49 protein-coding genes and 1 tRNA gene (2 of these 50 cut by a window edge) are annotated in these 57671 nt (G+C 48.0%); 24 read left to right on the top strand and 26 right to left on the bottom strand.

The annotated features are described in order from the left end of the window. On the bottom strand, positions 1 to 1546 hold the 5' portion of the coding sequence (locus BZJ21_RS01865; protein ID WP_077668988.1) for a TonB-dependent receptor. It extends 650 nt beyond the left edge of the window; the window shows 1546 of its 2196 coding nt (coding positions 1–1546); it begins with the start codon at positions 1544 to 1546; the stop codon falls past the left edge of the window. Between the two features lie 204 nt (positions 1547 to 1750). Between BZJ21_RS01865 and BZJ21_RS01860 the strand changes: the two genes are divergently transcribed. After that, on the top strand, positions 1751 to 3466 hold the full coding sequence (locus BZJ21_RS01860; protein WP_077668987.1) for an IucA/IucC family protein: 1716 nt from the start codon (positions 1751 to 1753) through the stop codon (positions 3464 to 3466). A 48-nt stretch (positions 3467 to 3514) separates the two neighbouring features. Here the strand turns inward: BZJ21_RS01860 and BZJ21_RS01855 are convergent, their stop codons facing one another. Beyond that, entirely contained in the window at positions 3515 to 3820 is a 306-nt protein-coding gene (locus BZJ21_RS01855; RefSeq protein ID WP_077460870.1) for a DUF496 family protein, read from the bottom strand. 282 nt (positions 3821 to 4102) lie between these two features. Continuing rightward, positions 4103 to 5032 carry a chemotaxis protein CheV gene (locus tag BZJ21_RS01850; RefSeq protein ID WP_025744876.1) on the bottom strand — a complete coding sequence of 310 codons (930 nt, stop codon included), beginning with the start codon at positions 5030 to 5032 and terminating at the stop codon, positions 4103 to 4105. Positions 5033 to 5447: 415 nt separating this feature from the next. On the opposite strand from BZJ21_RS01850, the gene BZJ21_RS01845 reads away from it, so the two are divergent. After that, positions 5448 to 6392 (top strand): chemotaxis protein CheV, encoded by a 945-nt coding sequence (locus BZJ21_RS01845; RefSeq protein ID WP_077460871.1) that lies wholly within the window; start codon positions 5448 to 5450, stop codon positions 6390 to 6392. Between the two features lie 492 nt (positions 6393 to 6884). Beyond that, on the top strand, positions 6885 to 8243 hold the full coding sequence (locus BZJ21_RS01840; RefSeq protein WP_077576138.1) for a hypothetical protein: 1359 nt from the start codon (positions 6885 to 6887) through the stop codon (positions 8241 to 8243). Here the strand turns inward: BZJ21_RS01840 and BZJ21_RS01835 are convergent. Further along, positions 8208 to 10163, bottom strand: coding sequence for a putative bifunctional diguanylate cyclase/phosphodiesterase (locus BZJ21_RS01835; protein ID WP_077668986.1), 1956 nt, complete (start codon positions 10161 to 10163; stop codon positions 8208 to 8210). The two genes, BZJ21_RS01840 and BZJ21_RS01835, sit on opposite strands and share 36 nt — an antisense overlap. Before the next feature lie 89 nt (positions 10164 to 10252). After that, on the bottom strand, positions 10253 to 10765 hold the full coding sequence (locus tag BZJ21_RS01830; protein ID WP_077460873.1) for a hypothetical protein: 513 nt from the start codon (positions 10763 to 10765) through the stop codon (positions 10253 to 10255). A gap of 234 nt (positions 10766 to 10999) precedes the next feature. Here BZJ21_RS01830 and BZJ21_RS01825 point away from each other — a divergent pair, with 234 nt between their 5' ends. Continuing rightward, positions 11000 to 12160 carry a trans-sulfuration enzyme family protein gene (locus tag BZJ21_RS01825; RefSeq protein WP_077668985.1) on the top strand — a complete coding sequence of 387 codons (1161 nt, stop codon included), beginning with the start codon at positions 11000 to 11002 and terminating at the stop codon, positions 12158 to 12160. Further along, on the top strand, positions 12157 to 13572 hold the full coding sequence (locus tag BZJ21_RS01820; protein WP_077668984.1) for a Na+/H+ antiporter NhaC family protein: 1416 nt from the start codon (positions 12157 to 12159) through the stop codon (positions 13570 to 13572). Before BZJ21_RS01825 ends, BZJ21_RS01820 begins: the two co-directional genes overlap by 4 nt. A gap of 123 nt (positions 13573 to 13695) precedes the next feature. On the opposite strand, the gene BZJ21_RS01815 is transcribed toward BZJ21_RS01820, so the two are convergent. Continuing rightward, complete coding sequence (locus BZJ21_RS01815) at positions 13696 to 14076, bottom strand: glutaredoxin family protein (protein ID WP_025744879.1); 381 nt, start codon at positions 14074 to 14076, stop codon at positions 13696 to 13698. A 191-nt stretch (positions 14077 to 14267) separates the two neighbouring features. On the opposite strand from BZJ21_RS01815, the gene BZJ21_RS01810 reads away from it, so the two are divergent. After that, positions 14268 to 15107, top strand: coding sequence for a 2OG-Fe(II) oxygenase family protein (locus tag BZJ21_RS01810; RefSeq protein WP_077668983.1), 840 nt, complete (start codon positions 14268 to 14270; stop codon positions 15105 to 15107). A gap of 103 nt (positions 15108 to 15210) precedes the next feature. Here BZJ21_RS01810 and BZJ21_RS01805 read toward each other — a convergent pair whose 3' ends face one another. The 3 genes from BZJ21_RS01805 to BZJ21_RS01795 form a co-directional block, all read right to left on the bottom strand. Continuing rightward, complete coding sequence (locus tag BZJ21_RS01805) at positions 15211 to 16332, bottom strand: PQQ-dependent sugar dehydrogenase (RefSeq protein ID WP_077668982.1); 1122 nt, start codon at positions 16330 to 16332, stop codon at positions 15211 to 15213. Positions 16333 to 16345: 13 nt separating this feature from the next. Beyond that, positions 16346 to 16585 (bottom strand): YdcH family protein, encoded by a 240-nt coding sequence (locus tag BZJ21_RS01800; protein WP_025744348.1) that lies wholly within the window; start codon positions 16583 to 16585, stop codon positions 16346 to 16348. Between the two features lie 103 nt (positions 16586 to 16688). Further along, positions 16689 to 18605 carry an alkaline phosphatase D family protein gene (locus tag BZJ21_RS01795; protein WP_330359238.1) on the bottom strand — a complete coding sequence of 639 codons (1917 nt, stop codon included), beginning with the start codon at positions 18603 to 18605 and terminating at the stop codon, positions 16689 to 16691. Positions 18606 to 18810: 205 nt separating this feature from the next. On the opposite strand from BZJ21_RS01795, the gene BZJ21_RS01790 reads away from it, so the two are divergent. Beyond that, positions 18811 to 18886: transfer RNA gene (locus BZJ21_RS01790), tRNA-Asn, on the top strand. 104 nt (positions 18887 to 18990) lie between these two features. Here the strand turns inward: BZJ21_RS01790 and BZJ21_RS01785 are convergent. Beyond that, positions 18991 to 20598, bottom strand: a complete 1608-nt coding sequence (locus BZJ21_RS01785; RefSeq protein WP_077605502.1) for a peptide ABC transporter substrate-binding protein — start codon at positions 20596 to 20598, stop codon at positions 18991 to 18993. Between the two features lie 338 nt (positions 20599 to 20936). Between BZJ21_RS01785 and BZJ21_RS01780 the strand changes: the two genes are divergently transcribed. Beyond that, positions 20937 to 21617 (top strand): glutathione S-transferase family protein, encoded by a 681-nt coding sequence (locus tag BZJ21_RS01780; protein WP_077668981.1) that lies wholly within the window; start codon positions 20937 to 20939, stop codon positions 21615 to 21617. Between the two features lie 23 nt (positions 21618 to 21640). On the opposite strand, the gene BZJ21_RS01775 is transcribed toward BZJ21_RS01780, so the two are convergent. Together BZJ21_RS01775 and BZJ21_RS01770 are read right to left on the bottom strand one after the other, a co-directional pair. Further along, a complete protein-coding gene (locus tag BZJ21_RS01775; protein ID WP_077460882.1) occupies positions 21641 to 22303 on the bottom strand; it encodes a glutathione S-transferase in 663 nt (220 codons plus the stop codon). An 87-nt stretch (positions 22304 to 22390) separates the two neighbouring features. Further along, positions 22391 to 22927, bottom strand: coding sequence for a hypothetical protein (locus BZJ21_RS01770; protein WP_077460883.1), 537 nt, complete (start codon positions 22925 to 22927; stop codon positions 22391 to 22393). Positions 22928 to 23123: 196 nt separating this feature from the next. On the opposite strand from BZJ21_RS01770, the gene BZJ21_RS01765 reads away from it, so the two are divergent. Next, positions 23124 to 24680, top strand: a complete 1557-nt coding sequence (locus BZJ21_RS01765) for a cryptochrome/photolyase family protein (protein WP_236719498.1) — start codon at positions 23124 to 23126, stop codon at positions 24678 to 24680. Positions 24681 to 24762: 82 nt separating this feature from the next. Here BZJ21_RS01765 and BZJ21_RS01760 read toward each other — a convergent pair whose 3' ends face one another. Beyond that, on the bottom strand, positions 24763 to 25401 hold the full coding sequence (locus BZJ21_RS01760; protein ID WP_025744343.1) for an OmpA family protein: 639 nt from the start codon (positions 25399 to 25401) through the stop codon (positions 24763 to 24765). Between the two features lie 283 nt (positions 25402 to 25684). Between BZJ21_RS01760 and yiaY the strand changes: the two genes are divergently transcribed. Then, positions 25685 to 26833, top strand: coding sequence for an L-threonine dehydrogenase (gene yiaY / locus BZJ21_RS01755; protein ID WP_077668979.1), 1149 nt, complete (start codon positions 25685 to 25687; stop codon positions 26831 to 26833). A gap of 63 nt (positions 26834 to 26896) precedes the next feature. Here the strand turns inward: yiaY and BZJ21_RS01750 are convergent, their stop codons facing one another. After that, positions 26897 to 27910 (bottom strand): 2-hydroxyacid dehydrogenase, encoded by a 1014-nt coding sequence (locus BZJ21_RS01750; RefSeq protein ID WP_077668978.1) that lies wholly within the window; start codon positions 27908 to 27910, stop codon positions 26897 to 26899. A gap of 257 nt (positions 27911 to 28167) precedes the next feature. Here BZJ21_RS01750 and BZJ21_RS01745 point away from each other — a divergent pair, with 257 nt between their 5' ends. The 4 genes from BZJ21_RS01745 (at position 28168) to glpD (ending at position 33452) form a co-directional block, all read left to right on the top strand. Then, complete coding sequence (locus BZJ21_RS01745) at positions 28168 to 28872, top strand: riboflavin synthase (protein WP_025744340.1); 705 nt, start codon at positions 28168 to 28170, stop codon at positions 28870 to 28872. A 286-nt stretch (positions 28873 to 29158) separates the two neighbouring features. Continuing rightward, positions 29159 to 30028 (top strand): MIP/aquaporin family protein, encoded by an 870-nt coding sequence (locus BZJ21_RS01740; RefSeq protein WP_025744339.1) that lies wholly within the window; start codon positions 29159 to 29161, stop codon positions 30026 to 30028. 63 nt (positions 30029 to 30091) lie between these two features. Then, positions 30092 to 31615 (top strand): glycerol kinase GlpK, encoded by a 1524-nt coding sequence (gene glpK, locus BZJ21_RS01735; protein ID WP_077460889.1) that lies wholly within the window; start codon positions 30092 to 30094, stop codon positions 31613 to 31615. A 295-nt stretch (positions 31616 to 31910) separates the two neighbouring features. Next, positions 31911 to 33452, top strand: a complete 1542-nt coding sequence (gene glpD, locus BZJ21_RS01730) for a glycerol-3-phosphate dehydrogenase (RefSeq protein ID WP_077457321.1) — start codon at positions 31911 to 31913, stop codon at positions 33450 to 33452. A 100-nt stretch (positions 33453 to 33552) separates the two neighbouring features. Here the strand turns inward: glpD and BZJ21_RS01725 are convergent, their stop codons facing one another. Together BZJ21_RS01725 and trhO are read right to left on the bottom strand one after the other, a co-directional pair. After that, positions 33553 to 34404: an EamA family transporter gene (locus tag BZJ21_RS01725; protein ID WP_077660895.1), complete on the bottom strand. Its 852-nt coding sequence runs from the start codon at positions 34402 to 34404 to the stop codon at positions 33553 to 33555. A 150-nt stretch (positions 34405 to 34554) separates the two neighbouring features. Then, positions 34555 to 35538, bottom strand: a complete 984-nt coding sequence (trhO, locus tag BZJ21_RS01720) for an oxygen-dependent tRNA uridine(34) hydroxylase TrhO (protein ID WP_077668977.1) — start codon at positions 35536 to 35538, stop codon at positions 34555 to 34557. Between the two features lie 406 nt (positions 35539 to 35944). Here trhO and BZJ21_RS01715 point away from each other — a divergent pair, with 406 nt between their 5' ends. After that, complete coding sequence (locus tag BZJ21_RS01715) at positions 35945 to 37333, top strand: alanine/glycine:cation symporter family protein (RefSeq protein ID WP_199878831.1); 1389 nt, start codon at positions 35945 to 35947, stop codon at positions 37331 to 37333. A gap of 120 nt (positions 37334 to 37453) precedes the next feature. On the opposite strand, the gene BZJ21_RS01710 is transcribed toward BZJ21_RS01715, so the two are convergent. Continuing rightward, positions 37454 to 38449, bottom strand: coding sequence for a chemotaxis protein (locus tag BZJ21_RS01710; protein ID WP_021022971.1), 996 nt, complete (start codon positions 38447 to 38449; stop codon positions 37454 to 37456). Between the two features lie 276 nt (positions 38450 to 38725). Here BZJ21_RS01710 and BZJ21_RS01705 point away from each other — a divergent pair, with 276 nt between their 5' ends. From BZJ21_RS01705 to BZJ21_RS01670, 7 genes are all read left to right on the top strand, one after another. Next, a complete protein-coding gene (locus BZJ21_RS01705) occupies positions 38726 to 40162 on the top strand; it encodes a coniferyl aldehyde dehydrogenase (RefSeq protein WP_077668976.1) in 1437 nt (478 codons plus the stop codon). Between the two features lie 139 nt (positions 40163 to 40301). Beyond that, positions 40302 to 40805, top strand: coding sequence for a hypothetical protein (locus BZJ21_RS01700; RefSeq protein WP_077457301.1), 504 nt, complete (start codon positions 40302 to 40304; stop codon positions 40803 to 40805). Between the two features lie 492 nt (positions 40806 to 41297). Next, complete coding sequence (locus BZJ21_RS01690) at positions 41298 to 42545, top strand: aromatic amino acid transport family protein (RefSeq protein ID WP_077668974.1); 1248 nt, start codon at positions 41298 to 41300, stop codon at positions 42543 to 42545. 318 nt (positions 42546 to 42863) lie between these two features. Beyond that, a complete protein-coding gene (locus BZJ21_RS01685) occupies positions 42864 to 43601 on the top strand; it encodes a nucleoside recognition domain-containing protein (protein ID WP_021022977.1) in 738 nt (245 codons plus the stop codon). Then, on the top strand, positions 43598 to 44065 hold the full coding sequence (locus BZJ21_RS01680; RefSeq protein WP_021022978.1) for a YjiG family protein: 468 nt from the start codon (positions 43598 to 43600) through the stop codon (positions 44063 to 44065). Before BZJ21_RS01685 ends, BZJ21_RS01680 begins: the two co-directional genes overlap by 4 nt. A gap of 8 nt (positions 44066 to 44073) precedes the next feature. Beyond that, complete coding sequence (locus BZJ21_RS01675) at positions 44074 to 45210, top strand: M20 family metallopeptidase (protein ID WP_077660883.1); 1137 nt, start codon at positions 44074 to 44076, stop codon at positions 45208 to 45210. A 179-nt stretch (positions 45211 to 45389) separates the two neighbouring features. Next, on the top strand, positions 45390 to 45617 hold the full coding sequence (locus BZJ21_RS01670) for a DUF2798 domain-containing protein (RefSeq protein WP_077576117.1): 228 nt from the start codon (positions 45390 to 45392) through the stop codon (positions 45615 to 45617). Between the two features lie 4 nt (positions 45618 to 45621). On the opposite strand, the gene BZJ21_RS01665 is transcribed toward BZJ21_RS01670, so the two are convergent. The 5 genes from BZJ21_RS01665 to BZJ21_RS01645 form a co-directional block, all read right to left on the bottom strand. Beyond that, entirely contained in the window at positions 45622 to 46368 is a 747-nt protein-coding gene (locus BZJ21_RS01665; protein WP_158075491.1) for a GGDEF domain-containing protein, read from the bottom strand. After that, on the bottom strand, positions 46325 to 47047 hold the full coding sequence (locus BZJ21_RS01660; protein ID WP_158075490.1) for a transporter substrate-binding domain-containing protein: 723 nt from the start codon (positions 47045 to 47047) through the stop codon (positions 46325 to 46327). The genes BZJ21_RS01665 and BZJ21_RS01660 overlap by 44 nt, the downstream gene beginning before the upstream one ends. A gap of 230 nt (positions 47048 to 47277) precedes the next feature. Beyond that, positions 47278 to 49203 carry a RecQ family ATP-dependent DNA helicase gene (locus tag BZJ21_RS01655; RefSeq protein ID WP_077576115.1) on the bottom strand — a complete coding sequence of 642 codons (1926 nt, stop codon included), beginning with the start codon at positions 49201 to 49203 and terminating at the stop codon, positions 47278 to 47280. 159 nt (positions 49204 to 49362) lie between these two features. Further along, positions 49363 to 49971, bottom strand: coding sequence for a bifunctional 4-hydroxy-2-oxoglutarate aldolase/2-dehydro-3-deoxy-phosphogluconate aldolase (locus tag BZJ21_RS01650; RefSeq protein ID WP_077576113.1), 609 nt, complete (start codon positions 49969 to 49971; stop codon positions 49363 to 49365). A 9-nt stretch (positions 49972 to 49980) separates the two neighbouring features. Beyond that, positions 49981 to 51360, bottom strand: a complete 1380-nt coding sequence (locus BZJ21_RS01645; protein ID WP_077660878.1) for a GntP family permease — start codon at positions 51358 to 51360, stop codon at positions 49981 to 49983. A 152-nt stretch (positions 51361 to 51512) separates the two neighbouring features. Here BZJ21_RS01645 and BZJ21_RS01640 point away from each other — a divergent pair, with 152 nt between their 5' ends. Both BZJ21_RS01640 and edd read left to right on the top strand, forming a co-directional pair. Then, positions 51513 to 52034: a gluconokinase gene (locus tag BZJ21_RS01640; RefSeq protein WP_077576110.1), complete on the top strand. Its 522-nt coding sequence runs from the start codon at positions 51513 to 51515 to the stop codon at positions 52032 to 52034. Next, on the top strand, positions 52031 to 53824 hold the full coding sequence (gene edd, locus BZJ21_RS01635) for a phosphogluconate dehydratase (RefSeq protein ID WP_077668971.1): 1794 nt from the start codon (positions 52031 to 52033) through the stop codon (positions 53822 to 53824). Before BZJ21_RS01640 ends, edd begins: the two co-directional genes overlap by 4 nt. Positions 53825 to 53845: 21 nt before the next feature. On the opposite strand, the gene BZJ21_RS01630 is transcribed toward edd, so the two are convergent. From BZJ21_RS01630 to BZJ21_RS01615, 4 genes are all read right to left on the bottom strand, one after another. Then, complete coding sequence (locus tag BZJ21_RS01630) at positions 53846 to 54847, bottom strand: substrate-binding domain-containing protein (RefSeq protein ID WP_077460904.1); 1002 nt, start codon at positions 54845 to 54847, stop codon at positions 53846 to 53848. A 118-nt stretch (positions 54848 to 54965) separates the two neighbouring features. After that, positions 54966 to 55379 (bottom strand): alternative ribosome rescue aminoacyl-tRNA hydrolase ArfB, encoded by a 414-nt coding sequence (gene arfB / locus BZJ21_RS01625; RefSeq protein ID WP_077668970.1) that lies wholly within the window; start codon positions 55377 to 55379, stop codon positions 54966 to 54968. Positions 55380 to 55481: 102 nt separating this feature from the next. Further along, the gene (locus BZJ21_RS01620; RefSeq protein WP_077668969.1) at positions 55482 to 56177 is read right to left on the bottom strand and encodes a pirin family protein; all 696 of its coding nucleotides are present in this window, start codon (positions 56175 to 56177) and stop codon (positions 55482 to 55484) included. Positions 56178 to 56340: 163 nt separating this feature from the next. After that, positions 56341 to 57671 carry the 3' portion of a methyl-accepting chemotaxis protein gene (locus BZJ21_RS01615; RefSeq protein WP_077668968.1) on the bottom strand. The gene runs 295 nt beyond the window's last position, so only the last 1331 of its 1626 coding nucleotides appear in the window; its start codon lies beyond the right edge, outside the window; the stop codon is at positions 56341 to 56343.

Raw genomic sequence — 57671 nt, 5'->3', positions numbered from 1 at the left:
CTTTGTCTTTGCTTACCTTGACCTTGTCATACTTACCCTTACCATAAAATTTACTAGGATCAGGCATATTAAAGCCTTGACTAAAGTTAGCCCAAACTTGTTGGTTGTCGGTCAGGTCATATTTGAGCCCCGCATTTGCGAGCCAAATATCCTTGTCTGTGGTGCCGCCTGGGATGGCATCAGCATCGGGTAAATAACCGAACAGTATATAGGATTGCTCTAGGAAGCCCACAAAGTCACTACCTTTGTATCGCGTGTATTGGTATCGAACACCAGCGAAGGCATTAAGTTTTTCGCTAACCGCCCAATCTGCTTGAGCAAATAGTCCAGCATTTTGCGTATCGAAATCTGGATAGCGACCAACAGTACCTATTTCTTCAAATTCGAGCCCATTGCTCTGTGTTGTTTTCGTACGATCGTAAACGCGTTGAACCGCTGAGAATTTTTCATAACTATAATCAGCGCCATAGTTCAGTGTAAGCGTATCAAGCTTTCGCTCGAATAATAGCTTCGCGCCAAAGATGTCATTACTTTGTTCAGAGGCGCTGAATATACCTCCACGCGGAAACGGGTAATTCCCGAAAGTTTCTTCACGATAATAGGCCTGTGCAAGTAAGGCATGATTTAATACATTGGCATGGCTGTACTGGGTATTGAGCATCAAACGTTCGGTAAAAGGTTGATCGTCAAGTTTAAGCCCTGCGCTACGCTCAACATCACTCGTTCGCTTCGTTGTATCTTCAAACCATAACCCGTAATCACTGTCTTGCTGGCTGTCATAGTATTGCGCAGTCAGAGAGAGGTGCTGTTGGTCATCTGGGCGGTAATCGAGGCTGCCCATCACATCAATGCTGTCATTAAATTGGGTATCGGTTTGGGTCACATCGGGCAGAATAGGATCGCCATTGCCGTCGTAGGCCGCGCCTTTGCCTTCATACGCTACTGACAAGCGCCCTTGCAAGGTATCACTGCCGCCGGATACCGCGACCGCGGCTTTTTTGGTCAGGTCGTCGCTGTTGTTAAACCCAGTGGTGACGCCGGTGTGAACCTCGAGCTGGGTATCGCCCGCTTCACCGCGTTTGGTGATGATATTGATAATACCGCCGGTTGCGCCCGCGCCATAAATGGAGGTCGCGCCTGATAGTACCTCAACACGCGCGACATTAAAGGGGTCGATACTATCCAATTGGCGGCTGATGGTACGTGCAGCATTCAATGCGACGCCATCAATCATGATTTGCGCGCTGCGGCCACGTAAATTCTGTGAGGCGTTGGTACGTGCGTTGGTGCTGCCAAAGTCAAAGCTTGGGATCAGCTTCCCGAGCGCGCCTTTTAATGACTCACCGCCTTGAATTTCACGGGTTAATTCTTCATTGGTGATTACCCAGTTGGTGCTGGCGGAATCGGCAATGGTCGTTTGAATCTTACTACCGGTCACAATGATGGTTTCGGTATTGGCCGCAGAAGGGGCGGCATGGGCGAGATGGGCACTGATCACTAACGCCAGAGGCGAGAGCGAAAAGCCGACTGCTTTTATGGTGTTCATAATTATCCTTATTCGTCACAACACTGCAGGGTTGGTGAGGCTGCATCCCTGCAGTACTACTGAATCACTACCTTTTTCCCATCATCAAATGATAATGGATATCATTATGATTATTGATCTTTGCTCCTTATGTCAATACATTGATAACCGAATTGCCACATTTCACTTAAATTGGTGAAAAATAACGCATAAAGGACATAGGAAATGCAGGGGAATTATTGGCAAACAGCCAATCAGAAGTTGCTCGCAAAAACCATCAGAGAGCTTCATTTTGAAAACGCGATTACCGTCTCTCATACCGAAGGGCGCGACTATCAACTCACTCTCCCTAATGCGAACTGGTCGTTTTCAGCCACCATGAGCCTATGGGGCATGGTGATTGTGGATATCGGCAGTGTGTCACGTGGGGATAATCATCAGCCCGAGCTCATCGCGCTAATAATAGATTTACAGCCAGAGATTAAGATGACGCCACTCCACCTCGGTGGGCTGATTGAAGAGTTACAAGAAACCCTCAGCGCCGAACAGCAACATCTTGCAATGTTAGATGTTATGCCAGCCGATGAGCTGGTCGCGTTATCTGAATCGGCTCGCCAGGCCTATTTGGATGCACACCCTAAGTTTCTTGCCAACAAAGGCCGGTTAGGCTGGGGACAGCAAGAGAGCCAGCAGTATGCACCTGAATATGGTAACGTTTTTGCCTTGCATTATATCGCTGTACATCGAGACTGCGCACAACATGGTTTTTGTGAGGGGCTGGATCAGACAAGTTTGCTCATCGATACACTATCGCCAGCTGCTTATGACGCGCTTATGTCGCGCTTGCCGGCGGATAAGCATGATTACCTTATCATGATGGTTCATCCTTGGCAGATGCAGCGTTATATCTACAGCCAATACGCTTCTTCAATTGCTTCTGGAAAGATAATTGATTTAGGTACGCGTCCTGAGCAGTGGCTAGCGCAACAGTCTATTCGTACCTTGAGTCGTGCGGATAACCAAGGAAAATACGATGTTAAAACCGCGCTGACGATCCTTAATACGTCTTGTTATCGCGGCGTGCCCGGCAGCTTTATTGCGCACGGCCCCGTGCTGTCAAAATGGCTCTCAGAGTGTGTGAGTCAGGACGATCTACTGTCCCGTCTTGGCATGCACGTGCAACAAGAAGTGGCAGGGGTATATTGCCCACAGCCCTATCAGGCGCAGATAGACAGTTGCTACAAATACCATGAGATGTTGGGATGTGTTTGGCGTGAACGTGCGGAAAGCTTGCTGCTATCGAATCAGCGACCTATGAGTTTGGCGACGTTGATGCAAGCCGGAGGCGATGGGATAAGTTGTGTGGAAGCGCTGATTACGCGCACCGCGTTAACGCCTAACGAATGGTTGCAGCGTTTGTTTGATCACGTTGTTGTGCCCCTTTATCACTTGCTGTGTCAATACGGGATTGGTCTCGTCGCCCATGGGCAAAACATAACGGTAGTGCTTGAGGGTGACGTCCCTGTAGGTTGTATGATCAAAGATTTTCATGGTGACCTACGCTTTGTCGATCAGCCATTTCCGGAGCTAAATAGCTTGGATAAAGATGTACGAGGTAATATTAAACACTTGCCACCACACTATCTAGTTCACGACCTGTACACCGGACATTTCGTGACGACATTACGCTTTATCTCGCCATGGTTTGTCTCACTTGGCGTTAGTGAAACTCAGTTTTATCGCCAGTTAGGTGATACGCTTCGGGCTTATCAACACGCGCATCCGGCGCTTAGCGCCCGTTTTGCGCTGTTTGATGTGTTGAGTGAGACCAAAGAGAAAGTGTGTATCAATCGGGTCAGATTCAACATTGGTTACGATGATAGCAATGAACGGCCGTTGCCCATGTTTGGTGAGCCTATCGCTAACCCTCTCGCCATTTAAAAAAACCCGCCTTTTGGCGGGTTTCTTTTAGTCGGTTAAGCAACGGGATTACTTCCCACTCTTGCTTTGCTTGGTGAGCTCTTTGATGGTGCGGCTGATTTCACGGCGTTGCTTAGAAATCTCCGCGTTTTTGATGATGTGGTCATCGACGCGGTCTTCATAATCACCTTTCATGTTCTTGATGATTTCGACGATATCTTCGTACGACATTTCTGGTTGGATGTAATCCAACAAGTTTTCGAGTAAGACAACACGTTTTTGGTTGTCTCGGATTTTTTTGTCGTTGTCTTGGATTTCGCGTTTTAGCTTGTTCTTTTGTCGTGAGTGCTTAACGATCTCGTATACGCTGGTCATCATAGTCGCCTTCTATTTTTTGAAGTATGAAAAAATTAAACCACAAGCGCGGCAGCAAACCCAGCCTTTTTCCGCTTGAGGTGGAGAGTTTTTGGTCACTTGAGTCGCCGAGAGGGCGATAGAAGAGTCAGTATGAACCTTGATACTAAGATACCCTGAGGCGAACACCTTTTCGACCATCCTACATCTCGATGAACTTGTTTGATGGTGGCAAAGATAACAGGCTGACATTGACAGTGTTATGACACATATCAATCCCAGCCATGGCCCGTCCGATGACCGTCAATAGTCGGTTGGGCTACCTTCTAACTTGACCGATGAACCCGATGTTTTCATCATGGCGCCGCGCAACATCGCTTGTACCAGCTCGGTGGCGTCAAACTTTGTGAGTGCTTCATGGGCGCCCACTTGTTTGGCACGATCAACGCTAATGTCACTGGACAATGAGGTATGCAGGATTAAGTATGCTTCTGCCAATTTATCATCATTACGGATTTCAAACGCCAGCTCGTAGCCATCGATGCCTGGCATTTCAATATCACTGACAATGATGTCAAACGGCTTGCCGGCTGATGCGGCGTTTTTCATCATTTGCAGCGCTTCTAGGCCGTTATTCGTCACAAAATAGGGGATGTTAATACTATCCAATGCCTCAGAAAGCTGTCTTCTGGCGGTTAAGGAGTCATCGACTAGCAGGATATTCATCGGCTTGAGTTTTTCACGATCCACATCGGCTAAGATAGGATGGAGCTTGTCGGGATCGGATGGGAAAATATGCTCCATGATGTATTCCACATCAAGGAGCTGCACGAGTTTATCGTCGATGTGCATAACACCGGTTAAGAACGCGCGCGTTCCTAAGGTTTCGGGCGGCTCAGAAATAGAGCGCCAATCACATTCGCTGATTTTATCGATTCCACGTACCAAAAAACCCATCACGCGGCGTTGGCAATCCGTGACGATGATATAACAAGACGCCCACTCGGACTTGGCAACAGGCTTGTAGCCAATAGCTTTCGCCATATCAATCACGGGGGTGGCGATGCCACGGAAACTGGTGGTCCCTATCACCGTTGGATGGGAGCCGGGCAAATCCGTGAGCGGCTGAAAAGGAATGATCTCCCGCACTTTTAGCGTACCAATCGCGAAAGATTGGGTGGCGGTGAGGCGGAACATCAACATGCCTTGTGCTTGATTAGCTTTGCTCTTCATAGCATCACTCTGCGTGTAATCGTCAATCGTTTAGTTATGGTAACAGCCTTAGCATTGTTCACCTATTCTTATACAAGGATAGGGGCTGATTCGGGAAAAGATACCTAATCCATCCGTATTGTCTCATATTTGAAACTTATTGATAGTCTCATTTAAACGTGGTGTCAGCCACGCTTTTTCCTCGCACCTTTTGTTAAAATGTGGGACTAAAACGGGTAAGCTGTAAGGCGAAAGGTATGCCTAATATGAGCAAATAGGTTGCCTGTCGCCATATCTTACCTAAAATAAGACTAGACTTTTTTTTGTCTCGGTGCCCAGAGCACAATAGAAAAGTCGTGAACAGCGGCACGTCGATAAGCAAATATACGTGTCCGGATACATGCGAATGAGCAGTAACACGACGGTTGAGTGAACTATGACCAATATTTTAGATTCGGTAGATTCGCGGACACGGCTGGTGGGTGAGAACCGCCTTGAGCTGTTAATGTTTTATCTAGGTTCTAGCCAACCTTTTGCCATCAACGTTTTTAAAGTCCGCGAAGTTATCAAGGTGCCTAAGCTCAACCAAATGCCGGGCTCGCATCCTAATATTCGTGGCGTGGCGATGATCCGAGGTAAATCGATCCCAGTGATTGACTTACGCCAGTCGATTGGTATGGGAACCATCGGGATGTCTGATGAGTGCAACGTCATCGTGACGGAATACAATCGCACTATTCAAGCCTTCTTGGTGGGTCAAGTGATTAATATCAAGAATATGGGCTGGGATGAAATCATGGAGCCGCCGGCAAGCTCAGGCCGTAATAACTACCTGACCGCGATTACTCGCCAAGACTTTGATGGACAAACTCGTTTGGTTGAGATTGTCGATGTAGAAAAAGTCTTGGCAGAAATTGTCGCCTATGAAGTTGGTGTGTCGGAAGATGTGCTTGATCCGCAAATTACGCCTTACATGGCTGGACAGCGTGTATTGGTCGTGGATGACTCATCGACGGCACGAGCGCAGGTTAGTGAAACACTGTCGCAGTTTGGCGTCGAGTGCATCATCAAGAAAAACGGTGCTGAAGCATTGAATTTGCTGAAGAGCTGGTGCGATGAAGGCAAAAATGTCAGTGACGAAATTTTGCTGATGATCACCGATGCAGAAATGCCAGAAATGGATGGCTACAAACTGACGCACGAAGTGCGTTCTGATAGCCGAATGAGTGACTTGTACATTGCACTAAATACCTCGTTGAGTGGCAGTTTTAACGAAGCAATGGTTGAGAAGGTAGGGTGTAATCGGTTTATCTCCAAATTCCAACCTGATCTTCTAGTGAATGTGGTACAGGAGCGCTTACGTCAGGTTGTGGCAAGTTAAATAGCCTTGGCGTCTGAGAATACATAAGCGGGCAGTGGCTCGCTTTTTTTGTATGACATTGTGAGGATCTGGCCACGACCATTATTCGTGGGTCGCTAAAACGCATACTAGATATGGTGTTGGTTGAACTACATTTAGCGTTCGGGGCATAAAGTTATCTACCGTATCTGTGGATAACCTCGTTAATTTCTTTGTAAGTAATGGTAACACGTCAGGTAAGAGCGGGAAGGAAACCTAATTTATACGGTTTGGCTAAAATTTAACCATATTGTTTTGAGCGGTGATAACGTTTCTAAACAGGATCTGCGTTTTTAAACAGAGCCTAAGTTTTTAAATAGAGCCTAAGTTTTCAAACAGAATCTTAGCAAATATGCGATACTCGCGAGGCGAAGCGCCTGTTTCGTTGAAAGATCTTGCTTGGTTGAAACATAGCGCGGTCGCGTAACAGGGTTGGCGCGGCATAAACAGGGTGGCGTTCACAGGAGAGTAGTCGTGATCACGGTAGACAAACATGAAGGGCTGTCAGTCAGGATAGCGGTGCTTAATGAAGAAGTGAGTGCGCAAGAGGTGGCATTCTACCTTTTCGTGCCTGGCGAACTGAAGTTTGGTAAACATGTGCTGTCTGAAGACGATTTTTACTACCGCGTGCTTGCTAATAGTCGTACTTATTTCACGTCCCGCTATCACTTACCGCTCGTTCATGCCCGTCTAGCCAGTCGCGATAAACTTCCTACTGAGCAATATCGCGTCAGCTTGAGTCTTTATGCCTATCAATACGCCTTGTCACTGGAAAAAGCGACGCATGACTTTTTTGAGTCCGTATCAGGGCTTGATGACGCTGATGCTCTTGAGCAGTTAGAAGATACCATTGAAATGGCGGTTGAAATTTTGCGTCGTTTACGCCGCTATAAACCGCAAGATACCAAACTGCTCAAGTACTATCATAACATTGATAATTACTTGTCATGGTTGACGGAACAGCGTTTCCTCTCGCTACTTGCGCATATGCCACGTGGGAACGTGTATAAAACGGTCCGTCAACAATTGATTGAGCTATGTCAGGCTGAAGAGGCGCATCGACTGGTTAATCGCTATAACTCGGATAAAGCGGTGCGCGATCCAACGCGTATGGTCAATAAGATGCGTTTAGCACGCCGATTGATTGAATTTCCTGTCACGATTCGACAAATTCCACAGGCTTTGGGCAAAAATCTGAATAAGCTTGCTAAGGCTTCAGCGACCGCGTTTGTGATGCTCTTTGTGACCACGGTGATTATTCATGCTCGTCAGTATCTGGGAGAAATCACGTTGTCTTTTGTGCTTGCAATGGCAGGGATCTATGCATTACGTGAGATCTTTAAAGATGATTTGCGTGAAGCGCTTTGGCGGTGGATCCGTAGAGGTCGCCCCAAATGGCGTAAGCGCTTTATTGATCCGACGTCGAATAGGCAAATTGGACGACAGCTTGAATGGCTTGATTACCTTGACTATAACACCTTACCTGATGAGGTGAAAAAGCTACGCCGTGGTAAATTGCGTCAGCGAGAAGAAGCGGTTGTACGACTTAAGGTAAAAACACAACTAGAAACGACCCGTTTTTTATCGGGATACGACACCACCAGAGATGTATGGAAATTTGACTTTCGCTCTTTTTCTCGGTTAATGGACCGCGGTAGCCAACGCTTGTATCGCCTTAATGAAGGACAAGTGCTAAAAGATTCGGTGGAAAAACGGCATCAATTTAATCTGATCAGCTGCCAACGGATTAAAGGTCAGTCAACCGTTTATCAGCGCTGGAAAATCACAGTAAATAGGTCAAAAGTTGTTGATATTGAAGAGGTTTTTGATTGATTGCTTGGAAAGTAATACGTTCTTCTGGTTCAGGTAGTCAATACAAAATGCATAAAAGTCTATTGCTGATAGGGGTTTGGCGAAAAAATAACCCTGAAACTCATCGACCCCCATTTGCTGAAGGCTGGTTAACTGCTCCCTAGTTTCAACTCCCTCGGCGACCACATGGATACCAAGTTGGTGGGCCATGTGGCAAATGGTATCAACGAGCACTTGCTGTCGTGTTATATCTGCCATGCCAGTGACAAATGAGCGATCGACTTTGACTTTGTCGAAGCTTAAATGATTGAGCACTGCCATGGACGACCAGCCGGTTCCAAAGTCGTCAAGCGCGATACGGATCCCGACATCACGAAGCTGGTTCATCAAAAGACTGAATCGACCGATATCATCAATGGTCATTGTTTCTGTGACTTCAAAAATGAGTTGTTTGCGTTGTTCTGGGTGTTTGGCGAAAATCGTTATTACATCAGCAATTAAAGACTCATTGAAAAATGAATCGGAAAGGTTAACGGCGATATCAATATGCGTATTGATACTTTGCCATTCTGTATTGAGCGCGAGATGAACTTGTTGCAGTATCCACGTACCTAAGCGCTGCCCGAGCCCTGACTCTTCGGCGACATTTACGATAAGTTCCGGGTTAATTGGCCCGTACTCAGGATGATGCCAGCGAACTAAAGCCTCGCAACCTAATCGATTTGGATCCGCCGATACAATAGGCTGAAAAGCGACATAAAGTGCATCTTGGTATGGGTCTATCAAGTGGGCCTTTAATTCATCGCGGAGCCTACGACGTTGTTGCGCTTCTTGTTCATACTCCGTTTTAAAGGTGTCAATACTGTCTTTCGTGACAGGCGCTTGTTTGGCTCTCATTAAGGCAAGGTCAGCGTTATTAAGCAACTCATTGGCAAACTGCCAGTGACTGTTTCCTGAGTGGGTATCAACATCAAGACTTTTTGCGATACCTATTGCCAAGGACAATCGATGGCCTGGATAAATACTGTCAATAGCACGACGTAGTGAGTCACATAATGGTTGGGTGAAAAAGCTGAGATGACGACCATCCGAGTAAGCAAGCACTGCAAACTCATTGCTACTGACACGCGCACATGGATACCCATAAGGCAAACAAATGCTGTTTAACTGACTGGCAAGTTTTGTTAATGCCTTATCCCCTTGCTCATACCCCATCAAATCGTTGATGTCTTTAAAACGACGGATATCTATCAACAGTAAGGTATGTATACGGTTTTGCTGGACCGCTTTATACAGGCAGTCCAGAAGATAGTTTCGGTTGGGTAAGCCGGTGAGGCGATCCTGCCACGCCAATTCTTGTTGCTTGCTGCTATTGCGATACAGGCGAAACGCGAAAAAAATCAATACTAATGTGAGTATGAACATTGCAGCGTACATCACTTTGATTTTCTCATCGAGAAATGCGCGCTGTTCGATGGAGGCTGGACCCGTAAAGTTATTCACCATCAAGTTACGAATTTGGGGAAGCACAATGTCTATTTCATTGAGCAAATTTTGAAGCCGTTCTCGATCACCGTTTAACACAGCCTGCTCATGCCGTTGAATGAGTCGAAAAGCGCGCTCCACAATAGGTTGGGCATTGAAAGCGCGTCGCATTGCCGCTGTTTCTTGACTACTTAAAAATGTATCGTACCGACTCCATAAGATGTCATAGGTAAGAAGCAGTGATCGTCTTGGGCTTGAATCCTCGACAAGATAGAGTGCCAAGTCATTTCGAAACTCGAGGGTCTCTAATTCCATTTGGGCAAGTGCCCAGGCAGACAGCTGGGTATGAAGTGTTTGTTTCGTATAAGCTTGATGAAATTGATAAAGCGCCGTCGCGGTCAAGAGTAGAGCCGTGAAGACAAACATAACAAAAGCAATAAGAGGGCGCTTTACCATTCGACTTTGTACCTCATCAACTCTCTATCTCAAGTGGTGTTATCGGCTGTTTTTCGCCGCATTGTGCTTTTTAATATAGGCGCTGGACGCTACTCTTTTAACACTTCAACACGATTGACTTGCCATGCCATTCGGCTGTGTAGTACTTCATTTTCAAGTTGGCTAAAGGCCGAGAGTGGATAGATAACCCAAATGGGACCTTTGTCTCGAACCCGCATCCAGTCGCCATTCTTTTTAATCGCGAAGATGGGATTATATTTTTTGATATCGTCTCTCGGAATTGTCGCCCAATAATCATTCAGCGCATAGGCTTTGAGGCTATGTGCGGGCTTATTCACCGTTTCTAACAGTTTTTGGGCAGAGACACCAAGAAAAACCTGTTCTCCTTCGGTCCATGGCGTTTGTGTTTTGATCGTGCGATCCGCCAGCTGAATGAGTTGTTCACGGGTTAGCGTTTGTTTTGCTACGTCACCGGATATCTTCAGCATTGGCGTAGCTTCAACACGTGATGCTAGCAATGCCAAGAATACTGTCGCTATCAAAAGAAAGTGTGTGCTGCGCTTTTTATGCGACTGTGTCGTTGCACTCTCGATGGTTACCATGTTGTTCCTTCCTTGTGCTGTTATTTTTTAAACCTAGCTTGAGCGGGTAACTTCCTCAAGAAAGTACGGATAAATCGCTAACATGCCCTCAGTTATTATATAGAACGTAATAGAATATAATTCTGTTAAAGTTTTTATTTGTGCGGGTATTATCATGTCATTATGTTTTATAGTCGTGATAATGACTTATATTTTCCATTTTAACGATTTTTTATACCAATAAAGAGCTCTGACATGAGAAATCCTCATTTTTCTACCCTTGCTGTTCATGGTGGTGATCAAACCGACAAAGGTCACCATGCGGCTTTTACTCCGATTTATACCGCCAGTAGCTTTATTCAGCCCGATCTGAGCCATCAAGCAGACTTTGGCTACTCCCGTGTTGGCAATCCAACACGATATGCTTACGAGAGTGCGTTGGCGGCGCTCGAGCAAGGCTGTTATGCGACCGCGACGGCCTCGGGGATGGCTGCGACAGCCTTGGCCTTAGAACTGCTACCCGCAGGCGCGCACATTATTGCGATGCGTGGTGTGTATGGGGGTACACATCGCTTGTTCGACAAACTCCGCGCCCGCAATAACGGACTCAGTATCGATTATGTTGATCTCAATGACTTGGACGCCGTGGCGGCAGCCGTCAAACCAAGTACTGCCATGGTTTGGATTGAAACTCCGACGAATCCCTTGTTAGAACTGGTTGATATTGCTGCGATTTGCCAGTTTGCCCGCGAGCATGCCTTATTAACCTGTGTGGATAACACCTTTGCGACCGCCTGGAACCAAACGCCACTGAGCTTGGGGGCGGATATTGTGATGTTGTCGACCAGCAAATACATTGGTGGGCATTCTGACATGATTGGCGGCGCGCTGGTCACCGCAGATGAAACCTTGGCGAAAAAAATTGATTTTGCCAAAACCACGGTCGGCGCAATTGCCTCACCATTTGATGCTTATCTCGCGTTACGCGGATTAAAAACGCTCGATCTGCGTATGCAGCGTCAATGCGATAATGCGCTAAACGTTGCGACCGCGCTGGAAAACCACCCTGCCATTGAAGCGGTTTTCTATCCGGGCTTACCGTCACACCCGCAACATGCGCTTTGTCAGACGCAAATGCGCTCAGGGGGAGCAGTCGTCACCATTCAGTTAAAAGGCACGCGGGTCGAAAGCGAGCGATTTTTAAGCCGCTTACGTTACTTTATCTTGGCGGAATCGCTGGGTGGTGTGGAAAGTATGATTAACCATTCAGCGTCCATGTCTCACGGCTCCATGAGTGAAGAGGAACGCGAGGCGATGGGGGTTTTCGATACCACCTTCCGGCTCTCGGTCGGCATTGAAGACAGTCGTGACTTGATTGATGATCTCCTGTATGCGCTCGATCAGGAGGCATCATGACCGATTATGGCGTCTGGACGGTGGTGACGCCCCTGGTCACGATTGTGCTTGCGGTGGTCACGCGTCAGGTCATTCTGTCGCTACTGACAGGGGCGATGGTGGGTTATACCGTGATCGCCAATTTCAATCCATTCGCTGGCGTCGCCAAGGCACTGGATAGTTATATTGGTGTGTTTGCCAGTGCGGGAAACACGCGCACCATCTTGTTTTGTTTTATGGTGGGTGGATTAATTCGTCTTATCCAAGTCACTGGTGGCACGCGGGCCGTGATTCATGCGCTCACCGAGCGTGCTCAATTGGTGAAAAATCCGATTGCGGTGCAGTTGCTCGCGATGGTCACCACCATGCTGATTTTTATTGAAAGCTCCATTTCCATTATGTCAGCGGGGACGGTGAGTCGTGATTTAGCCGATCACTATCGCGTCTCTCGCGAGAAGCTCGCCTATGTGATCCAGTCATCCTGCGTCGCGACCTGCTCTAGTGTGATGATCAATGGTTGGGGTGCCGCGATGATGGCGATTATCGGCGTGCAAGTCAGCAAAGGTTATGTTGAAGGGGAGCCCTTCAACATTCTATTGCACGCTATTCCTTACAACTTAATGGCGTGGCTCTCCTTGCTAGCAGTGCTGTTTTATGTGCTCACTGGGGCGAGTTGGGGGCCAATGGCGAAAGCTGACCAACGTGCAGCAGCCGGGCAAGTACTGCGTGAGGGCGCCTTTCCTATTGCTGGCGATCATCAGCGCGATGATGAGCCGCTAGGCAAAGTGAGCTATTTTGTTCTGCCGTTACTGAGCACCATTTTAATGGTGCCGGTGGGCCTGTTTATCACCGGTAATGGCGATATTGCCTCTGGATCTGGCTCGACTGCTGTTTTTTGGGCGGTGATGGGAGGGACTGCGGTCGCGATGGCTTTCTTTATCGGCACGCGTGTCTTGTCGTTAGATGCCTTTTTCCGCCACCTGTTAGCCGGATACGCCAATATGATGCCACTGGGGGCAATTATGTCACTGGCATTTTTGATGGGGGATTTATCGGCTGATTTGCATACGGGTAATTATATTACCCAAGTGATTGATGGCATTTTGCCTGCGGGATTATCAGCCGCTTTTGTCTTTGTGATTGCCGCTATCATGTCACTGGCGACCGGGACCTCGTGGGGCACGTTTGCAATCATGATCCCGATAGGTATTCAGGTTGGCGCTGCGGCAGGCATTGACCCGCACTTGATGATTGGCGCATCGATATCTGGGGCGATTTTTGGCGATATGACGTCACCAATCAGTGATACCGGCATTGTTGCGTCGATGGCAACAGGCAATGATCACGTTGATCATATCCGTACGCAATTTCCTTACGTTATGGTCGTGGGAGCTGTCAGCACAGTGGCATTTGCGGTCTTAGGGAGTATTTAAAGAGAGACTCCCCAAGCGATGGCGCGGGCGGTTGAATAACCTCAATGCAAGCGTTGTTACTGCATTGAGGCGAAAAGGCAAGCAGGGGCGTTGTCACCAAAAAAGCCCCCTCTAAACGATTGGCTAGATCTTGTTGATGATGGGTGCTGTTTGCTGATTTAAATACGCGATAATGTCATCCGATTCGTACATCCAGCGCGTGTCTCCAGCATCATCTTCGATACGCAAACAGGGCACTTTAATACGGCCACCACCTTGCTCAAGCGCTTGCCGTGCGGCCATATCACGTTTGGCATCTTTGACCGCCAAAGGTAGCCCTAGTTTGCGACTCGCCTGACGAACTTTGACACAAAACGGGCATGCAGCAAATTGATAGAGCGTGAACTGTTCTGACAACCGCTCAAGTGCTTGTGTTTGTTCGGCACTTAACTTGGGAGACTTAGGTTTGGTTAAGGCCTCGACAACGAGAATAATTTTTCCAAGGATCCAACGAATAACGCCCATATAACCTCCATGCGTTCAATAAAGCCAGAGTGTAACACGCCAAACACGTTTGCTCATCGTTAACATATTGTTCCTGTATGGAAATAAAGTGTTTCTACCTGAGTACAGAATCGCGTTGTGCCTCTCGATCGCGCTGTTAGACTATGCATGCGACAACCTCACGATAAAAAGCAAACGATTACGAGTACCCTATGATACTGCAAGCTATTGACTTCCAAGCACCGAATGCGGAGCAAGCATTTGTTGAATCTTTACGTGAAACAGGCTTTGGCGTTCTTAAAAACCACCCGCTACAACAGCAGCGAGTCGCTGATATTTACCAAGAGTGGGAAGGCTTTTTTAACACCGAGGAAAAGCACGATTTCACCTTTAAGTCAGACACGCAAGATGGCTTTTTCCCCGCTAAAATTGCGGAAACGGCGAAAGGCCATACCAAGCGTGATCTAAAGGAGTTCTTTCATTATTACCCTTGGGGGCAGTGTCCTGAAGCGCTTGTTGATAACCTGCAATCTTATTATCAACAAGCGACCAGTTTAGCTGAAACCTTGTTGTCTTGGGTTGAGCGTCAATCGCCTGTCAGCGTCAGTGAGCACTACTCACAATCACTGTCGAGTATGATTGCGGGGAGCGAACAGACGTTACTGCGCGTATTACATTATCCGCCGTTAAACGGTGATGAAGAACTAGGTGCAATCCGGGCCGCCGCGCACGAGGACATTAACTTGCTCACTATCCTTCCGGCGGCGAATGAGCCGGGCCTGCAGGTGAAAGCCAAAGATGGTAGTTGGTTGGATGTACCGTGTGATTTTGGCAATTTGATTGTCAATATTGGTGATATGCTGCAAGAGGCATCGGGCGGCTATTTTCCATCAACCACCCATCGCGTGATAAACCCTGAGGGGGCAGATAAAACTAAAGCACGTATTTCCTTACCACTGTTTTTGCATCCCAAACCAGAAGTGGTGTTGTCTTCTCGCCACACTGCGAAAAGCTACTTAATGGAACGTCTGCGTGAGCTGGGCGTGATTTAACCTTAGGCCTCCAATAGCTGCCGAGATAAGATATTGCCTCGGCAGCGTTAAAACCCTATCGTTCGTCCTGATACGGTCACCTAAAACAAGTACGAGCATAGTTTTAAGGGGAAGGCGTCAGTTTCAATAAACTCCCGTTACTTCTGTCTGTCAGTAACAATATACTGCCATCGTTTGCTTGGATAACATCACGAATACGACCAAACTGACCATCAAGCATCCGCTCCTCATGAATCACTTTGCCATCTTCCAATACTAGCCTGACTAATAGCCCAAATTTTAAAGAGCCAAGCAGCAGGTTGCCTTGCCACATTGGGAAGCGATCACTGTCAACCATGATCATGCCTGACGGTGCAATTGACGGATCCCAATAATAAACCGGTTGGCGCATCCCTGGTTTTGATGTCCCCTCTCCGATTTGTGTGCCCAGTCCATAGTTAACGCCATATGTTATAGTCGGCCAGCCATAGTTTTCACCGGCGAGGATAACGTTGAGTTCATCGCCACCTTGGGGACCGTGCTCATGTGCCCAAATACGTGTGCCTGTGTTATCGAGGGCGATGCCTTGGATATTTCGGTGCCCGAAGCTAAACACCTCCGCACGTTTGTCATCCGCCTGTAGGAAGGGATTACTCTTCGGCACTGTACCATCAAGATTAAGACGCACGAGCGTGCCCAGATGATCGTCGGCAAATTGCGCGCGATCGCGGTGGCCACGATCGCCGAGCGTGATATATAGGTGCTCAGAAGTAGCCAATAAACGACTGCCAAAATGGCGCCCGCCACTGCGTTTGGGAGAGGCTTTAAAAATAACACGACTGTCAATGAGTACATCTTTAGACAGTGTGGCCATTATAACCTCAGTACCGGCTTGTCCTCGCTCGTCGACGGCGGCATAGGAAAGATATAAACGCTGGTTGGTCGCAAAATCAGGTGCCAAGGCGATATCTAATAGTCCCCCTTGCCCCTCTTGAAACACGTTTTTTGGGGTGCCTAAAATGGAGACGACCAGCCCATTGGGTGTCAGCCGTTTAAGCTTGCCGTCACGCTCGGTAATCAGTAGATCGCCATCCGGAAGCTCAGTGATCCCCCATGGATGAGAAAAGCCGGATTTCAGTGTTTCGACACGAAGGCTCACCGCCTCCGTGTTGATGGTTTTTGCCTCTGCAGCCCCTATTGTCCCAAGAAACAGAACGACCAAGCACAGTGAATGCGACAAACGCATTGCTCACCTCCCATTAATGTGTGCGTAGTTTTTCGTACAAGCGGTCTTTGAGGTGCGCGCGCTGTCGTTTCATGGCAGTAAAGATGTCGTCGCTGGTGGGGATTTGGTTCATCTCTAAACCACGAATATGGTGATCGAGTTGATGATAGCGTTGCGCATCGAGCTGAAACGCGGGGTCATATTGCTTAAGGTGGTGGATACGATCGCGATGCTCCGGGAAATCAAAAACGAGTGCGTGGTTTTCTCCTTGCATACAGCCTCCTGTTATCGGCCTGCCTTTTATAAGGTTAGGCCTGCTTACCGCGATTATCCAAATTTCATCGATGATAATCACGGTGATGTAGTAGGCGAGCTGTCTAGGTCTTTGTCTTTTCGGGAAAAGAGACGCGTTGACCATCGGTCTTCAGAAGGCTAATGGTGCGTGGAGAGCCATCTTCATTCAAGGTGACCAATCCTACGGCGCTGGCATTGACGAGACGCTTCGGGCCTGGCGTATCAGGGTCGCGCCGATCAATGCGCATACGCTTGCGTTTAGTGAGCCAATTCAGTGGAGACAGTGGGCTGAATAAAACGCGATCGCACCACTCGCAAAAGCTCAGAAGTGGCTCGGGGAAGCGGTTTTTGAAACCACTGGCAGTTATTTGCCACAAACGCGGACTATGGGTGCGAAATCGGATTCGAATATCATAAGCAAACGAGTAATGCACATCCCCAGATAAAATCACGTAATTGGTGGGCGTACGTTGATGACGAAAAATACTGAGTAGCGTATTGGCACTCCCTGGGTGGGCCATCCAGTTTTCGGCATCGACGACAGTCGGCGCGCCTAGCCAGGTCGCAATTCGCTGTAATACCTCGATAAATTTAACGCCAAACATGGGAGCGGCAGAGACGATCACCGCGCTATCATGCCTTAACAGATCATGTTGAAAATCCATCAGTGCTTCCCAGTCCATCAGGCCCGACGGTTTATTCATTCGTGACTCGGATCGCCAGCGACGAGTGCGTGTATCTAACACAACAAGATGTGGCGTGGTTGGTACCGTGTAATGCCAGTGCTCAAAGCGCAGACATTGCTCCACCATAGCCTGGTGCGTCTCTGTTTGTGTGTCCAGGTCGCAAACACTAATGGGCTGATAGGCGCTTTGGCGGGCGGTAGTGAGAAAGTCTTGGCCAAAGTTATCGGGCGCATTGCCCCAACCTTGGCACAACCAGTAAGCCATCAGACCATTGCCGATAATGCGACGAGAAAAGGGATTGAGATACGCGGCCTGCTCCCAACCGACGGTGATATTCCAATCATCCGTGATGTCATGGTCATCAAAGATCATATAGGTTGATAGATGTGCGAATAGTCGCTGCACACCGGTTAAACCGGAACGAAAGGCATTGAGTGCGAGTGTTTCTTGTTGATAGCGTTCGCGTTGACTGTCGGTAAGTTGACTGGGGAGATGAAGATGAGGTCCGTCTGTTAGCGTCCAAGAAACGGGAGCCCAAACCAGCAAATACATGGCGACGTGTTCTGCAAAGCTTATCAAGTGATTGGAGACGGTTTTGGAGGTAAAAATAGGCTGTGGTTGACCAAACAGTCTCTCTAAACGGCCGCCCTTTTCCGCGCGCTGGCTAGGGAGGAGCTTGCCACGTTGAACATAGCTGTCAGGATGTGTATCCAAGGCACGGCAGTCGACAATGGGCGCGGCCTCGAAATACTCATTTTTAAGACCTAATACGGCAATTAACCGGCGAATACGCTGCAGCATCGGCGTGGCGACGTCATCGGCGTAGATTTGATCCCCACTCATAATCAACATATTGGGCCAGTGTGGTATGGGGGTCGTGGCCAAATGTTGGTCGAGAGTGACGAGGGCATCATCGCAGCGATGGTGGGGATGTCGGCATGAGCCATGTGCGATGTGGGTGGCTTTTGAGGGAATACAAAAAGAGGGCGCTTGCTCGTTGTCATACAAGATATCCGGTTGGATGTCCGCCATTCCCCTGTGGTTGATCTGTATATCGTATGACAACGGGAGATCGACGGGAAACCCATGAGCCGACCGGAAATGATGAAGCACGACCCACGCACGCTCGCCAAGACGAAACCAATGTCCGGCTGACAATGGCATGGATGCTAATATCTGGTTGTGCTGATAAACTGACACGGTGCCATCTTCGGGCTTTTGTGTTAGCACTGACCATAACGTCACTTCATGCTGTGTCGTACGCCGTAGCATGGGGCCGGCAATAAAGAGTGGGAGCGATGCGTCTTTATCCAATGTCTCTGGGTCCTCGAAATCAGCTACTGGGCTACTGGGTTGTATATTTGTACTTTTACCTACGTGAGTGCAAAGAAGATAGTTTAATCGTCTGATTTGTTGCCTTTTTAGCCATTCGAGCCGAGTATGTGGGGATTTATTGAAAAAAGGGTTGCACCGAGATAATGGATTGCCTATCATCTCGCTCGTTGTCGAAAAAGACAATTCCCCCATAGTTCAGTTGGTAGAACGGCGGACTGTTAATCCGTATGTCACTGGTTCGAGTCCAGTTGGGGGAGCCAAATTTAGAGAAAGCGCTAGTCGAAAGACTGGCGTTTTTTTTTTGGCTTTTGTCACGTATTGTCAAACGCCACGCTAGGTAGCGTGGCGTTTGCACTTTCTGCCATTAATTTTGCGTTATGTATAGATTACGGGTGTACCGCAATTTATTCGGGTTCTCAACGTTATAACCGCCTACTTTAGGGCTTTTAATCACACTACGTGTGTAGAAGTACAGCGGAATGGCTGGCATGTCGCGAGCAAAAATACGCTCGGCTTCTTGATAGTAATCGTTGCGTTTTTCCGGGTCGACGACCGTCAAAGCCTGATCCAGCGCGTGATCATAATCTTTATTCCCCCAACTGGTTTTATTCATACCGTCACTACTGAAATAGCTCAAGAACGTCGATGCTTCGTTATAGTCACCAATCCAACCGTCTCGGGCGACATCAAAATCTTTTTGCAGCACTTTTTGTAAAAAGGTTTTCCACTCTTGGTTGGCTAAGTTGACATCAACCGGGAGGTGGCGTTTCCACATCGAGGTTACTGCCAGTGCCAGTTTTTTGTGTGACTCCATAGTGTTGTAAACCAGTTCAAACTCCAGTGGATTGTCTTGCGTAAACCCGGCTTCCGCCAATAAGGATTTGGCTTTTTGATAGCGCGCATCCTGACTCATTTCCGCCCATTCAAGCTTGGGTGCCTCAAAGTGGTTAATCGCTGGTGGGGTAGCGCCATACGCAGGAATTTGGCCTTGGCCGAGAATAATATCGGTGATGATGTTTCTATCAATGGCATAAGATAAGGCTTTGCGCACTCTGACATCGTCAAAAGGGGCCTTTTCGGTATTAAATAAGTAATAATAGGTTGCCAAAGACGGCATGGTGATCAATTCATTAGGGCGTTCTTTTTTGATTTGATCATACGCTTCCAAAGGGAAGCTCGAGGTGATATCGATCTCGCCGGTACGATAACGGTTATATTCAGCATTGACATTACTTGATGCAACATACGAAGTCTTATTAATCACTGTTTCTTTGTCGTTCCAATAAAGCGGATTTCGCTCAAGATCAATGCGCTCATTAATGACCCAGTTAGTGAGATTGTAGGCACCCGAGTTCACCATATTGTTGGGGCGAGTCCAGCTGTCACCAAACGCTTCAAGCGCATGCTGTGGTACTGGATACGTTGATGAGTGAGTCAGCATATTGGGGAAGTAAGGCGTACGACGTTCCAGGGTAAACTCAACCGTGTGATCGTCAATGGCTTTAACCCCGAGTTGCTCTGCTGGCTTTTCGCCGTCAGTGATCGCTTTTGCGTTCTGAATATTGGCGGTCCCTAAATACCAAGCGTAAGGCGCACCTGTAACAGGATCGACGACGCGTCGTAAGGTAAAGATAACGTCGTCGGCCGTTATAGGCTCACCGTCTGACCATTTCGCATCACGTAGATGAAACGTATATTTAAGTCCATCGTCACTGATTTCCCAGTCTTTCGCCAGGCCGGGCACAACCTCGCCTTCTGGATTACGAATCATTAACCCTTCAAATAAATCGGAGATAATTTTATTGCTGGCGGTATCGCTGGATTTGGTCGGGTCTAGTGTTGGTACTTCACCGGCGACGCCCCAAATGAGGGTCTGTTCATTAGCGAGGGTGACATTCTCTGGCACTTGGGCGGCAAACGCTGAACTGCATAATGTTAACGCCATGGCACTGGCGAGTATCTTGATTTTCATAAGCCTTCCTTGGTTGAGTGTTTTGTTAATAAATCTTAACAATCAATAGATTAACCCTAATTGCTGATGAAATAAAACCTAGATGAAAGAAATATGATGCGCGTTGGTGACAGCAATAAAAGGTGACACCTCGCGAGCAGCATTAAACAGGGGTTTAAGCGATTAAAGCAGCATGATCGTTGGTCTTCCTGGTGTTTGTATGGCTAAGTTGTCATGCTTTTAGCATAGAAACACGATGACTTGCTAAGCTCGTTGGATTATGCGAGCCTCAAACATTCATCTTAAATCAAATAAAATCAAGGCAAGGAACTGCTTCTGACTGTTACAAGGAGAGTAAAATGAAAGTGTACGGACATCCGCTGTCAATAAATGTTCAGAAAGTGATGTGGTTGATTGAGGAGCTGGATTTAAGTATTGCGCTAGAAGAAGTCGATATTCGTCATAGCCATCGTGACGCACAAGCCATCGCTGAGCGTTGTCCGATGCAACAAACCCCCGTTTTAGAAGACGGCCCGAATAGCGTGTGGGAGTCACATACCATATTGCGCTACCTCGTTGCTTGTTATGGTAACAAAATGTGGTATCCGGATTGTGCGTTTCAACGATCATGTTATGAACGCTGGATGGACTGGTGTCTCTCCTCATTCCAACCCGTTATTAAAAGGGCGTTATTCTCTTCAGCCTCTGACCACCCACATGCTATGTCTTCACAAGCTATGTCTTCACAAGCTATGTCTTCACAAGCTATGTCATCACGAGATATGCCATCACGAGAAAAGGCGCTAGAGCAGTGTCGTTATCATCTGGAACGAATCGATGAGGTACTGGCGGAGCAAAAATATCTCGCATCAGATCGCATAACATTGGCTGATATTGCGATAGGAAGTTTGATCCATAGCTTGCATAATGAGGCGTCTTTAACCTTGCCACCTAATATCTCTCGCTGGTATCAGCAGTTAGCTGATTTGCCAGGCTATCAGCGTTGGATCATGCAAGCAGAGTCGACTCTGCCTGCATAATACAAGCCTTAACACTGTCTTTGTTACAGTGTTTTTAGGGGGCCGACCACGCATAACGCATTCTGGTAGCCGGGTTGCTGCTCAACTTGCTCCAGATAGCGAAAAATGTTGGCGTGATGTTCGGTATGAAGCTGTGGGCGCGCTGCCAATAATGGAAAACTCATTTGAATATCGGCCGCTGTGATTTGGTCCCCACAGAGCCATTTATGATGCGCTAAATGATTATCTATCATAGCGAAATGGTCGTGTAACTGCGGCGTCAGGAACTGCTGCTTCACACCATCCATCAGCTTCCGGGCTAGGGGCCGAATAAAAAATGGCATGGGAGATTCTGGAATTTTACTGAATATCAGAGACATCACCAATGGTGGCATCAGAGAGCCTTCGGCATAATGCATCCAGTATCGATAGAGGCTCTTCTCTGTTTTTGTTTCAGGTATTAAGCTGCCATCCCCGTATGTATCTAACAAATATTCAATGATTGCGCCAGATTCCGCAATCACAATGTCCCCGTCTTCGATCACGGGCGCTTTCCCCAAGCTGTGTATTTGTTTCAACTCACGCGGTGCGAGTTTGGTTTTTGGGTCACGCTGGTGGCGAACCAACTGATATGGAACCGCCAAAGACTCCAATAACCAAACAATACGCTGAGACCGCGATTGCTCTAAATGATGTAAAGTAATCATATCGGACCGTTTTAGACTGTAATTTAAAAACTAGGCTCGGGATAACGTACGACTCTAATGCTGATTCGATCAATAATGGTTGGCAGATCATTGGGTAAGAGCGGGAAGGACTTGTCCTTCGATACGAAGATCCGGACTGATTTCTTGAATATTTGTACCGCGAATATACAGATTGCCGCCGATATAGATATCGTCAGGAATAGCGTTTATCGGTGAGTTCGTGAGGTATAAATTGCCTTCAACAAATAGACGCTGAGGGAGCGCTGTCAATGGCGTATTGACCAGGCTTAAATCGCCTCGCACCACGAGGTTAGGGGGCAGACGCGTTATTTGTGTATTGGTCAGGTTAATATAGCCACCGACTTTCATCCTCGGTAGCTGCTTCAAAGCGGTATTGGCCGCGTTAAAATACCCGCCCACCTCTAATCCGCGAGGTAGCCGTACAATATCACTGGCTTCAATATCCAGGTACCCTTTTGTTTTGAACCCTGCAGGGAGTGCTGTAATCGGCGCAAACCGCAGTTTTACGTTACCGTAATTATCTATGTAGCCGTGGAAGCGAAGGTCTTGTACAAACTGGCTAGCGGGCTCATTCATTGCCAATGTCGGATAGACAACTATCATTGGAGTGATCAACAGGCAAAATCTGACAAGAAGTGCGCGCATAAGAGTAGGGCATAATGGCTAGTGTTTGGACCAATGTAGAGCGTTTTGGCAGATATTCAAGCTGGTTGAGCTAGGCAATCATCGAAAATGTGGTTTGCTGCGTATGATTTTGCAACATTTATCTTGCAACACTTATTATGACAACGAGGTGCCAGTGAAGAGCACGCACTATAAAACTTTGCGCTTGGTGCTGGGCGATCAGCTCAATGCGAGCCATTCATGGTTTAAACAGACCGATGACTCTGTGCTTTATTTGGTTGCGGAGCTTAACCAAGAAGCCACCTATGTCAGGCATCATGTCCAAAAGGTAAGCGCATTCTTCGCGGCGATGGCGGCCTTTTCCCATGCACTTGAGCAGGCGGGTCACCATGTCTGTTACCTCACTTTAGATGACACTCAACGCTATCAAGATTTACCCGCGCTAATAAGTGCTTTGTGTGAACATTATCAGGTAAACACCTTTGCGTATCAGCGGCCGGACGAGTATCGGCTTTCGCAGCAACTCATCGCGCTCAATCTCCCCAATAAAGTGGCAATCCAATGTGTTGATACAGAGCATTTTTTATTGCCTTACGAGCATATAGCGACTCAGTTTACGGCGAATAAACATCGTAAAATGGAGTATTTTTATCGGGATATGCGTCGCCAGTTTGGTGTCCTGATGGACGGTGATGCGCCAGAAGGAGGACGCTGGAATTACGATCAAGATAATCGTAACAAGCTCAAAAAAAGCGATTTAGCTGCCATTCCGTCTCCCTTAGTATTCAGTAACGATGTTCGCGATATTTTAGCTCGTATCAAACGGCATAACGTTGCGACGATCGGTGAACCTGCACCAGACCTACTCTGGCCTGTGACACGTTCACAGGCGAAAGCCTTGTTGGATCACTTTTGCCGTCATTGCTTGCCTCTGTTTGGTCAGTTTCAAGATGCCATGACGGGTCGTAGCGATCACCAATGGAGCCTCTATCACAGCCGTTTGTCGTTTGCACTGAATGCAAAGTTACTTCATCCCATGCAGGTTATTACCGTCGCGATTGAGTATTTCCGACATAGTGATGCCATCAACCTGGCGCAGATCGAAGGCTTTGTGCGTCAAATTTTAGGCTGGCGGGAGTACATACGTGGCGTATATTGGGCAAATATGCCTGCTTATGCAGAGAAAAATGTCCTCGAGGCAAATCGACCACTCCCGCGTTATTTCTGGGATGGGCAAACCAAAATGCGCTGTTTGTCTCAAGCGGTGACCCAGTCATTGCAAACGGCCTACGCACACCATATTCAACGACTCATGGTAACGGGGAACTTTTGCTTGCTAGCAGGTATTAACCCAGATGCCGTTGATGACTGGTACTTATCAATTTATATTGATGCGATAGAATGGGTTGAGATGCCTAACACTAGGGGGATGACGCAATTTGCTGATAACGGGTTGGTTGGCACGAAACCCTATGCGGCTAGTGGCGCTTATATTAATCGCATGAGTGATTATTGCGGCGATTGTCATTACTCAGTGAAAGAGAAAGTGGGGGATAACGCGTGTCCACTGAATGCACTTTATTGGCATTTTATGCAGCGTCATCGCGATCGCTTTAGTCGAAATCCAAGAATGGCCATGCCTTACAGAAACTGGGATAAAATGGACGCTGCCCAGCGCGAGGCCATGCTTGAGCGTGCAGACTATTTGCTTGCTCACCTCGATAACCTCTAGTGTCGGTGGTCAATACCTCTTTATGGTGCGCTTACTGCCAATAAGCGCACTGTGTTGTGTCACTCTTGACTAATCACCGCCGCTATTGGGTGTTTGGCACCACTTGAATCTCAACCCGACGATTCAATGCGCGATTGGATGCACTGTTATTGGCAACGAGTGGACGTGTTTCGCCAAATCCAGAGGTATAAAGGCGCGCATTGTCGATAGACTGGCTTGCAAGATAGCGTTTAACGCTCATCGCACGTCGCTCAGACAAGCCTTGGTTGTATGAGGCTGCCCCTGTGTTGTCGGTATGGCCCTCAATGCTTAAAAAGGTTTTGTCGTATTTGCGCATGACGTTGGAAACCGCATTGAGGGTGGGATAGAAGTCGGCGGCGATAGCATCTTGATCCAATCCAAAGGTAATATTCGATGGCATGATCAAACGAATGTTATCCCCTTCTCGCACTACTTGAATGCCGGAACCTGCCAATTCTTCACGGAAAGCCTGCTCTTGCTTATCCATATAGTTGCCCACCGCGGCACCACCGATCGCGCCAATGGCCGCCCCGATGAATGCGCGTTTATCTTTGTGGTTGGAGGTGGACTTACCCGCAATCGCACCGGTGATCGCGCCAATGGCCGCACCTTTTTGGGCATTCGACATGGATTCACAGCCTGTTAATGCCAGTGAGGCAGTCAAAACCGCAACCGCAGTCAGTTTATATTTTGTTCCCATTGTGTTCTCTCTATCACAAGTTAGCGATGACTCTACTCTATTGCATGTTAGACATTATTCTTCAAGAAAGTGTCAAAAAAATGATTTTCTGCTGATGTTTTAAACACAATGGACTCCGTCGCAGACACAACTCTCAGTTTTGTCTTTTATTTTGTTTATCTTGCCTAGCAAATTGCGCTGGATCAAAATGTGACGAACTAATGGCGTGTTACAAAATGGCATCAAAAGGGGAAAGCACTTTCTGCTAAAACCTCTGTTATCCCTACAAAAGGAGTCAAGGATCATGTCGAGCACTTTCTTTATCCCAGCGGTTAACCTTATGGGTGCCGGATGCCTTTCAGAAGCCGCAGACGCTATTCAATCGCATGGATTTAAAAAAGCCCTCATTGTCACCGATAAGGTGCTGAACGAAATTGGTGTCGTCAAACAAATCGCGGCGTTACTGGATAGTCGCCAGGTTGACAGTGTGGTGTATGACGGTACTCAGCCTAACCCAACAACCGGCAATGTGGCGCAAGGCCTTGAGCTTTTGCAAGCGAATCAATGTGACTGCGTGATCTCTTTGGGTGGCGGATCGCCGCATGATTGTGCGAAGGGTATCGCTTTAGTTGCCACGAACGGCGGCCATATCAGTGATTATGAAGGTGTCGATCAATCGGCGAAACCTCAACTGCCACTGATTGCGATCAATACAACAGCCGGCACGGCATCTGAGATGACGCGTTTTTGTATTATTACTGAAGAAGAACGTCATATTAAGATGGCGATTGTCGATAAGCATACCACGCCAATTATCTCGGTGAATGATCCTGAGCTTATGCTCGCGAAGCCAGCTTCACTGACTGCGGCGACCGGAATGGACGCGTTAACTCACGCCGTTGAAGCGTATGTGTCAACCGCCGCGACACCGATCACGGATGCCGTCGCGCTCAAAGCAATGACCTTGATTCAAGAGCACCTTCGTACCGCCGTGGCTGACGGACAGAATATTGAGGCACGTGAACAAATGGCTTATGCGCAGTTTATGGCCGGTATGGCATTCAATAATGCGTCGCTCGGCTATGTGCATGCCATGGCACATCAGCTCGGCGGGTTTTATGACCTCCCTCATGGTGTGTGTAACGCGGTATTGCTCCCCCATGTTCAGCGCTATAACGCGCAAGTCTGTGCAAGTCGTTTACGCGATGTGGCAACTGCGATGGGCGTTGATACCGAAAACATGACTGAGGATGAAGGTGCGAAAGCCGCAATCCAAGCGATTCAGTCGTTGTCAACGGATGTAGGTATTCCTGCAGGTCTGAATGAATTGGGCGTTAAACAATACGATATTGATGTGTTGACGGAAAATGCGCTCAAAGATGCTTGCGGGTTTACCAATCCGAAGCAAGCAACCCATGAAGAAATTGCTAAAATTTTCATGGAAGCCATGTAATCAGCCGCTAAATCGATATTGAAGAACAAAAGGCCTGAGCGATCAGGCCTTTTTTAATCGGCGTTAATCGCTTCTGTCTTCCACTTCGACGATTTGGTTTTGGCAAGTCTGACCACTTAGTACGATCTGAATGTTCGCCAATGTGGTCTCGGCAATGTTGTGCAGTGCTTCTTTGGTTAAGAAAGCCTGGTGGCCGGTAATCAATACGTTGTGGCAGGCTGAAAGCCGACGAAATACGTCATCCACAATCACATCATTCGATTTATCTTGGAAAAAGAGATCGCGCTCATTGTCGTAGACATCTAAGCCTAATGAGCCAATTCGGCCTTGTTTGAGTGCCTCGATGGCCGCGACAGAATCAAGAAGCTCGCCCCGACTGGTGTTTATCACCATCACACCGTCTTTCATTTGATTGAATGCGTTGGCACTAAGTAAATGGTAGTTCTCTTTAGACATGGGGCAATGCAAAGAAACCACATCACTTTGCGCATAAAGCGTTTCTTTTGAAACATATACCGCCCCCAGTTCAAGGGCCTGTGGGTTTTGGTAGGGATCGTGGCAGAGTAGACGCATCCCTAGGCCGTTGAGAATGCGCATGGTCGCAATACCAATTTTTCCTGTGCCAATAATCCCCGCTGTTTTGCCATGAAAGTTGAAGCCGACTAAACCCTCAAGCTCAAAGTTCGCGTCGCGGGTACGTTGATACGCTTTATGGAAACGACGATTAAGACACATCATCATGCCAACCGTGTGCTCGGCGACCGATTCAGGCGAGTACGCGGGCACGCGCACAACCGTGATCCCCAGTGATTTAGCTGCGTCGAGATCGACACGGTCGTAGCCAGCGCAACGCAAGGCTACGAGAGAAGTCCCTGCCTTTGCGAGAATTTCAAGTACGGGGCGAGACAAATCATCGTTTACAAACGCACAAACCACCTCGGCACCTTGCGCCATTTTGGCTGTTTTGTCAGTGAGTTGGAAATCATGAAACTCAAACGTGTACGCAAATGCGTCGTTGACATGAGTAAAGGCGGCCTTGTCATAAGATTTCGCGCTAAATACGGCAATGGTCGTCATTAAATAGCCTCCGGTTTAATCGGGGGAGGTGAATGGTCTCTATCAATAACGTGATTTTGATCAGAAATAAACCCCAAAAAGTGTGTGTTTATGGTCGAATCATAGCCACTAACCTTTCACGCATCTATGCACCTATTTTTAACACCAATATGCCGACCTAAATGAGCCAATCAGAATGATTTTCACTACTGAAACACATCGTTGCACCACCAAACGTGCAGCAGTATCCTAAAAACACAATGAGTGAGGGAGTCCCCATGTTTACCGGAATTATTCAAGCGGTGGCAAATATTGACGTTTGTCGCGATCACCAAGGTATCCGAACGTTCGATATTCGCTTCCCAGATGGCTTTTGTGATGGATTAGAAATTGGTGCCAGTGTCGCCATTGATGGCGTATGTTTGACGGTCACTGAGCGATTAGAAGCGAATCTTGTGCGCTTTGATGTGATGCTACAAAGCTTAGCGATAACGACGTTACGTTCGTTTAATACTGGCGATAGCGTGAATGCGGAGCGAGCAGCGAAAGATGGCGCAGAAATCGGCGGACATCCGTTATCGGGGCATGTGGATTGCTGTGCTTTAGTGCATGACGTGCTGTTTCAAGAGGAAAATTGTCGATTGCGATTTTCCTTAGCAACGTCATGGATGCGCTACATCTTTGCCAAAGGTTATATCGCTATTAATGGTGCAAGCTTGACCATTGCCGACGTAAACAAGGATGAAGGGTGGTTTGACGTTTGGTTGATCCCAGAGACGCGGCGAATGACAACGTTCGAGCGAAAGACTGTCGGTGATTCCGTTAATATAGAAATCGAGCGACAAACCCAAGTGATGGTGGATACCGTGCGTGATACGTTGAGCGAAAAGCTTGGCCCCTTACTTCCTGTGCTCGAATCGTTAGCAAAGGAGAAAGGGATCGATCTTGATACACTTGGGGTCTCAATGCCAACCTCTCGATAACAAAAAGATAACAACAAAGCGCGCTCCTCAACGATCACTGCATGGATATGAGGGGCGCCAAGCCTTGCCATCCCTAGCTTTCTAGCCATCCCACTGTGTGTGCGCATTTTGTGCGCGAACATGCTCAAATAATGATGTAGTTAACAAAAATGTCAGTATTAAGTCATAAAATTATGCTCGAACGCTCATTTTTGTTGTGAGTTTGTTTTCGAGATGCTGTGATTATGCAAAATGGTAGTGTGGTTTTGAACGTGTACCCCTACTAATAGTGACAAGGATAATCATCATGAAAAAAGCATCGTCGACTCTATTAGGCGAGTGCGTGTCCGAGTTTATCGGCACGGGCTTGCTCATTTTCTTTGGCGTGGGTTGTGTGGCAGCGCTGGTACTGACCGGCGCGGACTTTGGTCAGTGGGAAATCAGTATCGTCTGGGGCTTTGGTGTGGCGATTGCCATTTACTGCACAGCAGGTGTCTCAGGCGCGCACATTAATCCTGCCGTTACCATCGCTCTCGCGGCCTTCCATGGTTTTGATAAAAGTAAAGTGGTTCCCTACATTATTTCGCAAATGCTTGGTGCGTTTGCGTCCGCCGCACTTGTTTACAGTCTATATAGCAATCTTTTCGTCGAGTGGGAGTTAGCCAATAATGTTGTTCGGAGTAGCCCCGAGGCCTTAGCAACCGCAGGTATCTTCTCAACGTATCCGCATCAAGCTCTGTCTTTCATGGGTGCCATGGCGGTTGAATTTGTGATCACAGCGGTGTTGATGTTTGGCATCTTAGCGCTAGGCGATGAAAATAATGGCGCTGCACGTGGCCCAATGAATCCATTACTCATCGGTATTTTGATTGCGGTTATCGGTGGCTCGTTAGGTCCATTGACCGGTTTTGCAATGAACCCTGCGCGTGATTTCGGTCCTAAACTATTTGCCTTCTTTGCCGGATGGGATTATGCCCTGACAGGCGCACGCGATATTCCGTACTTTATTGTGCCCATTGTCGCACCAATTTTAGGGGCCTGTTTCGGTGGTTGGCTGTATCCAAAAGTGATTGCCCCATACCTGCCTCAAGAGGGCCATGGTTGCACCATTCCTAACCAGTGTGATGATGAGGAGCTGGAGCTGGCTGAAACCGAGACGCAAAAAGTAAACGCATAAGTAGCATGGGCGCGTTAGTGCGCCATAACGACTAAAATATAAGAGATAGAAGGAAACCCGATTATGTCTGCGCACAAATATATCGTTGCTCTAGACCAAGGTACTACCAGCTCACGCGCCGTCGTCATGGATCATGACGCGAATATTGTGGGTGTGTCTCAGCGCGAATTTACCCAGATTTATCCTCAAGCCGGTTGGGTCGAGCATGATCCAATGGAAATTTACGCGACACAAAGCTCCACCTTAGTTGAGGTGTTGGGCAAAACGGGTATCCGTAGTGATGAGATTGCGGGTATCGGTATTACAAACCAGCGTGAAACCACGGTAGTCTGGAATAAAGAAACCGGAAAACCTGTGTACAACGCGATTGTGTGGCAATGCCGTCGTACCGCCGACATCTGTGATGACTTGCGCGAGCGTGGTTTAACTTCATATGTTCGCGATAACACTGGGCTTGTACTTGATCCGTATTTCTCAGGTACAAAAGTGAAGTGGATTTTGGACAACGTCGAAGGCGCGCGAGAGGACGCAGAAGCGGGTAAGCTATTGTTTGGTACCGTGGATACCTGGCTGGTCTGGAAAATGACCCAAGGGCGTGTGCATGTGACGGATTATACCAATGCGTCACGAACTATGTTGTTTAATATCAATGATATGTGCTGGGATCAAAAAATGCTCGATGAGCTCGGTATCCCCGCTTCAATGTTACCTGAAGTGCGTCGCTCTTCTGAGGTATATGGGCAAACGAATATCGGCGGTAAAGGCGGGACACGTATTCCAATTGCTGGGATCGCGGGTGACCAACAGGCTGCGCTATTTGGTCAAATGTGTGTAGAAGCCGGACAAGCGAAAAATACCTACGGCACAGGGTGCTTCTTGCTGATGAATACAGGGCAAGAGAAAGTTACGTCTTCTCATGGCCTGCTGACGACGATTGGTTGTGGTCCACAGGGTGAACCTTCTTATGCGCTTGAGGGCGCGGTCTTTATGGGCGGAGCCTCTATCCAGTGGTTACGTGATGAGCTTAAAGTGCTCGAAGACGCGCATGATTCTGAGTATTTTGCCACTAAAGTCGATACGTCAAATGGTGTTTATGTGGTCCCGGCTTTCACGGGATTAGGCGCCCCCTACTGGGATGCATATGCCCGCGGTACTATTGTAGGCTTAACGCGCGGTGTGAATTCAAACCATATTATTCGAGCAACATTGGAAGGGATTGCTTACCAAACTCGTGACGTATTGGATGCAATGCAAGCCGATTCAGGTATCAAGCTCGCGGCGTTACGCGTGGATGGTGGTGCCGTTGCCAATGACTTCTTGATGCAATTCCAAGCCGATGTGCTTAATACGGAAGTTCATCGTCCCGAAGTGACCGAAGTCACGGCGCTGGGCGCAGGTTATCTTGCGGGGATGGCTGTTGGTTTCTGGGGTAGTCTGGATGAGTTAAAAGACAAAGCGAAACTCAATCGTAGCTTTGAGCCTCATCAGGATGAAGAAAAGCGGAACCGTCGTTACCGTGGTTGGAAACGTGCGGTAAAATGTGCTCAGGCATGGGCACAGCTTCATGATGAGGAAGAAGACATTTAATTACGTCTAAACCGAGTTATCTTCAAAAGGCGCGTTTTCGCGCCTTTTTTTATGCCTGAACGCAGACGGGTGAATTCTGCTTTATTGAATAACAGAGTGACAACGACCTGCCTCTGCTACGTTAATCTTGGCTTTACGGTTCACAATCTACGCATTTTTATAACACTTATTCTACACTTGTCACACTCGATAATAATTTTTCGAACATTAATAGTGACCGAAAACGAAAGTTGATATACAGTTATACCCATCAATTAATGTTCGTTCGCTCATATCTGGACAAGGTCGGCTAATAATGACTACGCATAATACTCATCAAGAAGCATTACTCGATATTATCGTCGTGGGAGGCGGTATCAATGGTGCGGGCATCGCTGCAGATGCAGCAGGCCGCGGGCTTAATGTTGGATTGTACGATGCAAAAGATTTCGCATCGGCCACATCGTCAGCAAGCTCAAAGTTGATTCATGGCGGGCTTCGCTATTTAGAGCATTATGAATTTCGTTTGGTTTCCGAAGCGCTAGCAGAGCGTGAAGTGCTAATCAACAAAGCGCCGCATATTGCCTTTCCTATGCGCTTTCGTTTGCCGCATCGCTCTTATCTGCGCCCCGCGTGGATGATTCGTTGTGGCCTCTTTTTATATGACAATTTAGGTAAACGTTCGACGTTACCAAGTAGCCACAAAGTGGATCTCAGTAAAACCGGCTATATGAAAAAAGAGATGAAGATCGGTTTTGAGTACTCTGATGCGTGGGTAGATGATGCGCGTCTCACACTGCTTAACGCTCAGTTTACCAAAGAGAAAGGCGGTGAAGTCCGTAACTATTGTAAAGTGGTGACGGCAGAGCGTGAAAACAATATCTGGCGTGTTACCTTAGAAGATGCACATACCGGCGAGCGTTTTGAGCGCAAGTCGAAAGCCTTGGTGAATGCAACAGGGCCTTGGGTCAAACAATTCTACGACGATAGTCTTCATGAAAAATCGCCACGTGGGATCAAAATGATCAAAGGCTCTCATATGGTGGTGCCACGTATCCATCAAGATCCACAAGCCTATATTCTGCAAAATAATGATGGTCGTATTGTATTTGTGATCCCTTACCTGGATAAGTTTTCACTGATTGGCACCACGGATGTTGAACACAAAGCGGATCCGCGTGAAGCTAAAATTGATGATGCTGAAGTTGATTATCTGGTTGATGTGGTCAATCAGCATTTTACGCACCAAATCAAACGCGAGGATGTTATTTGGACCTACAGTGGTGTGCGTCCTCTATGTGATGACGAATCGGATTCACCGCAGGCAATGACACGTGACTATACCATTGAGTTAGAGCAGCAGGGCAGTCAAGCGCCGCTCGTATCTATCTTCGGCGGTAAGCTCACCACTTATCGTAAACTGGCCGAATCAGCCATGCATAAACTTGAGCCATTTTTCGATAAAATGGGTCAGCCTTGGACCGCAAACGGAACGTTACCTGGTGGTGACTTTAGCTGTGGTCGCGATGATCTGGCCATGTCAATCAAGCAACGTTACCCGTGGTTAAGTCACGAGACGGCGCAGCGATTTGTGGACACATACGGTACTTGCACCCATCAGTTGATGAAAGGCTGCACCAGCGAGGCAGATATGGGACGTCAGTTTGCAGATGGTGTTTATCAAGCTGAGCTAAATTATCTCATTCAACACGAGTTTGTGCAGCATGTTGAAGACGCGCTATGGCGCCGTACGAAGCTTGGTCTCTATTTGACTGAAGAGCAGGCTGATGCGATTAGCCAGTACATCGAGCAACAGCGCGTCAAGGTGCATGCACTGCCATTGAGTGAAGCGAGCTAACACTTGGTAAAGTGAGTCGTTCAGAGAACAAGATTCGATGACTAAAAAGAGCGCCGACCATCGGCGCTCTTTTCTATTGGTTGGTGTTAGTGCCTTTTCGTTAATGCCTTTTAGCCGATAACGTACTGCCTAACGAGGCAGTGATTACCATACCGATGGCGAGCCATTGGCGCAGTGCAAGTTGCTCGTCGAGAACCAATAGCCCTGCCATTGCGGCAACGGCGGGCTCTAAACTCATCATCACACTGAAGGTTTGCTTAGGCATATTTCGCAGCGCGATCATCTCTAACGAGTAGGGAATAGCGCTAGAAATGAGTGCCACCGCAATGCCCAATGGCAGCAGTTGCCACTGGAGCAGAGCGCCATCGGTGGCAACGTAGCCCGCGGGTACAAGATAGAGCGCAGCAACCGTCATCCCCAGTGCAACAGTGCCGCCGCCTGGCGCTAGATTGCCCGCTTTTTGACCAAATAAAATATAGCCAGCCCAGCAGCCCCCGGCGGCTAGGGCGTATGCAACCCCTCGTGGGTCGAGGGCATTTACGCCTGATAGATCCGGGAGCAATGTGATCACACCGCCGACGGCGAGCACAATCCAAAGGCTGTCCCGCGCGCGCCGTATTGAAAGCAATGCAACCAGAAGAGGACCCGTAAATTCGAGTGCAACGGCAATCCCGAGAGGAATGGTTTCAATCGCTAAATAAAGCAGCAGCATCATGCCACCCAGGCAACTGCCATAAACGCTAATAGCGCGCCAGTGACGTCCACGAGGCCATTGGCGCCAAGGCCGAAAAACCAGCCATAGTATCAGGGCGGAAAACCCGACTCGCAGAGCACTTGTCCCGACAGGCCCCACCAGAGGAAATAGCTGCTTGGCAAACGAGGCACCGAATTGAATCGCGCACATGGCGCCAAAAACACTCAATATAGCGATAAAAAGCGCGCGAGCCTGCATGTTTCCTCTCCTTGGTGATATTAAAGTCTTACCTTAACATAAAGACAAAAAAAAGCCGCTCCGATGAGAGCGACCTGGGATGTTAATTGAAATGTTATGCATTCGCTAAGGCCTATCGTCGCAATAAGCCGACGGGAATGTTGATGGTGATTAATCACCTTTATGGTGTTGGCGTTGGCGCCGGTATTTTTTCATTGCGCGACGTTGCTCAATGACTTTTCTCGCCTCACCGCCGACGTGCTGTTCACCACGTTCTCGTGCAAGACGGACTTGGTACTCTCGCTCTCGAAACGCTGCCTTTTGGGCGTCGGTGTGTTTGTCAATGCATTTAGGGCAAGAGACGCCTTGCTCATAGTGTTCGCTTTCCATGTCTGCTTGCGTGATGGGTAGGCGACAGGCATTACACATTGCGTAAGACCCTCGCTCCAAATCGTGATTAACGGCAACACGGCTGTCGAAGACATAACACTCTCCGTTCCACAAGCTTTCACTCTCAGGCACTTCTTCGAGGTACTTAAGGATCCCGCCTTCTAGGTGATACACCTCATCAAAGCCTTTTTCTTTCAAAAAAGCGGTCGATTTTTCACAGCGGATCCCGCCGGTACAAAACATGGCGACTTTTTTGTGCGTGCTAGGATCAAGCTGCTGTTCAACATAGTCTGGGAATTCACGGAAGCTATCTGTATGTGGATTAACGGCTCGTTCAAAGGTACCAATCTCGATTTCGTAATCATTACGCGTATCGATCACTAACACATCTGGATCGCTGATTAACTGATTCCACTCTGTTGGTTTGACATAAGTGCCCACGCTTTGGCGCGGATCGATGCCTTCAACCCCCATGGTCACAATTTCTTTTTTCAGTTTTACCTTGGTGCGACTAAATGGCTGGCTGTCTTCGAACGACTCTTTATAGTCAATATCCGCTAGGCGTGGGTCGTTTCTAAACCACGCAAACAGCGCATCCATATTTTCTCGTGTCGCAGCGACTGTACCATTGATGCCCTCGTGAGCGAGAAGGAGTGTACCGCCTATCTGATTGGCTTCCATTACCTCAAGCAATGGCGCTTGCAAAGACTGATAGTCTTCAAGGGTGACAAATTTGTACAAAGCACAAATGACATAAGTAGACATGTTTTTTCCTCTTGCTGGCTGGAGCGTAAATCCAGTGCATGGGTTATTAGGGGAATAAAGCAGGGCGCGGAGTATATCGAAATGACAACCCTCTAAACACCGACAGAAAGTATGGTTACTGAGCAAAAAAACGTACCATGCACGGCTTGGTGCGCTCCAACTGTTTCGCTCTCAAATCAAATAAAGCCTGTAACGGCGACATCAAAGCCAATATTTATGTGATAAAAATCATGAATTCGCGGCAAAAATATCGCTCATGTAAGATTATAGTCGTAATTTGAATGCGTTTTTAGTCACGCCATGTTTGTTTTTATTTTGTACTCTAACTATTTGTAGCTGGGCGTGACTCGCTGGCTTGTGGTAGGCGCTGAGCGATGGCTGCACAATCAAAGGAAGGAATTCGCAGATGCTTGAAGAATGGATTAATGCCTTCGTCGGCTTTATTTGGGGAAAGCCCATGCTCATCTTACTTGTCGGGGGAGGGATCTTTTTTACCCTATACGGCAAGTTTACGCCATTTCGCTATATGGGGCACAGTTTAAAACTCCTTACAGGGCAGGTTGATGATGGCTCGGGGCATGGTGACTTATCGCATCGAAAGGCCTTGGCAGCTGCCTTGTCGGGGACGCTTGGGCTGGGCAACATTGCTGGCGTCGCTTTGGCGCTCAGTGCGGGAGGTCCTGGCGCGGTATTTTGGATGTGGTTAACCGCATTACTGGGTGTGTCGACGAAATTCTATACCTGCACACTTGGCGTGATGTATCGCCACAAAGACAGCGAAGGTCGTGTACATGGCGGACCCATGTACACGGTGCGTAATGGCTTGGGTAACAAGTTTAAATGGCTCGCGGTGTTATTTGCTATCGCGGGATTAATGGGCTTTGTTCCCTCTTTTCAGATTAATCAGCTCGGCGCGGTAGTCCAAACACAACTGTTTCCAGGGGTTGAGTGGCTAGAAAGTACGGCCTTTTCGTGGGGGCTGGGTATTGTCTTGGCTATTTTTGTCGGGTTGGTGATTTGGGGCGGCTTGAAGCGGGTTGCGGACGTTGCTGGCGCACTGGTTCCCCTGATGGCTGGAAGTTATATGGTGATGGCGATTGTAGCTTTGCTGCTCAACGCAGAGCGGGTGCCGGCTGTTTTTCAATCCATTTTTGCTAGCGCCTTTTCGCCTGATGCTATGTTTGGTGGCTTGATCAGTGTGATTATTGTTGGTGTCAGTCGAGGCGCTTTCTCGAATGAAGCAGGGATTGGCACTGAAGTGATGGCTCATAGCGCGGCTAAAACCAATGAACCGGTGCGCGAAGGCTTAGTCGCAAGTCTCGGGCCAATTATCGATACGTTAATTGTATGCAGTTGTACCGCTTTAGTTATCTTAGTTACGGGGGTATTGGACCAGGCTGACGGCATGCAAGGTGTCAGTTTGACGATGGCTGCTTTTAAAGCCGCATTTGGTGCGCCTGGTGCATGGCTATTAGCCGCACAAGTTTTGGTGCTGTCTTTTACCACTGTATTTACGTTCTGGTATTACGGGTATAAGTGTTTTGTTTATCTGTTTGGCGAAACGGCAGGACAGTACTACAAGTACTTATATCTCTCATTGGTGGTGTTAGGGGCGGTTGTATCATTGGATGTCGTCTTCTTATTCTTGATCGGCGCTTATGGCCTGATGGCGGTTCCTACGATGGTCTCTGGGCTGTTATTGGCACCAAAAGTCAATCAGGCGGCGAAAGCCTATTTTTCAAGTCAGGCATATAAAGGGGCAGCCCAGGTTCAGTCTCGCGCGCCTCATCATTAAACCGCTGTTTTTGTTATAGCCGAAAGAGCAAAATCAAAAGGCTGCCTATGTTCGGCAGCCTTTTTTATCAAAGTAGACTGTTTTCTATCGAAGAAGGCAATGCTTTCGTGCGTATATGTGTTAGTCATCCAGCGGCGCACCAAACACATACTTGTCAACCAAGCTAACCATACGCCCAATCTCAGGTTTTGTAATGGTGTCGTTTGCACCGAGCTGCAAGGCTTTCGCGCGGTTATCTTCACTCATAATGGATGAGAACATAATAATTGGCATGGTTTTGTAGGCGTCTGTTTCACGTAGGCGCTTGACCAAGTGCATACCGTCCATCCGGGGCATTTCAACATCTGAGACAATGGCATCGACAAATTCAGTGATGGCGACGCCTTCTTCTTTTGATATACGCTCAAACTCGATCAGTTTTTCGAACGCTTCACCACCGTCTTTGGCGGAAATAATATTAAAGCCGGCTGAGCGGAGGGTGTTTTCGATCAAACTACGAATAAAGGCGGAATCATCGACGACCAACGCGGTTTTAGCTTCGCGTTTTTTAGCGCTAGACTCGGATATATTGACGCTTCTATCCTGAGTGACATCGTATTTTTCCATGCTCAATTCAGGATTGATGTCAGCGATGATTTTTTCGAAGTCTAAGATCATGATCAGATTTTTGTCTTTACGTACCACAGCAACCACACAATCTTGCTCGCCAGCTTCTAAAAACTGGCTAGGAGACTCAACGGCTTCCCATGAAATCCGATGAATGCGGCTGATACTATCGATCAAAAAGCCATTGGTCATATTGTTGAAATCGGTAACGATGACAAATTTGTTATCTTTTTCTGGTCGTGTAGGCACCCCCAACCAGCCAGCGAGATCAATCAATGGGGTTAGCTTGTCGCGCGATGAGAACACACCAATCATGTGTGATTGTGCATTGGGATAATCCGTTGTTTCAGGGACTTGAATGACTTCACGAACCTTGGCCACATTGATACCGTAGTAGCAAGTTTTGGTGCTACCGTCAGGAAGTTGTTTTATCAAGTGGAACTCGATGATTTCGAGCTCATTCGTCCCACTTTCCGTTAGTATTTCGTTCTTTGATGGCTCGTGATTCATGCCTACCACATTTCCTTTCGATAACAGCGAACAACGCTGATGTGAGCTTACGTTTGGTCAGTATAAGCCCGAGATCGTTAAAGCGACAATATTTGCGCATCAATCAAACGATGATCTGTGGCCTATCGCGCTAATTGATGTATCAAATACGTCATCCAATCACAGGCTTTTAACATTAGCACTGATAGTACCACTCATTGTTGTATCTGTATCGAGTTGCGTTGTTTTGGTTCCTGTGTCATCAATGAAGTCGTCGTGAGGAAATAGGAGGCAGGGATGTCTGAGTCCAGTTATCAATGGTTAGAAAGAGTGCGCGATATGCGCTTTGTGTTTGAAAAACAGAAAGCGATAGCCAACCAAGACGCGTTTCCTGACTATACGCAACGTATTGATAGCCTTAAGCGGCTTCGTCGAGCAATAAAAGGTCGCCGTGAAGTACTACAAAAAGCTCTTAGCGACGATTACGGCCACCGTGCTTTTGGTGATACCGAAATCGCTGATATTCTGCCACTGATACACCAAATTGATTACACCCGTCACCGATTAAAACGATGGATGAAGCCGCAAAAACGGCGTCCTGGGATTACCTTACTCGGAACTAAATTGGCGGTACACCAACAGCCAAAAGGGGTAGTTGGGATTGTCGTGCCGTGGAATTTTCCAATCATGCTGGCAGTCAGTCCATTGATTTGCGCGTTAGCGGCCGGCAATCGGGTAATGCTCAAGCTTTCGGAGTTCACGCCGAACACCAATCGGGTATTACGCGAGCTCATCGCGGATGTGTTTAGCCCTAAGGAAGTGGCCGTGATTGAAGGGGAAGTGGAAGTGTCGCGTCGCTTTACTGAATTAGAGTTCGATCATCTATTTTTTACCGGCTCGACCCAAGTTGGACGGCAGGTCATGCTGGCTGCGGCTGATAATTTGACGCCGGTGACCCTTGAGTTGGGGGGGAAATCTCCTGTGATCATTGATGATAAGATTGATATGGATGTCGCCGTCTCGCGGCTTATTTACGGAAAGTGCTTAAACGCTGGGCAGATATGTGTTGCCCCCGACTATGTGCTTTGCCCTGAACATCGGCAAGAAGCGTTTATCCACGCCTACCAACAAGCGTTTCGTGCCATGTATCCTGATTTTGAGGCCAACCAAGACTACAGCCAGATCGTTAACCAAACTCAAGTAACGCGGCTAGAAGAAACACTGCAAGATGCGTTAGATAAAGGTGCGAGGCGCTGGTGTGCGCTCGATAAAAAAACCATACCGACGGCCGAAAAACGATGCTGGCCAACTCAGTTACTGACTCATGTCACTGACGAAATGCGGGTGATGCAAGAAGAGGTTTTTGGTCCGCTTTTGCCCATTGTCACTTATCAAGATTTTGCCGAGGCACTACATTATATTCAGGCACGTCCACGACCGCTCGCTTTGTATTTGATGAGTAATGATGCGGAGAAACGCTCGCAGGTCACCACACAGCTTCACGCCGGCGGCATGGGGATTAATGAAACCTTGTTTCATGTCGCGGCAGAAGATGCGCCTTTTGGGGGCATTGGTGATTCCGGCATGGGGCATTACCACGGCATTGAAGGCTTTTATACCTTTAGTCACAGTAAAACCGTGCTCACCCGTGATAGATGGGACACCAGCTTTTTAGTTAAACCGCCATACAACCGCTGGTATAAACGCTTAATGCGCTGGTGGTTGCTCAGATAATTAGGAGTATCTGTTTTAGATTGTCTTTCGATCTATACATTATTCGGTTAAATCACTAAACCTTTTAGGGGAATTGATCTATACCTTTGGTTGTTACATAAGTGTTAAAATCGATGCGGGCAACCAAGGGAGCAACCTAATGGCTTTTTCAATACAACCCGATTCTATGCTGCCAGATATTAGCAATCATGAACGAGCAATGGTCGAGCAAGAGGTAAAGCTCGCCGTCACCGATGCTAATGGCAAATCACTGGGGTATTTGGCGATGGTGCCCGATGCGCAGCGCTTTATTACCTTAACCCAAGATAACGCAGAGGCGTTGAGTTTTATCAAAACCCCATGCAGCGTTAATGCGGGCTATTATCAGTGGTCGTTTTTTTATGACGATATTGAATATGGCCTGGATTGTTTAATTGAGCCGGACAGAAACAAGTGTCGACTTTATGCCAACGATCACGCTGCGGCTGCGCCCTCATGGAAGCTCGCTTATCAAGGAGAACTTGGCCCTTTAATGATTGCAGCGCCTATCTCTGCCATTGGGCCGGGTACGCGTATCGCTGTCACGTCTTCAGATACTGAAGTACCTAATGTGTTAGTGGGCGCGCTTGATGGCGGCGTGTTGATTCATGAAGAATCTGCCTAACAAAAAAGCATTAAGAAATGTGTAATGAGCCAGCGAAACCGCTGGCTTTTTTAATGGTATCCATCCTCTCGAGAGACCGAGCCTAAAAACCAGGTTTACCCTCGACAATACGAGACAGAACCAACTCAAAGGCGAAGCGTCAGTGTTATTTGCAATCTCATGTCGCGCGAGATGTAACATGTGCGTGATTTATCATAAAAAAATGAGATGTAAACAGTTACAATTTGTCAACAACAAGCAAACGAAAATGTGGTTGTTGCATTGTTTTGCAAACAATTCAATCAATCTAATTAATATAAATAATTTGGAGTATTATTCTGATTATTTGTCAATTTATTGGTTTTTTGTGCTGCTATTTGAAGAATAGTCCAGCTGTATTTGCGTGTTTTTGGTGATACAATTAGGACATATATCTATTACATATATGTGATAGTTTAGGTTGAACTCGGTACTATGCAACCGCACAAAATATTATAACTAAGAGAGTTTGACGTGAACCAGACTATAGATATCTCCTCAAAAAGTGTATCGCACCGTTGGACCCAGCATGACACCCATTGGGCGCTTAGCTTGTTTGGAACCGCGGTCGGTGCCGGAATTTTGTTTCTACCCATTAATCTAGGAATGGGAGGCTTTTGGCCGCTGATTATTATGGCGGTACTAGCGTTTCCGATGACGTATATGGCGCACCGGGGTCTAGCGCGCTTTGTATTATCGTCGCGTCACAACGATGCCGATTTCACCGATGTCGTCGCAGAACATTTCGGCGCCAATGTCGGACGTATGATTTCGATGCTGTATTTCCTCTCTATTTTCCCCATTTTATTGATATACGGCGTTGGGCTGACCAACACGGTTGATAGCTTTTTAGTCAACCAACTGGGATGGGTATCACCAAATCGCGTGTTGCTGTCGGGTGTACTAGTCGCTGGTATGATTGCGATCATGTTGGGTGGTGAACGCCTGATGCTGCGTGCGTTCGCGGCGATGGTTTATCCGTTGGTTGCCATTCTGGCGTTTCTGTCTTTTTATCTTGTTCCATCGTGGCAAACGCCTAATCTCAGTTTACCGCCGATGGGTGAGCTGGGTATGAGTCTTTGGTTGGCGGTGCCTGTGGTGATTTTCTCGTTTAGCCATGCAGCGGCGATTTCTAGCTTTGCCAACATTCAGCGCCGGCATTACGGCGACGAGGCTCAAGGTAAGTCAGAGCAAATTCTTAAACGTGCCGGTATTATGCTGGTGGCTTTTGTGTTGCTGTTTGTGTTCTCGTGTGTGTTGACACTCACCCCAGCACAAATGGCAGAAGCAAAAGCACAAAATGTGTCTGTATTGTCGTATCTTGCTAATGTCACCCATAACCCGTTTATTGGTACCTTGGGGCCTTTGGTTGCTTTCATTGCGATTACTTCATCGTTTTTGGGACACTTCCTTGGCGCGCGTGAAAGTTTGAACGGCTTGGTGACGAAGCACAGTAAACTCACTTACAAAAGCGCCGACAAACTGGGCGTCATCGTGATGTTTTTTGCTATTTGGGGCTGTTCCGTGATCAACCCCAGTATCCTTGACATGATGGGTGCATTGTCTGGGCCTGTGATTGCGATGATCTTGTTCATTATGCCAACGGTTGCCGCTTACAAGGTCAAAGCCCTGGCGCAGTATCGTGGGCAAGTAGGTACTTACTTTATCTTCATCACAGGGATGCTTGCGATATCAGCATTGCTTTATAACCTGATGGGCTAATTAAGTATTCGTAATCATCCATTAAAAAAGCGCCCACTGGGCGCTTTTTGGGTTATATTTTCTAATCTATTATAAGCGGTTTTCTTATCCGATGTTCTCTGCGCATATCTCTCAGTTGTGACATATAAATGCATTTAAATCAGCCTTTAAAGTCACATTCATTTCTGTTTTCTTTGACTTTGTTTGTCAGCTTATGAATGAGCTCATATTATGTAACTGCTAGCCTATTACTTGTGGGATAAATTGATAATTATCAATCTTTGTTTGTGTGTCAGCGCCGATGATGAGGTCAATGTTCATTGATCATGAGGGCTGTTTATGACACATCCAACCGATACAGATCGGCAAGTGACATGGGGATGTTACTTGGCACTGGTATTCGCTGTGGTGTTTTTCTCGGGATTGTTACAATCCAATCAATGGTACGGCGTGTTCGACTTTACCACCTTGAATGGTTCGTTCGGACAAGTTGCGTATCAGGCCACGACTGCGACAGACGGCACGGTAGAGGTGGCAACAACATCACTTCGCGGTAAGGGCGGGAGCGGTGCGCGTGATGGTTTCATTTTTGCGTTGACCTTAATTCCTACCGTGATGTTTGCGCTGGGTATGATTGGTGTACTTGAGCACTATGGAGCGCTTGATGCCGCGCGCAAACTCTTAACGCCTCTTCTTAAACCTGTATTAGGCATTCCTGGAAATTCAGGACTAGCACTGATTGCCTCCATGCAAAGCACAGATGCTGGCGCAGCGATGACTCGTCAATTGAAAGATGAGGGTTACCTGACCAAGCGTGAAACCGATGTATTCACCATGTTTCAGTTCACGGCAGGCGCAACCATCGTCAACTTTTTTTCCTCGGGTGCGGTACTTTTTACTTTAACCATGTCAGACGGTTCGTTAGCGGTGACATCGTCAATTGGTCTTGCTATTGGCGTGATCTTCTTATTTAAGTTCATTGGTGCCAATGTCTTTCGTTTGTACCTCAATATAACTGAGGGCAAAGGACCGCAGCGAGAAAAGACACAATCCTATCAAGAGGAGCACGCATCATGACCCAGTCTTCTACCAGTAAACCGATGATCACTGACATCTTTGTCGAAGGCGCTAAGAAAGGTTGGCATATTGCAACAACATCAACCGTGCCTAATGTTGTCATGGCGTTTGTGATTATCAAAGCACTTCAAATTACCGGCCTACTGGCCTTGATGGGCGATGTGTTTGCACCTGTGATGGCTGTATTCGGATTACCCGGTGAAGCCGCCGCAGTGCTAATGGGGGCATGGATGTCGATGGGAGGCGCTGTTGGTGTCGTGATCACTTTGTTTGACCAAGGCATTCTCACCGGTACCCATATCGCTATCTTGGTTCCTGCTATTTATTTAATGGGTTCGCAAGTGCAATACATTGGCCGAGTAATGGGCCCGATTGGCACTGAAGGCCGCTACATCCCTATTATGGTCGGCATTTCTATTCTGAATGCTTTTGGCGCCATGTGGGTGATGAATCTTTTACTTTAGGAGGCATGATGACGTTTTCTTTGCAACGCTACCTAGATGAGTTGGCGCCTCTAGTCAATATCGACTGTGGCACCTTTCAACGAGAAGGTATTGAGGTGATTGCGGCCCTAATGGCCGATAAATATGAGCAAATGGCAGGATGGCATATTAAGCGAGTGGAATGTGGAGAGGCAGGGATTGGATTGGAAATTCGCAACCAGCCAACCCATCCACATATCGATGTGATGCTGATTGGTCACATGGATACGGTCTTTCCTCAGGGGACGGCGGCAGAGCGTCCCATGCATATGGAGGACGGCTTCGCATACGGTCCCGGTGTATCAGACATGAAATCAGGCTTGCTTAATATCGTGTATGCACTGCGCGCATTGCCGCAAGCAGAACGTGATGCATTGAGCATTTGTGTCTGCATGAACCCGGATGAAGAGGTGGGTTCGATACATTCCAGTACCTGGCTTGAGTCCGTTGCTCGTAATGCACGCTATGTGCTGGTGGCAGAGGCGGCCCGCGCAGATGGTGGCTTAGTAAAAGCGCGTAAAGGCATGGCGCGTTATAAAATTGCCGTTTCAGGTCGTGCCGCTCATGCTGGTAACGAGCCAGAAAAAGGACGTAGCGCGATTACAGAGTTAGCTCATTGGCTGGTGACCCTCGATAGTATGAAAGATCTAGAGGCCGGTACCAGTATTAATGCTGGTTTGATTGAAGGTGGAGCGGGGGCGAATATTGTCGCTGCTTATGCATCGGCACTGGTTGACGTCAGGTTCTGGGACAACAATGCTTATTGCGCGCTTGATCAAGCCATTCAAGCGCGCGCCTCTCACCCTTACACCCCCGATGTCACCATTGAATTGGTTCGCGAAGCCTATAAACCAGCGATGGTGCCGACCCCTGAAACGGAACACTTGATGGGTCTTGTTGAAGCGGCAGCCTTTGAGGAAACCGTGCCTATCCATTGGAAAGCGGTGGGCGGCGGCTCCGATGCCAATAATACCGCAGCATTGGGGATCCCTAGTTTAGATGGATTTGGCCCAGTAGGAGCCAACTTCCATAGTGATGGTGAGTATTTGCAACTCGACTCCATTGAACCAAGGATCCGCTTGCTCACTCGGGTGTTATCACGTTTAGCAGAGCAAAAAACAGTCTAAACATTGCGCGGCTACAATAAGCGGTAGCCGCGATGGCGTTTCCCATCAAGTGACCATGTCATATTACAAATTAGGGGGGAAGTTGATCTGCTAGAGTTGATCGACGCAGTAACACCACTTGTTATTTCTGCTTGCTCATTTACTATAAGCATTAGTACTTGCTAAATTATTGGGTGTGTATGTTACCAAAACGATTTTTCCCTATTGTTGCGCCGTTTCTGATGTCAGTGTTGATGGTGACATTGATGACAGCGGTAATTACCGCTGTGAATACCGGGCTGAGCAGTGGGTTTGTTTGGCGTTGGTTAGAGGCCTTTATTGTTGCTTGGCCCATTGCGTTTTCTATTATTTTTGTTTCGTCAAAACATGTTCAACGGTTAGCTCAGTGGCTGTGTAGCCGCGAGTAAAGGATTATAGGACGTGTAGAACCGTGCAGTTTTTACCCTGTTTTTTGGCCTGGTACATGGCTTTGTCAGCATCGATAATTTCACTGTGAGGCATGCCGTTAGGGTAATAAGCAACGCCTAAACTGATCGTGACAGGCTTAGACGCGTGATTAAATAACGCTAAACTCTGTCGCGCAATCTCTTCACATAAAACCCTTGCTTGTGCCAAGGCACCCTCTGCACTTGAGAAATATTGGAGTATTGCAAATTCCTCGCCGCCAATACGGGCGATAATGGCATCTTTCGGCAATAGAATTGTCGCCGTTTTAGCCACAAAACAGAGCACCTCATCCCCATGAGCGTGACCAAAACCATCGTTAAATGCTTTAAAATCATCAATATCAAAAACCATTAGCGCGATGTCGCCTCTCGTTTTATCCAAGTCATAGAGGTGTTGATAAAAATACCGGCGATTGCGCAACAGCGTTAATGAGTCGGTAATGGCTTGATCTTGAAGCATATCGTTGGCTGTTTGTAGCGCGCGCGTTTTTTGTTTGACCGTTCGCTTAAGTAAGACAATGTAACTGGTAACGATAAAAATACTGATAGCGACTAAAGCAGGAAATAAATGTGTAGGGTAAACCGTTTCAACGTCATAATAGACCCAGCGATTGAGTAGCTGGCGTTTAGTATCGTCATCTAACCAAGCAAATTTATTGTCTATGCGATTAAGTAATGCCGCGTTGCCTTTCGCAAATCCAGCGTGCAGCATCTCTGTATAAAGGTGCCTGACAGGGATAAAAAGGTTGTGGTTCGTGGTGGTATAAAGGTGATAATTTGCCACTTGCAGGTCGGCCACAAAATGCTTGAATTTTTTCAGATAATGCCGCATCAAGCATGGCTTGGTTATTCGGGAAAAGCTGCAATGCTACGTCTGGAAAGTTAGCGCTCATAAACTCTTCTTCGTACCCGCCTTGTACCACGCCAATCTTATGTTCGGTCTCACCAGAAAGGACAAAGTCAGCAGACGTGCCCATCATGGATTGACTGAAAAATACTTGCGTATCAATGGCAAATAGAGGCGTGCCAAAATCCATGAATTGCAACCGCTCCGGTGACTGAAGGAGCCCAGCGTGCACATCAGCTTGACCGGTACGCACTAAATCGATTGACGTTTGCCAATCGGTCAATAGAAACTCGATATCATAGCCATTGCGGTCGCCAAATTCTTTCCAAAAGTCAATCAAGATCCCTCTGGGTTCTTGGTTGCTATTGAGATAAGAAAATGGACGCCATGCATGCGAATTAGCCACCTTTAAAACAGGTTTTTGTGACTCAGGTTGTTCGCTGTTATCAGAGTGAGCGCTGGGGCTTATCGATAACAACACGCCAACGCACAGTGTAAAAACAATTTGGCGGGCCAAAACATACAACGCCCCAGAATGCAGCATAAATAAACCCTGAATATGGCAATACATTAAGTGTGCGGTGGTCACCGCATCACGTCTTTATCATCAGTATATGAATAAATTCTTAACTTCTGGGATAAATTTGTCTCGTTTTCTTATAACTATAGGGTTATAAAGGTGATCGCGGCTGTTGCATAACACTGAGATTGTTCGGCTAGCCGCTTAAACGGGTGTTAACGCACGCAAAGGTCAATGAATCAAATCGCCACTTCTTAATGATAGGTATCGTGATCAGCGATCACCTGTTCTTTGATAGTTTGAAACGGATAAGATGCAAGGGCGCCAAACCCAGGTATGGCCTTCGCCTTAATTTTGGTATGAAGCGGTGACGATAGGCCGAGTAAAAAGCGCGTCATTGCCGCCGAAGTTGGCGTGCCGTCGCAAGCAGCCGCAAAGTGCTGACACCATGAGGATAACGCTTGCGCATCGATCGCCGGTAATTCTGGGCGCGGAGGTAAATGGGCGATCTCGCCTTGGCATACCGAGCAATGACCACAGGTGGTTGGTGCCGCATGATCACCAAAATAGTCGGCAAGGCGCTGACTAATACAGGTTGAAGAAGATAACAAGGTCAGTAATTGGTTGATGCGGGCAAGCTCGCTCTGTTCTTTTTTGGCAAAAAGGGCATACAGCGTCTCAGCTTGATCGTGAATATCAATCTCGTGGGTGTTCACGCCAAACACTTGTGTGGCTTGTTGTGTCGCGAGTGATAACCAACCTTGTTCGTGAAAGTACTCCAATGCAGTTAACGCGCGCTTTCTTTCTGCTCCAAAGCGTTGCCACAGTTGTTGGAAATCCATCTTGTACCAGGTTTTTGCTTTGATCGCGCATGCAAATAGCTGGGCAACAAATTCGCGTCGCTCACCATGGAATTTGGCCGTAATGGCGGCGGGTGACTCCACACACTGGAATTTCACATCGGCAAAGTAACTGTATTGGCTGGTGATCACGCCGGCCATTTCTAAATAAACGAGCAAGGTTTTAAGCGGTAAGAGCCGAATATTATATGTCCGTGAAAGACTATGGAGCATGACTTCCCATTGTTGACCTGCCTGTTGTACTTCTTCCAGTAACCCCTGAATCGCCATTTTGTCTGGCGTATCGCCGTAGATAAAATTCTCTAGTACATTCAGACTCGACTGGTTAGCGAGTACCGTGCAGGTCGCCTTGTGACCATCCCGTCCCGCGCGGCCAATTTCTTGGCTGTAGTTTTCAATCGACTTCGGCAAATCAAAATGGATGACACGGCGAATATCCGCCTTATCGACGCCCATCCCAAAGGCGATGGTCGCAACAATACATGGCGATTGGCCCGACATAAATGCCTCTTGTATCGACACGCGAACATCGTGACTCATACCGGCATGGTAAGCTGTCGCGGATATATGCTGGGATTGTAACCACTGGGCGATATTCTCCGCGGTCTGCTGCTGGGTGACATAAATGACGGTCGGCAAATCGGGGTCGGGCTTTAACTGCTCAACCAGCGCTTGCCGTTTTTGCGTCTCTTCCACGGCGACCACATTTAGATGCAGGTTAGGACGATAAAACCCCGTTAATGTGATGTTATTTGCCGGGATGGCAAACTTCGTCTGCATATCCTCAACCACAGCCGGCGTTGCGGTGGCGGTGAGAAGCAAGACTTGCGGAATATTTAATTGCTGTCGGTAAGCAGGGAGTTTGAGGTAATCAGGACGAAAATTGTGTCCCCATTCAGAGATACAATGCGCTTCATCCACCACCAATAACGAGATCGGGATAGGCGTGATAAACTGGCGAAAACGTTCGTTATTCAAACGCTCGACTGAAATCATCAGTACCTTGATGTCGCCGCGACGGACTTGATCCATCACTTGTTTGGTTTGTTCGGGTGTCTGCGTTGAATCGATGGTGGCCGCTGGGATGCCTTTGCGGGTCATAAATGCAAGTTGATCATGCATTAATGCCAGCAAAGGCGAAATCACCAATGTTAAGTGGGGCAGCTGTGTGGCCGGCAATTGATAGCATAATGATTTACCTGCACCGGTGGGAAAGATCGCACAGGCCGATTCACCTTGCATCACCTGCGAGATCACTGCTTCTTGTCCCGCACGAAATGACGAAAACCCAAAAATTTGCTCAAGTGCTTGTGCCAACATGCCGTCTTTCCCCTACTTTTAACCAAGTGTCTGTTTATGAACAGGCGGGAAAAGGTATCGGCTATGTGCCGAGGTTGCAAGCACAGGCGGTATGCGTGCGAGCGACCCCATTATCTTCAATAAGTGGGGTCGATCTTTTCTTAACGGATGCGAGAGCTATCACAGCGCCTTAATCAGTGCTGCGATCTCATCCCACCTTTGCTCATCAATCAACTTGGCGGGCACCATCCAAGTACCGCCACATGCCAGTACAGAGGGCAACGCGAGATAATCGCTCACGTTTTCTTCACTCACGCCGCCGGTTGGCATAAAGCTGACCGGGTACACCGCAGATAGCGCTTTTAACATCGCAATGCCTCCCGACGCTTCCGCGGGGAAAAACTTCAACGTATCAAGACCAAGTTCCATGGCTTGCTCGACCAAACTCGGGTTGTTGATCCCAGGGACGATGGCAATCCCACGTTGTTGGCAATGTTTTACTGTAGTGGGATTAAGCCCAGGGCTAACAATAAAATCCGCCCCAGCGTCAATCGCAGCATCGACTTGTGCAGGCGTCAGTACCGTTCCGGCCCCAATCAGTAGCTCGGGATAGGCATCGCGCATTTGGCGGATAGCACTGGCAGCCGCGTCGGTACGAAAGGTGATTTCGGCGCACGGTAAGCCATTGTCGACCAAGGTTTTAGCGAGCGGCACGGCATCGTCCGCATTATTAATCGCAATCACCGGCACAATGCGAATTGCCTTGAGACGTTGGTTTAGTTCAGTCATGGGATTCCCTTATAGTAAAACGCTTAATAGCGCTACGATAACAAACGCGATAGTCCCGAGCAGGGTTTCCATCACAGTCCAAGTTTTTAGCGTGGTTTTTTCATCCATTTCGAGCAAACGTGATACGAGCCAAAAACCCGAGTCGTTGAAATGCGATAAAACGGTAGCTCCACCGGCAATCGCGATGACAATAAAGCATAAATCGAGTTGAGATAAGCCGACAGTGTGCGACACCGTGGGCGCAATCAGCGCGGCTGTGGTTGTGAGTGCGACGGTGGCTGAGCCTTGTGCGACACGCAAGCAGGTAGCAATCACAAACGCGGCCAATATTATCGGCATCCCTGTATCTGACAGCATGTTGGCGAGTGCTTCACCAATGCCGCTAGAACGAAGTACGCCTCCAAACATCCCGCCCGCACCGGTCACCAAAATCACCGCACAAATCGGTGCCAATGAGTCGGAGCACAGCTTCTCCATTTTACTTTTGCCAAGCTTTTGGCCGAAGACTAACAAGCAAGTTAACAGCGTGATGAGCAGTGCAACCGGTGTTTTACCCAGCATACGCAGAAAACCAACCCATGGGTTTTCGCCGTCAACGATACCTGCAACACTGAGTGCGTTTAAGCCTGTGTCGAGGAAAATTAGCATGACAGGTAGGAGTAAGATCATCAGCACCGTAGAAAAGGTGGGATGGTCCTTTTTGTTTTTAAACATCACTTCTGTATTTAAAAACGCCTTCGCAAGGGGAATATTGAATTTCTTGCCGGCATACAAACCAAATAAATAACCGCCTAGGTACCAAGTGGGTAGCGAAACCAGTAGCCCAACAACCAAGAGCAGACCCATATCTGCGCCGAGTAAATCTGAGGCCGCAACGGGGCCGGGGTGCGGGGGAACGAAGGTATGCATAACCGCAAATGCACCCGCGACGGGTAGGGCATACTTTATCGGTGAGCCACCTAAACGTTTCGCGACACTAAACATAATGGGCATCATCACAATCAGCCCCGCATCAAAGAAGATCGGAAAGCCAAATAGTAGAGAAGCGATACCCAGTGCAAACGGAGCACGGGCTTCGCCAAAACGGTCGATCAGCGTATCGGCCAATACATTTGCGCCACCGGTGACTTCGAGAATTTTACCAATCATGGCGCCGAGCCCAACGAGCAAGGCGACCGACGCCAGGGTGCCGCCAAACCCTGTCATCATGGCCGGCACTACCTTATCGGTAGGGATCCCCGTGGCCAAAGCAGTGATTAAGCTGACCAATGTGAGTGATGCAAACGCATGCACCTTAAGTTTCATTATCAGTAGTAATAACAACGCGATAGCGCCCAATGCTATCAAGAGTAAAGTAGTGGGTTCAGGGCTTTGTGCGAGTAGTTCCATGGCTCACCTCTTCCGACCAGGATGTTTGTGTTAAACTTCACAAATCTCAAAGTTACCGGTAACATGTTACCGGTAACCACACTAAGATAAAGACAATTATTGAATGCGTTATCAAAAATGAGATCTGGTTAAAATCTCGCTAAGGAGTGGGTATGGCAATTGGCAGTGTGATTGTGATGGGCGTCAGTGGCTCGGGGAAAAGCACCCTTGGCGCAAAGTTGGCACAGCGCTTAGGGGCAAAGTTTATTGATGGAGACGACTTACACCCGCGTGCGAATATCGAAAAAATGGCGACGGGTAAGCCGCTTGATGATCATGACCGAACTCCCTGGCTGGGCCGGATTAGCGATGCCGCTTTTAGTTTGGAGCATAAACATGAATATGGCGTGATTGTGTGTTCAGCCTTAAAGCGCCGCTATCGAGACCAGATCCGAGATGGCAATCAGAACGTTACCTTTTTGTTTTTGGACGGAGATTATGCGTTGATCCTCGCAAGGCTTCGAGCGCGCAAAGGGCATTTTATGAAAACCCATATGCTGGATAGCCAGTTTGCCACGTTGGAGGTGCCGGGTGACGATGAGCCTGATGTGGTCCGAGTCGGCATTGATGCAGACATTGATACTGTGGTGACACGTGCAGTGAACGCTTTAAAAGACAAGGAGGATGCCGAATGACACATCCGACATTGATGGCAGTGACAGAGGCGTTATGCCAGCGCAGCCAACCGACGCGCATCGCGTTTTTGCATCGGACTCAACAGCAAGCCGATACCGGGAAAGCGCGTACCAGTCTGTCTTGCGGTAACATGGCGCATGCGGTGGCGGCGTCGTGCCAACAAGACAAACAGCACATGCTGGATATGACCACCGCCAATGTGGCGATTATCAGCGCCTATAACGATATGCTGAGCGCGCACGCGCCCTATGCTGACTACCCTGATCAGATCAAAGCCGCTTTGCTGCCGTTAGGTCATACCGCGCAAGTGGCAGGTTGTGTGCCTGCGATGTGTGATGGAGTGACCCAAGGCCAACCGGGAATGGAAATGTCGTTGTTTTCACGTGATGTGATTGCACAGGCGACTGCGATATCGCTGAGTCACAATGTGTATGACGCAACATTATTGCTTGGTGTATGCGATAAAATTGCACCGGGACAATTGATGGGCGCGCTGGCCTACGCCCATTTACCTACCTTATTTATTCCCTCCGGCCCAATGACAACGGGCACCAGCAATGATCAAAAAGTGGCGGTGCGTCAAGCCTATGCGGCAGGCGAAGTAGGCAAAGACGCACTACTCGCCATGGAATGTCAGGCTTATCACAGCCCGGGAACCTGCACCTTCTATGGCACGGCCAATACCAATCAACTGGTGCTCGAGGCGATGGGATTAATCTTACCTGGCGCTGCTTTTGTCCCACCAGATTCAGCGTTGCGCCAAGCGTTGACTTGCTATGCAGCGACAGCGTTAGCTTCTCAGTGTGCCGGAAGTGCAACTTACCGATCATTAGCCGATGTGGTGACTGAAAAAAGCGTGGTGAATGGTGTGGTTGCGTTGTTGGCTTCAGGCGGCAGCACCAACCATACCATCCATTTGGTGGCCATGGCGCGAGCAGCAGGGATTATCCTAACGTGGGAAGATATTGATGCGCTCTCTCGTGTAGTGCCCTTGCTGACTCGAGTCTACCCCAATGGGCCGGCCGATATTAATGCCTTTGAAGCGGCCGGAGGCGTACCGACGTTAATGGCTCACTTACATGCGCTAGGGTTATTGCATGCCGATACCTTGCCTGCCGTCGGCCAATTTAGCGACCAGCTGACCACACCACGATTAGATCAGGGGCAGCTTGTTTGGGAAACCGCCACCCCATCAACCGACACAGCGGTCATTGCCCAGCCCGGTTTACACTTCAGTGCAACTAGTGGTTTGCGCATGCTGTCTGGCAATATGGGTAACGCGGTGATCAAAGTCTCAGCGGTTGATCCCGCGCATCGCGTAGTTTGTGCGCCCGCACGGGTGTTTGAGTGTCAGCACGAGGTCGAGCAGGCCTATCAACGCGGTGAGCTCAACCAAGATGTGATTGTGGTGGTGCGTTTTAATGGCCCTGCTGCTAATGGGATGCCAGAGCTCCATAAACTCATGCCTATTCTCGGCAATGTGCAAAAAATGGGTTATCAGGTCGCACTGGTAACAGATGGCCGGTTATCCGGCGCGTCAGGCAAAGTCCCTGCGGCCTTGCATGTCTGCCCGGAAGCCATGCATGGCGGTGCGTTGGCGTCCATTCAAGACGGCGATCTGATCACATTGGACGCGAATACTGGCGTATTGACCTGCCATGCTGACTTATCTCAACGATATGTAGCTAATACGCCTCAAGCTGCTACAACCTGGGGACGTGATTTGTTTGCTGCGGCGCGTCAGCAAGTGTCTCGCGCCGATGAAGGAGCGACGTATCTATTTCCGTGATCGCTCGGTCAACCGTGATGGTTACAAGCTGCCACCGTCTGTGATGGTGTGTGGGATAGCATGCACTTTTTCGGTGATAGTTTCACCGCTTAATGCTTGAATCAAAAGTGTCGCGCTGCGCTCACCGATTAACTCTCGGGGCGTCGCGACACTGGTGAGTCTTGGGCTGACCACAGTGCCAATATCCAACGCATTGTAGCCGACAATGCTAAGCGTTTTAGGTACCTCAATGTCCTGCTGTTTACAGGCAAGTAACGCACCGACGGCGAGGTCATCATTGGTACAAAACAGCCCGTCACAATCTGGATACTGAGCCAAGGTTTGGTTAAGTAAGGTCTCGCCTAAGCTGAATGAAGAATGCTCCTCGGTGGCAACACAGCGAGGAGTGAGTCCTGCCTGTGTCATCGCGCGTTCGTACCCTTTTTGCCGCAGCTGAGTGCGGGTATCCAGACGAGCCGCCAAATACACAATCTGCGTTTTATCTTTGTTGATCATCGTTTGAACTGCATCATAAGCGGCTTGCTCATGATCAAGCCCAACTGCCATATCAATCGGCGTTTCTGGAAGCTCCATGGTTTCTACCACAGGAATGGCGGCGGTTTTTAACATTTGTAACGTACGTGGGGTGTGGTTAGTTTCAGTGAGGATTAAGCCATCCACTTGATAAGAGAGCAAAGAGGCAATTTTCTCTTCCTCTGCCTGCTCGCTATAGCCGGCGTGCGTAATCAAAATGTCGTAGCCATGTGCCTTAGTCACGCGTTCAATGCCCTGGACTAAATGAGCAAAGACTTGGTTAGACAATGAAGGAAGCACAATTCCAATGGCTTTGCTCGATGATTTAGATAACATCGCGGGCACACGATTTTGTATGTATCCCAATTCTTCAATCACCGCCGCAATCTTGTCGCGTGTCGCAGGGGCGACTGACTCCGGATTGCGCATATAGCGCGAGACTGTCATTTTGGTCATCCCGACGCGGTCAGCAATATCTTGTAAGGTGGCCCGGTTTCTTTTTTCTGTCATCTCATGCACTAGCCGAAAATGTTACATGTAACATTAGAGCAATCTGACCGCCGATTAGCAAGAAAAACTGGTAGGTGGAATTAGGTCTTTATTGAGAACGCACACTGACGATTTTGAATTAAGGCGCCACTTTACCGCGCAAAGACTTAGTCTGGCTCTTACGCTTTTTGGATTCTACGCGGCGACGTTGTGACGCTTTGGTTGGCCGAGTTGGCTTGCGTTTTTTCTGCTCCACCATCGCGCTTTTAATTAGCGCAGCGAGGCGTTCTAACGCGTCTTCTCGGTTTAGCTCTTGGGTGCGGTAGTTTTGCGCTTTGATCACCACGACGCCGTCTTTGGAGATGCGTGAATCGGACAGCGTCATTAAGCGTGTTTTGTAGGCATCAGGCAGTGACGAGGCGTGAATATCAAAGCGCAAATGAATGGCACTCGACACTTTATTGACGTTTTGTCCGCCTTTCCCAGCGGCGCGGATGGCCGTGAGCTCGATTTCACTGTCGGGAATCGCTACTTTGTTGGATAGAGTCAGCATACGACCTCAAATATTAACAAGAGGCGCGCAGTGTACATAGCATTAGGCCTGTGGCGCAAATAAGCCAGCAGGCCGAGTCTTTTTGAGTCGTTAATCGGCACTTTAGGGTAAATCAAATACCAGTGTTTGGCTGATTTCGTTGCCGACATTACTAAAGGTGATGTGACGGATATCTTCGACTTTCGCGCCATCACCGGGAGAAAGAGATGTGTTTTCAACCTTAAGAGTGCCCGCGACTTGATGCACATAGGCGTTGCGTCCTGCCTCCAAAGCGAAGGTAACAGACTCACTCGGCGCCAAGACAAGTTGCAGCAAACGTGCCTCTTGTTTTATTTTTAACGAGCCATTCTCACCCGTTGGCGTCGCAATGACGGTAAAGCCGGCTTGGTTGCCGAAATCTTTTTGCTGATAGCCCGGCTCTCCGCCTCTTTCGTTAGGCTCAATCCAAATCTGTAAAAAGCGCAATGGTTGGGATGACGAGGCATTATATTCACTATGATAAATACCACGCCCAGCCGACATCAGCTGGAACTCGCCAGCGGGTAGAGTTTGTCGGTTGCCTTGGCTGTCTTTGTGTTCGATTGCCCCCTCCAGCACCAGGCTGATGATCTCCATATCACGGTGTCCGTGGGTGTCAAAGCCTGCGGCGGGTGAAACGATATCATCATTGATCACACGTAGTGCAGAGAAGCCCATATGATGGGCATCGTAATAGCTACCAAATGAAAAGGTATGGCGGCTTTGTAGCCAACCAAAGTTAGCCTGACCGCGATCGCTGGCATGACGTACTGTAATCATAACGCTTCTCCTCACTGATTCGATGTTGAACAGCGGTGACGCTGAACAATAGATGCAGTGTAGAAACAAAAACGCCGTGCGAACACGGCGTAATCTTGTGCATCTTGTTCTAAAACATTGAACGAGTATCGTGCAGGAGAAATAGCACGCATCAGATAATGTACTAAAGCTTAAATGTTTCCATGCGTGTTTTTAAGTTATGCGCAAGATTGCTGATTTGGTCACAGGCAATCGCTGTTTGCGTTGCCCCCTCGGCCATTTCCGTTGAGGCACTATTAATGTTCTCAACGCTGCGGTTAAGCTCGTTAGAGACAGAGCTTTGCTCACTGCAGGCGGTAGCAATTTGGGTACTGCGTTGGGCGATATCATCAACAGAGACTTCAATTTCTCGCATTTGTTCGCCGGTATCGCTGACCGTTTCTACACATTGCGTAATGCCTGCTTGGCATTCATGGCTGGATTCGCGGACCTTAGTCGTGTTTATTTGCAGTGTCTCGATGGTATTAACGATTTGCTCGGTCGATTCTTGAGTACGCTGTGCCAGTGAGCGAACCTCATCGGCTACCACAGCAAACCCTCGGCCTTGCTCACCGGCACGGGCTGCTTCTATCGCCGCATTCAAAGCCAGTAAGTTAGTTTGCTCGGCAATACCACGAATCACATCAACCACGACATTAATGTCTTCGGAGCTTGTTTTAAGTTGCTCTGTTAACGTCTCTGAGTCTTGCATCAATCTAGATACGCGTTCAATAATGCTAATCGCATCGGCTAATGAACCACTCCCTTTTTTTGCTATATCTGCTGCCGAATGCGCTGATGTTGCGCCTTCTTCGGTATTTTGTGCCACTTCACTGACAGCGGCTTGCATCTGGGTCATCGCTGACGCCACCGATCCAAGCTCTTGCTGCTGGTTTTGCATACCTGACGCATTTTGAGATGAAATCGCACTCACTTCTTCAACGGCGGCAGTTAACTGAATAGTAGAATCGTTAATTTCTGATACCAATCCGTGAAGATTGTTTTGCATCGTCACCAATTCTTTGAGTAAGGAGCCAAGCTCATCTTTGGACAAGTCCTTTTCATCAAATTTGTTGTTGAGCTGACCTTTGGCAATACTCGATGCAAACGCGAGCGCTTTACCGACTGGGCGAGAGATAGCGCGAGAAAGCAGAATAGATGCAGCCATAATCACTAAAATGATCACAAATGTTCCAATGGCTGCATTTATCTGAGCGGCGGTTGCTGCACTTTGGGCTTCTGCCCCAATTTGCTTTACTAAGTCATCGTTTAGTTCGAGTGTGTTATCCAAGCTTTTTAGCGCATCGGAATAGGTCCCAAAACTGGCTAAAACGACTTCATTCGCTTTGTCAGGATCGTCATTTCTTAAAAGCTGGTTATAAGACTGGGTTTCCTTAATGTACTGATTCCACGTTTTCTTAAACACATTAAATGATTGTTTCTCTTGTGATGTGAGGTCCAGAGCTTGATAAGCTT

Origin of the sequence: Salinivibrio costicola subsp. alcaliphilus, assembly GCF_001996185.1 — a bacterium.
GTDB lineage: Bacteria > Pseudomonadota > Gammaproteobacteria > Enterobacterales > Vibrionaceae > Salinivibrio > Salinivibrio costicola.
This window is presented reverse-complemented; position numbering and strand designations above follow the sequence as displayed.

Excerpts from the sequence above, each read along its gene's own strand:
- BZJ21_RS01715 (WP_199878831.1), top strand. The coding sequence starts at position 35,945 with ATGCTTGAAGAATGGATTAATGCCTTCGTCGGCTTTATTTGGGGAAAG.
- BZJ21_RS01640 (WP_077576110.1), top strand. The coding sequence starts at position 51,513 with ATGGCAATTGGCAGTGTGATTGTGATGGGCGTCAGTGGCTCGGGGAAA.
- BZJ21_RS01810 (WP_077668983.1), top strand. The coding sequence starts at position 14,268 with ATGATACTGCAAGCTATTGACTTCCAAGCACCGAATGCGGAGCAAGCA.
- BZJ21_RS01700 (WP_077457301.1), top strand. The coding sequence starts at position 40,302 with ATGGCTTTTTCAATACAACCCGATTCTATGCTGCCAGATATTAGCAAT.
- edd (WP_077668971.1), top strand. The coding sequence starts at position 52,031 with ATGACACATCCGACATTGATGGCAGTGACAGAGGCGTTATGCCAGCGC.
- BZJ21_RS01665 (WP_158075491.1), bottom strand. The coding sequence starts at position 46,368 with ATGCTGCACGCTGGATTTGCGAAAGGCAACGCGGCATTACTTAATCGC.
- BZJ21_RS01725 (WP_077660895.1), bottom strand. The coding sequence starts at position 34,404 with ATGCAGGCTCGCGCGCTTTTTATCGCTATATTGAGTGTTTTTGGCGCC.
- BZJ21_RS01835 (WP_077668986.1), bottom strand. The coding sequence starts at position 10,163 with ATGGTAAAGCGCCCTCTTATTGCTTTTGTTATGTTTGTCTTCACGGCT.
- BZJ21_RS01820 (WP_077668984.1), top strand. The coding sequence starts at position 12,157 with ATGACCGATTATGGCGTCTGGACGGTGGTGACGCCCCTGGTCACGATT.
- BZJ21_RS01855 (WP_077460870.1), bottom strand. The coding sequence starts at position 3,820 with ATGACCAGCGTATACGAGATCGTTAAGCACTCACGACAAAAGAACAAG.
- BZJ21_RS01650 (WP_077576113.1), bottom strand. The coding sequence starts at position 49,971 with ATGACTGAACTAAACCAACGTCTCAAGGCAATTCGCATTGTGCCGGTG.
- BZJ21_RS01760 (WP_025744343.1), bottom strand. The coding sequence starts at position 25,401 with ATGGGAACAAAATATAAACTGACTGCGGTTGCGGTTTTGACTGCCTCA.
- BZJ21_RS01785 (WP_077605502.1), bottom strand. The coding sequence starts at position 20,598 with ATGAAAATCAAGATACTCGCCAGTGCCATGGCGTTAACATTATGCAGT.
- BZJ21_RS01745 (WP_025744340.1), top strand. The coding sequence starts at position 28,168 with ATGTTTACCGGAATTATTCAAGCGGTGGCAAATATTGACGTTTGTCGC.
- BZJ21_RS01675 (WP_077660883.1), top strand. The coding sequence starts at position 44,074 with ATGACGTTTTCTTTGCAACGCTACCTAGATGAGTTGGCGCCTCTAGTC.
- glpK (WP_077460889.1), top strand. The coding sequence starts at position 30,092 with ATGTCTGCGCACAAATATATCGTTGCTCTAGACCAAGGTACTACCAGC.
- BZJ21_RS01705 (WP_077668976.1), top strand. The coding sequence starts at position 38,726 with ATGTCTGAGTCCAGTTATCAATGGTTAGAAAGAGTGCGCGATATGCGC.
- trhO (WP_077668977.1), bottom strand. The coding sequence starts at position 35,538 with ATGTCTACTTATGTCATTTGTGCTTTGTACAAATTTGTCACCCTTGAA.
- BZJ21_RS01825 (WP_077668985.1), top strand. The coding sequence starts at position 11,000 with ATGAGAAATCCTCATTTTTCTACCCTTGCTGTTCATGGTGGTGATCAA.
- BZJ21_RS01630 (WP_077460904.1), bottom strand. The coding sequence starts at position 54,847 with ATGACAGAAAAAAGAAACCGGGCCACCTTACAAGATATTGCTGACCGC.
- BZJ21_RS01850 (WP_025744876.1), bottom strand. The coding sequence starts at position 5,032 with ATGAAGAGCAAAGCTAATCAAGCACAAGGCATGTTGATGTTCCGCCTC.
- BZJ21_RS01645 (WP_077660878.1), bottom strand. The coding sequence starts at position 51,360 with ATGGAACTACTCGCACAAAGCCCTGAACCCACTACTTTACTCTTGATA.
- BZJ21_RS01830 (WP_077460873.1), bottom strand. The coding sequence starts at position 10,765 with ATGGTAACCATCGAGAGTGCAACGACACAGTCGCATAAAAAGCGCAGC.
- BZJ21_RS01685 (WP_021022977.1), top strand. The coding sequence starts at position 42,864 with ATGACACATCCAACCGATACAGATCGGCAAGTGACATGGGGATGTTAC.
- BZJ21_RS01670 (WP_077576117.1), top strand. The coding sequence starts at position 45,390 with ATGTTACCAAAACGATTTTTCCCTATTGTTGCGCCGTTTCTGATGTCA.
- BZJ21_RS01780 (WP_077668981.1), top strand. The coding sequence starts at position 20,937 with ATGAAAGTGTACGGACATCCGCTGTCAATAAATGTTCAGAAAGTGATG.
- BZJ21_RS01775 (WP_077460882.1), bottom strand. The coding sequence starts at position 22,303 with ATGATTACTTTACATCATTTAGAGCAATCGCGGTCTCAGCGTATTGTT.
- yiaY (WP_077668979.1), top strand. The coding sequence starts at position 25,685 with ATGTCGAGCACTTTCTTTATCCCAGCGGTTAACCTTATGGGTGCCGGA.
- BZJ21_RS01750 (WP_077668978.1), bottom strand. The coding sequence starts at position 27,910 with ATGACGACCATTGCCGTATTTAGCGCGAAATCTTATGACAAGGCCGCC.
- BZJ21_RS01800 (WP_025744348.1), bottom strand. The coding sequence starts at position 16,585 with ATGCAAGGAGAAAACCACGCACTCGTTTTTGATTTCCCGGAGCATCGC.
- glpD (WP_077457321.1), top strand. The coding sequence starts at position 31,911 with ATGACTACGCATAATACTCATCAAGAAGCATTACTCGATATTATCGTC.
- BZJ21_RS01805 (WP_077668982.1), bottom strand. The coding sequence starts at position 16,332 with ATGCGTTTGTCGCATTCACTGTGCTTGGTCGTTCTGTTTCTTGGGACA.
- BZJ21_RS01680 (WP_021022978.1), top strand. The coding sequence starts at position 43,598 with ATGACCCAGTCTTCTACCAGTAAACCGATGATCACTGACATCTTTGTC.
- BZJ21_RS01740 (WP_025744339.1), top strand. The coding sequence starts at position 29,159 with ATGAAAAAAGCATCGTCGACTCTATTAGGCGAGTGCGTGTCCGAGTTT.
- BZJ21_RS01815 (WP_025744879.1), bottom strand. The coding sequence starts at position 14,076 with ATGGGCGTTATTCGTTGGATCCTTGGAAAAATTATTCTCGTTGTCGAG.
- BZJ21_RS01710 (WP_021022971.1), bottom strand. The coding sequence starts at position 38,449 with ATGAATCACGAGCCATCAAAGAACGAAATACTAACGGAAAGTGGGACG.
- BZJ21_RS01660 (WP_158075490.1), bottom strand. The coding sequence starts at position 47,047 with ATGCTGCATTCTGGGGCGTTGTATGTTTTGGCCCGCCAAATTGTTTTT.
- BZJ21_RS01860 (WP_077668987.1), top strand. The coding sequence starts at position 1,751 with ATGCAGGGGAATTATTGGCAAACAGCCAATCAGAAGTTGCTCGCAAAA.
- BZJ21_RS01845 (WP_077460871.1), top strand. The coding sequence starts at position 5,448 with ATGACCAATATTTTAGATTCGGTAGATTCGCGGACACGGCTGGTGGGT.
- arfB (WP_077668970.1), bottom strand. The coding sequence starts at position 55,379 with ATGCTGACTCTATCCAACAAAGTAGCGATTCCCGACAGTGAAATCGAG.
- BZJ21_RS01620 (WP_077668969.1), bottom strand. The coding sequence starts at position 56,177 with ATGATTACAGTACGTCATGCCAGCGATCGCGGTCAGGCTAACTTTGGT.
- BZJ21_RS01655 (WP_077576115.1), bottom strand. The coding sequence starts at position 49,203 with ATGTTGGCACAAGCACTTGAGCAAATTTTTGGGTTTTCGTCATTTCGT.
- BZJ21_RS01770 (WP_077460883.1), bottom strand. The coding sequence starts at position 22,927 with ATGATAGTTGTCTATCCGACATTGGCAATGAATGAGCCCGCTAGCCAG.